Raw genomic sequence first — 57,671 nt, 5'->3', positions numbered from 1 at the left:
GCTACTCGACGGGGACTTCGACGCCTTCGGCTCCGATCCAGTAGATAGCGGCGAATTCCCTAGCCCCGGGCTCCGCCCGGGGGTGGCAGTACGCGCGATGTTGCTCGCCCAAAGAGATTGATGCCCGATCGAGATTGTAGCCGACCCCCGGTCGGAGCCCGGGGCTAGAACTCCCTCGGAATCGTGCCGTCAGCGCGGTTGCCGAGTTGCTGTAGCGCGGCGAGGTCGATCGACGGCGCGATCGCTCGCACTGATCCATCGGCCATGCCGGCGTTGATGATGTCGCCGCTGTGGAAGCTGCCGAAGCCGCCGACGAATAACTCGTTGACGGCGCCCTCTCCCGTTTGTGCGTCCTCGCCATCAACCGGCATCTCGCCGTCGGCCGGGAAGCTCTGGTTCGCAATGTTCGACACTGGTAACGGTCGTTCGAATACGCTTGTGTTTCGCAGCGTGGCGCGCGTGCCGGAGACCCAACCGAGTTCGGATTCTTCATCGGGAATCGATTCGCTCAGCAGCAGCGTGTTCGAACTCCCGTCGTAGATATCTCCGAAGCGGATCGCGCTGTTGAGGAACAGGATGCCGGTGTTCTTCACGTCGATCGGTTGCTCGGCGTCGTTGTAGCAGCCGGAGTAGGTCGAGTAGGCGACTGTGCTCCCGGGGTTGGTGCGGTTGCCGGGATAGGAGGGGCAGATGAGGATTTCTAAGGGGCGTGAGCTGACCGGTTGGTTTACCGCCGCGAAGGCGCCGGCCGTTTGGTCGAAGCTCCGCCACATGGCGTTTTGTTCGAGGTACGGGAGCGCCTGCACGATCCAGCCGACGTCTTGCCCCTCGGGGATGTTGCGGATCGGACCGGTCGGGTTGATCGAACCCGCAGGAAACGATTCGTGAGCGAACTCGTAATTCTGCAGCGCGAGGTTGAGCTGCATCACGTTGTTGATGCAACTGCAGCGGCGGGCGGCCTCGCGCGATGCTTGCACCGCAGGGAGCAGCAGGCTCACGAGCACGCCAATGATGGCGATGACGACCAGGAGTTCGACGAGCGTGAAGCCGCGAGAGGCGGTTCGCTTGTTCAACGATGAAACAGTCATGGGCGTGGCCCTCAAGAAAACTAGTTGCTGGTGGATTGGATGGTAAATGTGTGGGTCCGTTGCACGGTGCGGGGAACGTTGAGCGGGTAGCGAGCGGCGATGGTGACGGCGACCGCTTCGCCGTTTTCGCTGGAATCTTCTGCGTCATCAGGGGAAGCAACGGCGATCGTCACTTCGGCGGCGCCGTTCTGTAGGAGTTGATCGGCGGGGATGCGCCAGGTTTCGCCGTCGTACGACTCGTCTGCGGAAAGTTTCGCGGCGGCGCGGCGGAGGCCGGCGTCGACCAAGAGTTCGACCTGACGCAGGTCGCGTTCGGCGTGCAACTGCCGGCGGGTGCGGAGCGAACTACTGAACAATACGCCAATAATCGCGAGGACGACGGCCATGCAGGCGAGCGCAGCAATTAGCAGGGCGCCTTGCCGCGACTGATTTGATGTTGAGCGGCGGCGAATCATGGCGACTCCTCCGTGGCGGCGGTGGCGTAACGATCATCGCGGCCGGGGATCGCTTCGATGGCGAGGCGGAGAGGAGTTTCGCGGACGTTGACAGGCGTGGATCGAGCGTCGGTTGCCGTCGGCAACGGATTTGCCGTGGCGTGGAGCGCCCAACGCGACGGGTCGTCGAGTTGCTTGAACTCAACGTGCAGCGCGTCGCCGAGAATAAACTCTTCGCGGGCGGTGCGATCGTCGGGGAGCGACGCGAGTCGGAGGATACGATCCTTGGCCTGGCGGTAAGCGACGGTTTGGCCGTCCGGGAACTGCAGCCGCAGCGTCTCGCCGCCCTCTTCTGCGGCGAGTTCAATTGTTGTCGCGTCTGCCTGGTGGACGTCGGCGCGGAATTGGCGGGCAAGACGCAATGCGTTCCGTTCGCCGGTGAAGAAACGTTGGGTATCGTTGACTGAGCGCATCGTCGTTAGCAGCAGCGATGCGGCGACGCCGAGGACCACGCTGCAAGCCGAAATGACGGCGAGGAGTTCGATGAGCGTCATTGCCTGGCGGCGTCTCATGGTTGCTCCTCCTGCGACTGTTGTTCCTGTGGTAGGGCTGGCGGATCGAGCCAGGCGACGAGCGTGAGCGGTTTGTCACGGCGGCCCGGTTCGTTCCACGCGAGCGCGAGGGTAAGTCGTGGTTGATCGCCGTCGGTATCGAGCGCGGCGGTCAGTTCGGCGCCGGGGAGGCGTTCGACGGCGAAGGGGGAGGGGGCGAGCGTTTCGAGAGCGGCGGGGAGCTCTTCGGCTTCTAGCGCAGTGAGCGTCTCCAATTGATTGGAGAGTTCGTCGAGCGCGAGGCGATAGGTTCTGGCCGAGGCGAGGAGTTGTTGGTGGCGGACGATCAGCGGCAGCGCGGCGCCTAGCAGCGCCGTTAGCAGCGTGAAGGCGACCAGCAGCTCAATGAGCGTTGTGCCAAGGCGGCGTTTGACGAGACGCGTCTTCGTCATCATTGTCGTCATCAGATGGCCCTCATGATGATGTAGATCACTGGCGTCAGGATGGCGAGCGCCTGCAGCAAGACGAAGAGGCCGAAGAGGCCGACCATCACGGGGAGCAGTAAATCGCCGGCGCGATTCAGGCGGCGCCAAGTACGGCGTTTCTTTGCCGCGGCGAGTTGTTCGAGCGCCCAAGGGCGATTGCCGACGAGATCGGCCGAAGCGAGCAACGCTTCGTCCGCGGGGGTTAGAATGCCGACCGCGGCCATGCTGTGCCAGGGAGTCGCGCCTTGCTCCATTTCGTTGCGCACGAACAGCAGCTTGCGACGAACGGCGGGATCGAAGTGATATCGGGCGAGCGTCGAGATCGATCCGGCGACGGGCCGACCAGCCTCGGCGGCGACGCTCAGTTTCTGCAAGACGTCGGCGGTACGCAGCGTCCACAGCGGCCGGAAGAGGCGCCCCAGAAATGATTGGCGGAACATCCGACCCGGCCGAGCGGAGAAGGTGGCGTAGAGTGCGGCCGAAATCAGCAGGACGAAGAGCCACCAGAATTGGTTGGTGAAGTTGCCGAAGGAGATGGCCCACTGAAGTGAGTGAGTTACTGGAAGCCCGTAGTCTTCGAGAATATCGAGCATGGTCGGAACGATCTTGGCGTAGATAAATAGGCTCAGCAGAAAGAAGAGCAGCGAGACGAGCACGAGGTAGCCGACAGTTCCTTTGCCCCACGGGTTGACGGGGCGATAGTCTTGGATCGCTTCGTCGAGCGACGCGCGTAGGGTTCCCGATTGGGCGCCGAAACGAATCGCGAGGACGTCGGCGTCGCGGAGGGCGCTGCTAACTTCTTCCACGGCAGCTGGCAGCGGGACGCCTGAGTCGAGGAGCTGGGCGAGGCGGCGGACGCGGCGGCGTTGGACGCCGCGCTCATCTTGCGACCAAGCCATTAACAACGGGGCGAGCGGAAGCTGTTGCTCTGTGCCGAACGCGATCATTTTCAGCAACGTGAGTTGTTGCGTTGCCGTTGTACGCCAGGGCCACAAACGGCGCAGCCAGGCGCGCGGGCCAGGGATGCTCCAAGAAGCGGCGGTTGAAATGAAATTCGACATAAACGAAATTTCAACCCGACAGGTTGTTCACCAAATCGACCAGTGGGATGAACAACGAGAGGGTGGTGAAGGCGACGACAAAACCGACGACGAAGACAGTCACTGGGCCAAGCAGGCCCTGCGTCCAAGAGAGACGGCTGCGGGCGCGATCGCCGTGACAGTCGGCGATGGTTTCAAGCAGCCGAATACGCGTCGGCTTAGAAACGGGAGTCGTGACGGCGAACAGCATTGTTGCGGTAAGCCGGCTGGCGAGCGGCTGCAGGTCGCCGAGTTGATTGGCGTCGAGTCGGCGAGCGAGTGATCGGCTGGCGCGCGCGAGCCATTCGTGCGAGGTACGGCCCGCGATGCGAAGGGCGTCGGGGAGCGCGAGGCCCGCGCGATGGAGTTCAGCGGTGAATCCCGCGAAGCGAGAGATCGATGAGGAGCGCCCGAAGAACAACGTCCACCAGCCGGCGATGCGCTTGCGCAGGCCCCACAGGACTGCGCCGACGACGGCAATGGTTCCAACGATCTCCACGCCGCCCCGCAGGCTGGTGAGCCACGCCGAGACGTCGAGCAATTTCACCGTGAGTACTGGAAGCTCAAGATCGAAATCGAAGAAAATCGAACGAAACGTCGGCACGACGAGTGCCGCCAAAGCGAGGAACACGATGAACGCGAAGCCGAACAGGAAAAGTGGATAGGCGAGCAGTAGCCACCAGCGGCGGCGCGACGCATCGGCCCGGTGCGATTCATGGAGAAAGTTGTGAATGACGTCGGTCAATTCGCCAGGGCGAGCGGCGTTGCCGATGAGCGGAACCCAGAATTCGGGAGCCTGGGCGAGCGAGATAAGCGCTGCGTCAGCGTCGCCGCGCTCGATGATTTGGCAAATGCTCGACAAGGTGCGTCGTCGCTGCGGCGACGGCAGCTCTTCCGCGTACGCGCGGAGCATCGGCGTTAGAGGACGCGAGCGAGCGAGCGTCTGTTCGAGTTGAGCGAGCAAGATGGCGTCGTCATCTGGTTCGATTGCCGGCGCTTCGATGCGCGGCGGCGTAGAACGCGACGCTGACGGCAGTTTGCGGTTCGCCAAGCGAGCCGCGGTATCGGGCGTGGCGAAGCCGATGGCTTCCACTGTGACCCCGAGCCCTTCGAGCTGCGCGATCGCGGCGACGACCGTTTCGGCTTCGATCTCGCCATCAACGAGTTGCTCGTCGACGTTTCGGGCTTGGTAGTAGAAGCGGGGCATGGAGTGGTGCGCGGCTGACTGGCGAAGCGATTTACTGAGCGAGTGATTGCAGAAGATCGGTCATGGGAACGAACAACAGGAGGCCGTAGGCGAGCGTCACGCCGCCGCCGAGGAAGATGCAGACGAGCATCGGCAGAGTGAGGCGAGTTCGTTCGGCGTAGCGCTCGGCCGTGCCGCGGTAGACTTGCGCAGCGATGCGGAGCGCTGCGGGACGACTGATCGATTCGTCGGGTTGCCAGAGCGCCCAGCGCAAGAATGGCGGGAAACGCAACGTGGCGCGCTGCAACTCGGCGGCGTTCTGCTGGGCGGAAGCGACGGCGTACGACTCTGCGGCGGCGACCAGCGAAGATTCGCCGCTTGCTTCGGCGGCGAGCGGTAAGCTTTCGATGAGCGGCACGTCTCCCTCGACGAGCGTGGCAAGGTGATCGCAACAGTTCGCGATGCGGCGATTCAAATGGGCGCGCTGACCGCCCGAGAGACGCTCGTTCCAACGGTTGCCGTCGTCCTGCGGAGAATCCGCACGGCGGCGTTTGAACCAAATTGAGAACGCGATGATCACGACGGCGACCGCGAGCATCGCCAGCCACGGAAACGACGTGCGCAGCGATTCGATTAGCCGCAGCGTCGGCCCCTCGGGAATGCGGAACTCCCGGTACACGCCCACGAGCGTCGGTAGCACGAATCGTACGAAACCAGCGATTCCAGCAAGAGCGAGTAGTGCGACCAGCGCAGGATAGAAGAAGGCGGCACGAGTTTGGTAGCGGGTTTCCTCGGCGGCTTCGGCGAGGCGGCTGGAACTGGCGAGGGCGGCTTGAGCGTTGCCGCTGCGCCAGCCAGCCTGCATCACGCGGCGATAAAGGGCGGGGGCCGTCGGTTCGTCGCCGATCGCGTCGGCGAGCGATTCGCCGCGACTGACGCGGCGGGCGACGCCGGCGTTGACCTTCTCGAGCGTCGCGGCCGCGGCGTCGCCGTTCGTGCCGAGGCCGAGCCCAAGCGGCACGTCGGCGCGGACCAGCGCGGTGAGCTGGTCGTTGAGGGCCATGAAGTCGTCGAGCGAAGGGGAGGGCATGCGAGTATCGGCTGGGACACGCGGCGGACTGACTAAAAGGTCAATGCGCCGGGTGGGGGAATTTGTTTAAGAAATCGCCAGAGTGTGAAGGAGGCGACGGCGAAAGCGTCGTCACGCGGAGCAAGCTAAGCCCGGCCGGAAGAGCTAATTCAAAGTGCGGCCTCAGCCACGCTTTGAATTAGATGGTGTGGCTCCCTCCCCCTTGAGGGGAGGGCTGGGGAGGGGGTAATGAGCCCTGGTACCCGCTTCAATCACCCCTCCCTAACCCTCCCCCTCAAGGGGAGGGGACCTCATGTTTCTGTGCGGGCACGGGCTGCGGAGAGAATCGCCGTCAGTCAGAGTTGAGCTGCTCGGCTTGCTGCGCGCGGAGGTCGATGAGGGCTTGGACCAGGCCCCAGCCGAGGCTACCGGCGCCGGAGGATTTCAGCGCGGCTTGGCGATGGAGATCGTCGGAATCGACCCCTTTGAGCCCCTGGTTGCCGGGGCCGATGTAAAGCGTGACGGCGGCGCCGAGGATGGTGGCCGCGAAGGCGAAGCGGCGGACCCAGCGTTTGCCTCGCTGTTCGCCGCGAATGGTGCGGGCGGCTTCGATTACTTGAGGACGCAAGTCGTCGGAGGGCTGAACGTAGTCGCCGGCGCCTTTCAGCATTGCCTCGACGTCGTCATACCGTTGTTGCCAATCGCTGAGACTATGCATGGCGGCCCTCCTGACCGACTTTCGTCAATTTGGAGGCGAGCTTGCTCATGGCGTACTGGTAGCGGCTGGCGACGGTGTTGGGGGAGGCTTCGAGGATTTCGGAAATCTGCGCGAAGGTGAGCGATTCCCAAATCTTCAGGACGACGACTTCGGCTTGTTCCTGTGGGAGCGCACGAAGCGCCCGCCACACGGCGCGGTGGGTTTCTTCTTGTTCGAGTTCGTCGACGCGGCAGCGGGTGATCAGGTCGGTGAGCGTGGCGATGGCGCCCGAGCGGCGTTTGCGACGCAGGATCACCAGCGATTCGTTGCGGACCATCTGCAGTAGATAGGCCCAGGGGCTATCGGCGCCAGCGAGCAGGGCGGGGCGGTTAGCGACGCGGACGAGGGTCGCCTGGACGGCATCCTCGGCGTCATGCTGGTTGCGGGTGATGGTGACGCTGAACCGGACCAGACGCTGGGCGGTCAGATCGTACAACGCTCCAAGCGCATCGACGCCGGCGGCCGCTAAGCGGTCGGTGCAGTCGCGCACACGCTGAGAGAAGTCGTCCGAGGAGGCCATATGTCCCTTAAGATGCACGGTTGGAGGGCGATTGTCTAAGGAATTTCGAAAACTGGGAGAAATTTGGCGCGGCCTGGGCTGCTGGAGTTCTTAAGAATTGAACCGCCAAGGACGCTAAGGAATGCGGGGAGATTTACCGCGAAACACACGAAGCACACAAAAGGAGCCAGCATTGCTCTCCCCATTTTTAGTGTGCTTCGTGTGTTTCGTGGCAAAAAATGCATTTCCCTTGGCGCTCTTGGCGTCCTTGCCGGTTAATTCTTTGCGGCGCCGGCATGAGAAAATTGGAAGTTTCGCAGAACACGTTGCCGGCCGGGGCCGTACGGGTGGGGACTTGTCACGCGATGCTGGGCGGAGGGAGCCTTGTCGCATGTAGAGTCGGCGTCGGAGACGCCTCCCACATTTGAGCGATCTCATATCACGAGCGCTTACGCGACGGAAGCGTTTCTCTAGCTAAGAGTTGCGTAAAACTCTTTTCTTGTTTCTCCAATTTGACGGACCAGATTTGATTCCCGCGAGCGAATCAAAAGGATAAAGTGGTCGGCAGGCAATTGGCGTGCCCTCGTGGTATGCTGACGCCGCGTACTGTTCGAACACCGATGCGGATGGAGATGAAGGCGATGGGGCGATTCTCGCGTCTTGCTGCGCTAACGGTTTTGGCGGGGGCGTCTTCGGCGCCTTTCTTTTCAGTGCCACTGCGGGCGGCGGAGGTTGAGGAGAGCGCTGCCGCGACCGCTGAAGCGGCCGCCGCCGAAAGTGACGGCGGCGTGAAGGTGAGCGCGAAGGCGGTGAAGTATCACGACGTGTTGCGCAAGCGGCCTGAGCCGGGGTACTTGTTCGATCGCTTCTACAACACGTGGCTCGACGATTCGACCGCGGCCGACTTGCAGCAGTTCTTGACGGCGAAGGCGGCGGAATCGAAGGCGACCCCCGATCAGTTGCTGCTGGCGTTCTTCTTTGCCAAGCAGGGGGATGATGCACAGGCGCTCGAGGAATTCAACGCGGCGCTCGCCGCGAATCCGGGTAGCCCCGAGGCGCATTACCAGAAGGCCGTGATCGAGGCGCGGACGCTCGATTTCGATGCGGCCATCGCCGACTTGCAGAAAGCGCGGGAACTTAAGCCCGAAGCGAAGCTGCAGGTGCAGGTCGACAAGCTGCTGGGGCGACTGCTGGTGCGCAATCGCAAAGTTGACGACGCGCTTAAGGTGTGGAACGAACTTCTCGCGGCGAATCCGAAGGACGAAGAGCTTGCCGAGGATTTGATCGAACTCCACATCGACGAAGGGCTGTTCGAGCAAGCGGCGAAGCTCAACGAGACGCTGCTGGCGAAGACAAAGGATCCTTATCTCGCGGTGACGCGGCGGCTGCGGTTGGGCGATATCCACCAGCGCGGCGGTAAGCGGCCCGAAGCGCTCAAGGCGTATTCGACGGCGCTGGCCGACGTGGGGCATGAGAGCTGGCTGGAGCAGGAGATTCTCGCGCAGACCGAGCAGTTGTTCCGCCGCGAAGATAGCCTCGCACAGCTCAAGACCCACTACGACGAGTTGCTGAAAGAGCATCCGAAGCGGATTGCGCTCCATCGGCGGTACGCGCAGCTGCTCGTGCAACTGGGCGAGAACGAGCCGGCGATCGCGGCGTACAAGCAGATTTTGGATCTGACGCCGGGCAACCGCCCCAACCGCGAAGAGTACATCGAGGTGCTCGCGAAGATTGGCGACAAGAAAAAGGCGATCGAAGAACTAAAATCGCTGTGCGATCAGCACAAAGCCGACGGCGAGTTGAAGTTCCGCCTGGCGACGCTGCTGCAAGAAGATAAGCAGACCGACGCCGCGACGGCGCAAATTGCGGAGTACCTGAAGGCGTCTGACAAGAGCGAGTACGCCTACCTGCGGGCGGCGCGGCAATTGGAGCGCTTCGAGCGCAAAGATGCGGCGGCCGGCGTCTACAAGGAAATGGCTGAGACGTTCGCCGATTCGGCGTCGGCTCAGGAAGCGTATGCAGCGTTCTTGTACGCGACGGAAAAGAAAGACGAAGCCCTGGCGATTTGGAAGAAGTTGGCCGCGGGGGCGGAATTGAGCGAGTTGCTGCACGTGTCGCGGGCGCTGGCGACGCGCAACGAGAACGAGGCGGCGCTCAAGTTGCTGCAAGCTCGTGAGCAGGAGTTCGCCAAAGAGCCGCTCTACTTCAGCCAGTTGGCGACGACGGCGCTCGCGCTGAAGAAGCCGGAGCTCGCGTTGCCGTGGACGGAACGCCGCGTTGAGCTCGCGACGACGACCCCTGATTTGGAGTCGGCGCTCGACCAAGCGGTGGCAGCGGCCGATCGTTCGGACAAGATCGAGGACTCTGCCAAGCGATTGGCGGAGATGAAGCAACGGACGATTCAGCAGACGTGCTTGCTGGCTGAACTGCTGGAAGCGGCGGGCGACAGCGACGGCGCCGACGCGGCCTTGAAGGAAGCTGCGGAGAAGGGCGACCTGCTCGCAGTCAGCGAGCAGATTCGGCTGTTCAGCCAACGTCGCGACTGGACGGCGGCTGCCGATGCGACGCGGAAGTTGCTCGATCTGCCAGGCGGTCGCAAAAGCATTTATGTGCGGCGATTGGTGGAGCTGTGCCAGCGCGACTTCCAACTCGACGAAGCGCTCAAATGGATCGACGAGTGGAAGCGGCTGTCGCCCGGCAGCACGACGCCGTGGACGATGGAAGCGACCCTGCTGATGACGCAGGGGAAAGAAAACGATGCGATCGCGGTGCTGAAGTCGGCGGTGCAGAAGTTCGATGGCGCCGAGGATCTGCGGCTGCGTCTCGCGCAGGTTTACACGCAGACCGACCATTTGGCCGACGCTGAGCGGATTTACTGGCAGCTGTACGAGGAAACGGAAGACGTTCCCGGCAAGTTGCGCTGGACGCAGGAGCTGACGAAGTTGGCCGATCAGCAGGGGAAGCTAAGCCAACTTGTCGAGCAGTTTGAGGAGCGTCGGCAAAGTAATAGACAGTCGATTGTGCCGCTGCTCGCACTGTCGGAAGTTCATCGCACGGCCGACAACTACGAGGGACGCCGGCAGGCGCTCACCGCGGCGGCGAAGATCAAGCCGGATGATTTGGAACTACTCCACCACATTGCGCGGGTGGAAGAGCAAGAGGGCGATTGGAAGGCGGCAATCGCGACGCTCGAACGGGCGGCGCCGCTCGACAAGACGAATCGCACGAAGGAGCGGATCGCGAAGCTGCATCTCACCTTCGGCGATGCGGATGACGGGTTCGAGATTCTGTTCGAACTGGCCGACGCTGAGAAGGGCGATCCGCGGACGCTCGAAGCGATTGCCGACGCGATGTGCGGCATTCAGGAATGGGAGCGGGCAGCCGATTTCTTGTCGACGCGGATTAACGATCATCAGGGGGACTACCGGCTGCGATATCTGCTAGGCGTCGCGTGCGAGGAGGCGGGGCGTGAGAAAGATGCGGCGACGCACTTCCTCGCGCTGCTGGGCGATTACGAAGAGTTGCCCGACGTGGCGAAGAAGAACGCCCAACAGATTGCGTTGAATTCGCACTTCGATGAACTCGCGAAAATGGCTCCGCGCGACGCCGTGGAATTGCTGCAGGCTTCGCAGTACCGCTATCAGGCGTACATGCATCAACAGAATCGCGGGATGAACATGGCCTACTCGCTCTCGAGCGGCGGCCCGCAAGCGAAGATCCAGCTGCCGATGCGCGTCGAGCAATTGCGAACTTACGCGATTCCCCATTTGGTGACGATCGCCAAAGTTCAAGATGAAGATGGCGCTGCGGAGATTGCCCGCGGCATGAAGCAGCATGGCGTCAAGGGAGTCGAGCTGCTGTTGCGGCTCGATTTGAACCAGGGCGACATCATGTCGGAACTTCCAGCAGTGCTGGAGGATAACCCGGACGATGAAGCGGCGCTCGCGCTGGCGGTGCTCAATCAATTCGGGCGTCGCAACCCGCAGCTCGATCCGTTCGCTCCGAAGGTTGCCGAACGATTTGAGAAGAGCTATCCGCAGCTGGCGCTTCTGGGGGCGTTTCAGGCGGGACTCGCGAAAGAAGATGAGTTGGGGGCGGAGGGCGACGATGAGAAGGTCAAAGAGGCTGCGAATCTGCACTTCGATCTAGCGCTGAAGCTTGCCGAGTCGATTGATCAGCCGAATGCGATGACGGTGATGAGCATCGCGCTGGCGTTGTCAGGCCAGAATGGCAATCAGCAATCGGCTGTGATGCGCGAGAAGTATCATCAGCAGTTCTCGAAGCTGCTCATCGACTGGTATCCGGCGGTACAGAAGTCGAACCAGTATGGGTCGTGGGCTTTCATCTACGTCGTGGGGGCGCTGGCGCGCGGGGATGATCCGACCGCGTACATCGCTTTCATGGAAGATGAGCTGGACCGGTCGCGGAAAAAGGGAACGGTCAATCGAGGCCCTTCGCAGTTTTCGTATAGCCCGAATCAAGCGACGCTGCTGGCGCCGCTTGCTTTCCCGCCGCAGCAGTTGGCTGATTTCCCCTCTGAGCTGCTCGTCGTGCTGCAGACGCCCGATGCGAACAACCCCTACTCGTCGCTAACGTCGCGAGCCAACGTCGATCAATTCGATGCCGAGAAGGCCAAACCGTTAATCAAGAAGGTGCGCGACCCGATTTTGCGGCTGTTGCTGGCGAACCGGTTCGAGCAAAAGGAACTGACGGATTCGATCCTCAAGGAGTTACTCGAATCGAAGCAGCCGAGGCTCGATGCGTATCTGCTTGCCGCGGGGAAGGCGAGTTCTGAGGAAGATCATTTGCGAGCCGCCGAGCTGCTGAACAAAGCACGCTACTTGCCGATGCAGCGCGATCTGCGGGCGCAGGTCGATGCGGCGATCGTCGCGGCGGTTATCGCAGCGAAGGATGAGGGGAAGCTCAAGAAGGAAACGGCAGCCGCTCCGGCGGATGCCGAGGAAGAAAAGGCGAGGGCGGCTGACGCGACGAACGAGTCGCTGGTCGAGGCTGGGCGCGCGGCGTGCTTGCGGCTCCGCCAGTCGCGGCTCGATCCAAATCGTCGGGCCGAACTGATCGCCGCGATGGAGAATCTGGGACTGGAACGCGAGGCGGAAAAACTCGACAAGCTCGCGTCGACGCAGCCGTCGGCAAGCATGTCGCAATCTGCGGCCGTGATCTATTCGTCCGGCAGGGCGGCGTCGACGCCGCAAGATCGGATCAAGAAACTGCTCGACGAGGGGAAACGCGACGCGGCGCTGAAGCTGCTCGGCAACGACGTGTTGCAGCAGGCGCGGCAAGCGATTGCGAATCCGCAGAACGCCAGCTACATGCGCTACCAGTTCCAGCAGCTGAAAACCCGCGTTTCGTCGCTCGGACTGAACAAAGAGTTGCTCGAGTCCTTGGAGCCGGGCGAGAACGCGAGTCTGCAGAAGGTGATTGAATACGGCGTCGTGTGCGAAATGTTCGGCGAGTTGCAGAAGGCGCGGGCGACGTACGCAGCGGCAATTGAGAAGCGACCGAAGGACGATGCGCTCAGAATGCGCTTGGCGATGCTGCTCGTGAAGGAAGACGTCAAACTGGCGGAGGAGCAGCTCAAACAGCTGAAGCCGACGGCGAGCATGGTGATTGGGCAGAGCTTGGTGCAGGAGATGCAAGATTACGAGTCTCCGCTGGAGGATCGCATCGCGGCCGCGGAGTTGGCGGTGATTTATTTGAAGCAATTGTCGGGGCAGAAAAACGTCCAGACGAGCTGGAGCGACAGCTTCGTGCAAATGCTCTCGCAGCAGCTGCACACCAGGAACGGTTCTAATCTGCCGTCGGTGCTGCAGAAGACGAAAGAGAAGCCATCGGCGAGCGATGCGGCTAACGGCAAGCGTTCGAAATTGATCGAGCGGCGGAATGCCGCGCACGAAGCGTTCTGCCAGGAGATGTTGAAGACCGAGGGCAGCGCCCGCAACGGCTTTACCTATTTGCTCGGCGCCGCCGAAGCGCAAGGCAAAGTCGACGACGAAGCGTTTACGAAACGCGCCGTCGAGGTGTTGCGGAGCGAAGCAGAGCGGCGTTCCGGCAACCAAAATTGGAATGTCGTCGTCTACCGCAACAATGCGGCCGAGGACGTACGGTTGCGCTCGCCCGAGGAGTATTTGGTGCGGCGTGCAACGAAAACCGATTGGAAGCTGATCGACGACGATCTGCTGCCGGCGCTTGCCAAGGGGAACAACAAGCGAGCCGCCGAGGAGTTGGAGCGATACTCGAAGCTCTATCGCTGCCCGTCGGAGGAATTTGCAGCGAACGCCGCCGAGACGATGAAGCGAGCCAAGCCGAATATGCACATGCAAGACGATGGCGAAGATATCGCGATCGTTGTGGCGGCGTGGGAAGACCGGAAGCTCGTCGACGTGGACCTGCAGCCGGCTGTGATCGAGCGGTTGAAGCGAGTCGTACGCTCGCAAAACCATCATGAACCGCCGGCGGGGTTAATCGACTTCCTCGCGGCGACGCATCGCTTGCGTGGTTCAGCGGCGATGCGCAATGCCCTGGAGGAAGTGACGACGGTCTATCTGGGGCCGAAGGACAAACGCGAAGCATTCGTGGCGGCGAACAATCCGCAGAACGGCATTAGCTACGGATCTGCCTCGGGGCATGTTTACGTGTACGGGGAGTTGTTGTCGCGCCTGATGCAGCAGCAAGAAATTCTTCCCAGCGTCGTGCTCTACACGCAGTCGCTGCCGAGTTTCCGCAACTACAACAACATCGAGCACTACGCCTCGAGCGGGATGTCGAGTCTGGCCGGATTGCCGGCGGATAAACTGCTCGACGCACTGAAAGATTCCCCCTGGACAAGCGAACTTGAAGATTTTGAACCGCTGGTGGCCGGGGCGGGGCAACGAGGTGCGCCTTCGTGGCTTGAGTATTTCTTGAAGGAGGTTGGCGCCAACAAGGCACGCAAGGAAGCGATCGCGCCGAAGATCGCCGAACTTTACGCAAAGCAGCCGACGTTTGGCCTGGGGTTGATGGACGCGTATTTCAAGGGCAAGAAAGAGCTCATCGACTACTGCGGTGCGCATGTCGACGGTTTGGAAAAACTGGGCGAAGAGCAGCAAACTCGCATCGCCGCGACCATGATGGCGCTCATTGGTTACGACTTCGTCAAGCAGAAGGATTTGACGCCGGAGCAGACTGTCCTGCGCGATTGGCTGCAAGGGAGCAAGAAGCGGCAGTCGCAGTTGGTGCTCGCCAAATTGAAGAAGGCGAAGACGATCGAGGAGATCAGCCCGGAGAGCTACCAAGTGGGGCAAGTCGTTGGTCCGCAGATTGCGGAACTCGCAGAGGTTGATCGGGCCTCGGCGGTCGAGGCGTTCTTCCGAGTGGTGGAACTCGTGGAGGATGCGAAGAAGCGGAACCAATGGCACATCGGGCTGAGCGAGGGGCAGTCGCCGGCCAACTACGTCCTCTCGGGCGTGACCAATGAAACGGAAATTGGGCCGTTCAATCGGTATCCATTGGTGACGGCGATTTACCTGGGCGACAAGAAAGGGGTGATTGAATTTCAATCCAGTGAGAGATTCGGCGGAGTGCACACGCTCCATCAGGAGTTCAACAAGCTCGTTGAGGAGAAGAACAAAAAGAAGAAGCTAGCTCCGGTGGAAGCCGCGAAGCGGGTGCACGACGAATTGGGACGCGCCCTGAAAGACCAGCCGGCGTCGTTGTTCGCGGATGCGTATTGCGAGTTCTTGGATAAAAAAATTGAAGAGCCGAAGGATCTGCAGGCGATTCGCGAGTGGGCGCAGAAGAATATTGAAGAGGGGCCGTTCAAGGAGATGTCGCGCGAGTTCTGTGCAGCGGCATGCCTTGTCGAAGCCTCGCGGTTGGCGAAGAAGGCGAAGAAGGAGAAGGAGGCGCCGAAGGCCGACGCCGCTCCGACGGCCGAAGTGATGTTCTACCGAACGCACTACGACCGCCTCATCAACGACGTCAATTTGCCGCTGGCGTGGCGGCTGCACTTGGCAAAAATGCTGGCCAATTATGAGGGAGACCGTTTGCCGCCGGAGTTGGCGAAGTCGGTGCTCGCCGTGTACGGCGAGACGCTGAAAGCAGGCGTGCCGATCACCTACGATCAAAATCGGGATCTGTTGAAATGCCTAGCTAGTGCGTTTGGACGCGGGGAACTCGCTGATCAAGCGGAGGCTTGGCGGAACACTTGGGAGCAACGCTACCTGCGGCCGCGCGCTGCCGGCGCCAGTCCGTACGATAATCCGAATGAATTGAGCGACGCTGATTCCCTCTGCAGCCTGCTGACGATTTGTTTGGCCGCGAAGGATGAGGAACGCGTGAACCAATTGCTGCGACGCTACGATGGCGCCCTGCAGTCGACGCCGCGCGTCGTCGTCATTCTGCTGCGGGCGGAGAAGCCGGAATTGGCGGCGAGATTCTTGCGATCGCACTGGGCGACGTTCTCTCTCGATTGGCCTGAGCAGTCGGGAGTGGAGTACGACGACGCGATTGCAGGCCAGGTCGATCCATTGCTCGAAAAGTTGCAACGCGACGAGGAGAAGCTGTTTGCTCGGGCGCTTGTGGCGTCGCTGCCGGATCCAAAGCCAGCCGGTTCGGAGCAACAAGAAGAGCAGGGCGGCAAAGAGAAAGCCGCGGCCGAGGACAAAGCACCCGCAACGAACGAGCCGACGCCGCGCGATCAACGACTGATAAAGTTGGCGGAAGAGTTCAACGCAACAGCCAAGGGAGACGAAGGACTGCGGAGTCGCACGCTGGCGATTCTCGGTTCAAGTCAGCCGGCCAACGCCGTACTCCAGAAAGCGATCGCCGATCAGTACGCGAAGCTCACGCTGCCGACGTCCTTCCAGCAGGACGATCAGACCCGCTGGAAGCTCGACGTTGAATTGGCAAGACGCCACTTCGAAAACAGGTTCGCCGCAGGAGACGTGGCGGATTTTATTAGTGCGTTCGACCAGTTGACGGCGGCGATCGATGGTCAGCAGTCTTACGAAGCGGGCATGAAAGTCCAGCCGTTGATTGATTTCAGCTACGACGCCATTCTCGCCCATGGCGACAAACTTACCGCCGAGCAGAACGCAAAGCTGGGGCGATCCGTGCGGGCGTTCTTGAGCGATCAGGAGTACATCTACCTCAACAACTACCCGAAGTTCAACGCCGTGGTGCTGCTGACGCATGCCCGCGGCGGCAACGCTGAAGAATTGAAGGGGTGGTACAAGGGGCTTTCAAACAATTGCAAGAGCTGGGTGAAGAGTCATGGGGTGAACAACGAACTTTGGGAAGGGCTGCGGAAATCCTCGGGCGAACCGACGGCGGAGAACCTGCTGGAGCGGTTGGAAATGGTCGAAGCGATCGTGGCGATCGCGAACGACTTGGAATGGCTTAACTATCACCAGCAAGGGCCGCATCATCTTTCGGGCTTCGAGCAGAAATCGATCTACCGACAGATTGTCGATGCGAAGTTCATCAGCCGGGATGATCTCATTGCGTACGGAACCAAAGTTGATCCGATTCCCGATCGGCACTTCATGGTGAACGTAACGCTCGCCGAATGGCTGATCTCTCACAAGAAGTACAAAGAAGCGGCGGCGCTGTACGAAGCGGGATTCGCGAAAGCGCCCGAGTCGTGGAAGGTTCGACGGGCAGCTTGGAAGTTGCGGTCGGGCGCTGCATGGGCCAATGCGGGTGACATCGAGAAAGCGCAGACGCTAGCCAAAGAGGCGGAGGCGTTGAAATTGGAGCCGGCGGAGAAACAACGGCTGAAGAAGTTGACGGATCTGATCAAGAAAATGGAGGGCCAACCGGCTGAACCGAAGGGCGAAGCCGCCAAAGAGGCCGCCGACCCGGCGGAGGAGAAAAAGGCGGAGGCGGCGCCGGCAGCGGAGTCGACGCAACCGACGGCCGGTTTGCGGGTTGGGCCGACTGGGATGGTTGCTGTCACGCCACGGCGGCGGGGCGAAATTCCTGAAGATGGTCTGAAATTCGATTCGTCCCCGTTTCTCGTTCCAGTATAATGCCCACGCCGCGGGTGGAGGTCCGCTGCTGCGCTCGTGCAGCAACGGCGGCCTGCGGCGACGATCGGATTACTACTCGGCGTCCGGCCGGAAGACTTTTTCTACGGAGTAGAAGCGAATGTCTCCCCATGCCCCTGGTCCCATCGAACAGTTCGTCGCTTTCGTGCGGCGTCGCGTGAATCTCCACCTGCTGTGGACGACGCTCATTTGGACGGCGGCGGCCGGCGCCGGGTTGGTAACGGCGGTGAGCCTGGTCTATGTGCTGCAAGGTTACGCCGTGCCGGGCGGTTGGGTGGCTGCAACGCTGCTGGCCGCGGCGTGCGGCGGAGCGGCGGCGTGGTTCTGGCATCGGTTGAGCGATGAGCAAGCGGCGCAGTATGTCGACCGCTTCTATGGGCTGAAAGATTCGGTCGCTTCGTATCTGCACTTCACGCGGGAAGGGCGTCGCGACGGTTTTTATGAACTGCAGGCCAACTACACGCAGCGGCAAGTCGGCGAGTTGTCGCCCGAGGCGATCGCCTACCGCGCGCCGCGGCGCGGGTTGATGCTCGCCGCCGGGCTGACGGCCGTCGCACTGCCGCTGAGTCTGCGCGGGCCGAGCGATGAAGTGGTGCAGCGCCAGCAGCAAGAACAAGCGGTGCAGCTGGCGACGGAAACGTCGAACAAAGAACTGCTGGAGATGGTCGAGGAACTTCGCGAAGAAGTGAAGGACCCGTTCGAGAAGGAACTGGTCGATCCCGACAAGCTTCGCAAGATGGTCGAATCGCTTGAAGCGACCAAAGACCAGAAGGAAGCGTTGCGGCAATACGCCCAGCTGGAGCGCGAGCTGAACAAGGCGCGGATGGCGATCCAACGCAAGAAAGACGAGCAGCTGCTCGAAAAGGCGGCGGAGAAGCTGCAGGAAGACCGCGAGTCGAAGCAACTCGGCGAGCAACTCCAGCAGAAGAAGTACGACAAGGCGGCCGACGAACTCGCGTCGATGAAGACGGAGGCGAGCAAGCCGCTGTCGGAGCAACGTAAGCAACTTGCGAAGCTGAAGGCGGCGTCGCAGCGGATGGCCGCGGCGGCGAAGGCCAACAAGTCGGCGTCGCAGGGGAAGGAATCGAAGTCGGGCGAGCAATCGAATTCGAAGTCGGCCGCTGCAAAGGACGCCAAAGGCGGCAGCGGCGCCGCGGGCGAGAGCGGCGCGTCGTCGGGATCGTCGGGCGGGGAGCTGGGCGAGAATCTCGAAGAGCTGGCTGCATCGGTGCAGAAGCTCGACGAATCGCTCGCCGAAGCTGAACGCCAAGAACGCGAGACTGGCAAGTGCGACAGCAAGTCCCAATCGCAGTGCCAAGCGTGCCAGGCCTCGGTCGACAAGCAGCTGAGCAAGCTTTGCCAAGGCTTGTGCAAACTCGGCATTCGTCGCGAAGCCGACAAGAAGCTGTGCAAGCTCTGCGAAAAGTGCAGCAACTGCCAAAGCATGTGCAACGGGCTATGCCAATCGAATAGCCCGAACGCCGGCGGCAAGAAGGCAGGCAAGGGGACGAATACCGCTCGTCGTAACGCGACGGACGAACTCGTCGACAACAGCCAAACGACGCAACTGCAAGGGCAGAAGGGCGCCGGGCCGTCGCTCACGACGGTCGAGTCGGCCGACGAGGGCAGCGGCGTGTCGAATCGTCGCACGGCGGCCAAGCAGCGTGAGTTCAAGCGGCAGTTTGAATCGTTCGTCGAACGCGAAGACGTGCCTGCACAAGTTCGCGACGGCGTGAAGAATTACTTCCAGTTGATCCACCAGATGGAATCGACCCCCGCAGTCGAAGCCGAGGGAGACGCAGCAGAATGACGACAGCAGCAGTGGAAGCAGAGCAAGCGGCCGAGCAGTTCGTCACGACGTTCCGGCGGATCCGCGACGAGATGGGCAAGTTCATCGTCGGTCAGCAAGACATCGTCGAGCATGTGCTGCTCGCGGTGGTGAGCGGCGGACATGTGCTGCTTGAAGGCGTCCCGGGGCTCGGGAAGACGGCGCTCGTCAACACGCTAGCGCAGGCGCTTCATTTGAAGTTCCAGCGGATTCAGTTCACGCCGGACTTGTTGCCGGCCGACGTGGTGGGGACGCAGGTGCTCGTCGATCGCGGCGGGCACAAGTCGCTGGAGTTCCAACCGGGGCCGGTTTTCTGCAACGTGCTGTTGGCGGATGAAATCAATCGTGCGACGCCGAAGACGCAATCGGCGTTGCTGGAAACGATGCAAGAAAAATCGGTGACGGTCGCTGGCAAGACGCATCGGCTCGATTTACCGTTTTTCGTGCTCGCCACGCAGAACCCGATCGAGCAAGAAGGGACCTACCCGCTGCCGGAAGCGCAGCTCGATCGTTTTTTCTTCAAGCTGTTCGTTGAATTGCCGGGGCATGACGAGTTCGCCGAAATCTTGCGTCGGACTGGCGGAACCAAGTCGCCGACGATTGATCCCGTCGCCACAGGCGAAGAGATCTTGGCGATGGGCCGCACGTTGCGCGAAACGCCGATCGACGATGCGGTGCAGGATCATTTGATTCGCGTGGTGCGCGGTACGCACCCAAAGAGCGAAGACGCTCCGGCCGAGGTGCGGAAGTTCGTGCGGCATGGCGCTTCGCCGCGCGGCGCCCAGGCGATTCTCGCCGCGAGCCGAGGAAGAGCGCTGTTGGCAGGACGCTACCATGTGTCGCGCGAAGACGTCGATGCCGTGGCGATTCCCGCGTTGCGCCATCGGCTGATTCTGAGCTTCGAAGGCGAGGCGGAAGGGGTGAAGGCGGACGACCTGATCGAGAAGGTGATCGAGAAGGTCGATTGACTCGCCTTGGTGTGATCCTGCCGGTTCGCGTTGGACTCCCCCGCCTCTACCTGCCCCACTCCCTGCGCACATCAGGCGATGCTTACTGATCCCGCCTTCATCCGCCGTCTCGATTCGCTCTACCTGCTCGCGCGGAAGGTGCTGGGCGGCTCATTGCAAGCCGATCGCAAGACGCGGCAGCGCGGCACCGGGATCACGTTCGCCGACTACTCGGAGTACTACCACGGCGCCGATTATCGCGCGATCGATTGGCGGGTTTTCGCCCGATTTGAATCGCTCGTGATTAAGCTCTTCGAACTCGAAGAAGACGCGACGGTTTATCTGCTGGTCGATTCGAGTCGGTCGATGAACTCGAAGTACCTTTACGCACGCAAGTTGGCGGCGGCGCTGGGGTATATCGCGCTGCGAAGTCTCGATCGTCTGGCTGTTTATGGGCTCGCCGATCGGTTGAATCCGCTGCTCGATGTTTGCCGCGGCGGGGCGAAGACGATTGAGTTCTTGCGGGCGCTCGATCGGGCTGAGACGTTCGGCGGCGACACCGATTTTACCTCGTGTGCGCGTGTGTTTCAGGCGCGCCATCGGCGGCGGGGATTGGTGATCGTTGTCTCTGACTTCCTCTTCCCCAGCGGATTTGAGGAAGGGCTGCGATATTTGCAGTACCACAATCACGAAGTCTTCTGCCTGCAGGTGCAGGACGAACACGACGTCCGCTGTGATTGGAAGGGCGACCTCGAACTAGAGTGCGTCGAGACGGGCCAACGAAAGCGCGTGACCGTCACGCCCCGCGAGGCGCGGCGCTACGAACAAGCGGTCGCCGAGTGGAACGACGGGCTGCGGGCCTGCTGTGCGCGGACCGGCATCGGGCTGGCGTCGACGCTGACCGATCCGCCGTTTGAGTCGGTGATTCAAGACATCCTCCGTCGCGGAGGGCTCGTCGCATGAGTTTTCTGCAGCCGATGATGTTGTGGTCGCTGCTGGCGATCATCCCGCTGGCGGCGATCTATTTTCTGAAGGTCCGCCCGCAACGTCGGCCGACGACGGCCTACTTCCTGTGGGAGCGGATCTTTCAGGAGAAACGGGCGAGCAGTCTGTTACAGCGACTGCGCGACGTGCTGTCGCTGATCTTGATGGCGCTCGCCGCAGCGGCGGTTTGTTTTGCGCTCGCTCAGCCGGAGTGGAATGACGATCGTCAGGATCTTCTCATTGTCGTCGACAACAGTGCCTCGATGGGCGCGGACGGCGGCGGGGCGACGCGGCTCGACGAAGCGAAGCGACTCGCGGCGGGGCTGATCGAGGGGCTCAACGGTTCGCAACGCGCGGCGGTGGCGACGATTGGCCGGAATCTTACTTACCGCTCACATCTCACGGGCAATCCTCGCGAGTTGCTGAACGCCGTTGAGCAGATTGAAACGGCGCCGGAGACGCTGGCCGACAGTGCGCTCGCCGAGTTGGCCGAAGCAGGAGCGGCGAGCGACCGTCGCCGGATCTTGCTCGTGAGTGACGGCGCTTACGCCCCTGAACGGCTGGCGAAAGGGATCGAGTTGTTCAAGGTTGGCGATCCGACGGAGAACATCGGCCTCGTGGCGGCCGACTTGGCGTATCTGCCAGGCGGCGACAATCGGCTGGGCGTCTACTTCCAAACGGCGTCGACGTTCAGCGAGCCGCAAGAGTGCGACCTCACGTTGTCGCACGTTGGCGACGACGGGCAGGAGCAACTGCTGAAAGTGATTCCGCTGGAAGTGGCGCCGGGCGTCAATCCGCCGGAGCGCTTTACGTTGGAAGACGCCCCGGCGGGGCGTTGGATTGCGCGGATTGATCGCGACGACGCGCTCGCCGCTGATAACGTCGCGTATCTTGCCGTTCGCAAGCCGAAGCCGATCGACGTCGCCGTGGAATCGAGTGATCGATTCTTTCTGGAGAACAGCGTGGTCGCCTTCTCGGGGGACGATGCGCTGTTGAAACTCGTCGAAGATGGCGGCGCGGTGACGGTGGGGAAGTCGATTTCTCCCGACGCTTCGCTGGCGGTGATCTTTCAGCCTGATGGCGAATCGCCCTGGTGGAGCGAACTCGGCGACGAAGTAGAAGTCGGCGCTCCGCGCGTGTTGCATCCGGAGCATGCCGCCTTGGCTCACGTCGATGCGGCGACGATTCCGTTCGTCGGCGCTCGGCAACTGACGCCGGCGCCGGGAGCGCACGTGCTCGTGGCCGATGATTCCGGCCTGCCGCTCATTTATGTTGCGCGCCGCGATGGGCGCTCGGCGATCGTCGTGAATCTCGATCCGGTCAACGCCGAGTTCTACTTCAGCGCTTGGTTTCCCGTGCTAGTTCACTCGGCGGTGACGCACTTAGTGGGTCGCGAAACGCCGCTCGCTGCGAGTTATCGGCCGGGCGAAAAGATCCCGACGCTTGCGGCGTCGGAAGATGCGGAGACGACGCTCGTCGACGCCGCGGGCAAGTCGACGGCGGCAGCGGGCAAGTGGCGTGATTTACCTTCGAGCGCCGGCTTCTACCGATTGAAAAACGCCTCGGGCGATTGGGACGTCGGCGCCAGTTTGCTGTCGGAGCAGGAGTCGCTCATCGACGGAGCCAAAGTAGTCGACTCACGGAAGCCGATTAGCCAAGGCAGTTCGCCGGTTCATTGGCTCACGCTGCTGGCGATCTTCGTGCTGACGGGCGAATCGATTCTCTACCATCGGCGAAAGGTGGGCTAAGCCGATGATTGAGTTCGTCTCTTGGCAGCCGTTGGTGTGGCTCGTCGCGATCGCGGCGCTCGCGATCACGCTGCGTTACACGCTCGTCGATCGTCCGCGGCTGCTGCTATGGGCGTCGACCGGATTGCGGGCTGCGGCGATTTTGTTTTTGATTCTCGCTCTGTGCCGGCCGTTCATCGGCGACGAGGGGGATGACGCCCATGTGCTATTTTTGGTCGACGTGTCGCAGTCGGTTGATCTCAAGCAAATCCCGGCGGCGTGCGATCAGATCGATCAGTGGATCGAAGGCTTGCGGAGCGGTGACAGTTGGTCGCTGTTCGCGCTCGGCAACGGCGTGCGCGAGTTCAAGACGACCGCAGAGTTGCGGGAAACGACTGGCAAGTGGCAGTCGGGCGTCGCAGACGATGAGTTTCGCAGCGCCACGCAATTGGCCGAATCGATTTTGGCGACACGAGCCGCTTTCGCCGCCGGTAAAACGAGCCGGATGGTGCTGCTGACCGACGGCCAGGAAACCGACGGCGATCTGGCCGACGCGCTCGCGCAAGCGGAAGAGGAGGGAATCGACGTTCGTCGCCATCCGCTGGCCGGCATTAGCGACGCGGAGGCTTCGGTTGTTTCGATTGAGCCTTCGTCGCGACAAGCGTTTTACGGTGAAGTGTCGCGGATCGGCGTCACGCTGGCAGCGAATGCGCCAATCAAGGGCAACCTGCGGCTTGTTCACAAAGGCGTCGCCGTCCAACAGCGCGACGTTCAACTGACGGCCGACAAGCAGCAGACGGTGTTCTTCGACGTCGACATGACGACGCCGGGCGCCAGCGTGTGGACGGCGGAACTGTTGCCTGAGGAAGACCGCTTCGTCGTCAACAATCAGGCGGCTTGCACGATCACGGTGCATGGCCGGCCGCGGGTGCTGGCGATCCATCGCGAGCCGCGCGAAATGCGGCCGATTGCTCGTGCGCTCACCGAGCAGGAGATCGAACTGGAAGTGCGCGGGGAGCATGGGCTACCGACGTCGCTGGAAGAGATGGCGGCGTTCGATTGCATCATGCTGGCCGATATGCCGGCGACCGCGATGTCGCCAAGGCAAATGCAAATGCTCAAGCAGTACGTCGTCGATCTCGGCGGCGGGCTGATGATGCTCGGGTCGGAGAACAGCTTTGGTTTGGGCGGTTACTACAAGACGCCGGTCGAGGAAGTGCTGCCGCTGATCTCGCGATACGAGAAGGAGAAGGAAAAACCATCGCTGGCGATGGTATTGGTGATCGATAAATCGGGGTCGATGGAAGGCCAGCCGATTCAACTGGCGCGGCAGGCGGCGAAAGCGGCGGTCGAGTTGCTCAGCCCGCGTGATTCGATTGCGGTCGTCGGGTTTGATCATGAGTCGCAATTGATCTGCGAAATGACGAGTGCGGGGGACGTCGAATCGGTCCAGGCGGCCATCGACTCGCTGCAAGCGGGCGGCGGTACCTACATGTATCCAGCGATGGTCGAAGCGAAGGAAATGCTGGAGGCGACGCCTGCGAAGATCCGCCACATGATTTGTCTTGGCGACGGCCAGACGCAACCTGCCGACCACGAGGCGCTCGCCGAGGAAATGGCCGACGAGGGGATTACGGTGTCGACAGTCGCCCTTGGGGCCGCCGACACGCAGCTACTCGCATCGATCGCCGAGATTGGCCGCGGCCGCTTCTACCAAACCGACGATCCGAACAACGTGCCGCAGATCTTCACAAAGGAGACGATGCAGGCGACGAAGTCGGCGATCAAGGAAGATCTCTACGGCAGCGTGAAGACGAGCGATCATCCGTCGCTGAGCGGTTATGAAGATTCGGAGTTGCCGTTCACGCTCGGCTATGTGATGACGGAAGCGAAGCCGACCGCGCAGATGTTGCTCGCCGCTGAGACGGGCGATCCGCTGTTGGCGATCGGCCGCTACGGCCTCGGTACGGGTTTCGCCTATACCAGCGACCTTACGGAGAAGTGGGGGGGCGAGTGGCTGGCGTGGGATGGCTGCGGCAAGTTTTGGGCGCAAATGATTCGCAGTGTTTTGCGTCACAACGAAAGCGAAGGGGTCGAGATCACCGAACGCCGCGAAGGGGACCGCTGGACGGTCGACGTCCGCCGCACCGATCCGAGCGGGGCGCCGATGAACGGCGTGAAGTGGGATGCGGCGCTGATCGACGCCGAAGGGCTAGGCAGTGAGATCAAGATGCGCGAAGTTGGCCTGGGTCGCTATCAAGCAAGCGTGCCGTTGGAGAATCGCCAGAATATCTCGCTACGGGTGCGAGACGCCGACCACGACAAGATGTCGCTCCTCCATTGGCATCGGCCCTATCCGAACGAATATCGGCTGATGCAAGAAACGCCGCCGTCTCTCGCCGCACTGCCGCTGGCGGCGACGCACACGGTCATCGATGAACTGCAGCCGGTGGTACGGCAGCGGTCGATCGTGCATTACGCCTACTTCGCAGCGCTGGCGTGCATGTTGGGCGGCATCTTGTTGCGGCGGGTGTAGCCGTAGTTGCCTTCCGCTATCCATCGCGCGAAGGGACTGCCTTGAACGGTGCGCGGCGTGGTCAGAGCGTCGCGTCTACTTCGCGTCGGCTTCGATTCGCTCACGCGATTCGCGTTGCAGCTCAAAATAGTGGTCAGCTCGAACGAACTCGATCTGCGGGTTTTGGCGCTCGAACTCGTTCATCAGCTCGACCAACCGCTCCGGCTGCAGCGGGCTCCAGATATCTGCTTGATAGGCGGCAAAGCGAGGCGAAGTGCCGTCAAGTTTCGCATGTTCAGCTTCGATCGAACGCTGCAGATCGTCGTAGGAGCCAGCGTAAGGGATGATCAGCTTTTCAAAGCGAAGGCCGTTCTTTGCCACGCTTGATGCGACGGTAGGATCGTCCTTAAAGTTTTGCACCGTGACGCCGAGGAGTTCAGGGCAATTGGCGGCGAAGGATTGCCGCTGCATCGCGGTGAGATCGTCCCAGACCGTGACGACGCGCAGCCCGGTTCGCTGCAGATAGCGCGACGTTAGCTTCGTGTACGCGTCCATTCTTGCTTCGTCGTTCAGCGTGCTGCCGAGCGGCGCTCCAGGTTCGAGGAGCGTGTTGACCGGCATCGTGTAGCCCATGCCGGATGGGCCGCAGACGAAACAGTCGTTCGGCGTCGCCGTCGAATAATAGTAGTTCAAAATTCCCGGTGCGACGTCGACGAGGCCGGGAGCAATCGTCCAATTCAGCGGCTGCTGTCCGCGCACAGCGGCCGAGCGGTCCCACTTGCGGCGCATCGCATGTTGGACGTACTGGATGTTGTCGCCATCGCTCAGGAAGAGGGCGACGTAGAGTTTGTTTTCCAGCTCAGGAGTTTTGGGCGTCGGCGGAATTTGAATCTCGTGCGATCCGCCGGCGAACACCGTGGCGTTCATGAAGTGGTCGGACGGCATCGTGCCAATGCCATACCGCGTGGCGGTCGTGACGCCGGAGCGTTCGGTAGCGTGCCAGCCAAGGATCACGGCGTTGCCGACTGGCATGTCGGCCAAAAATTTCCCGAACAGTTCGCGCTCGCCGGGAATGCGGGCATCGAGCCAGAGGGCTGCGGCTCCGCACGCTGCAGCGAGATCGCGCGTGTGATGATAGTCGCCGCCGCGGCCTTCGGGACGTGCGCTTACAATGAAACGCTTCTCGCACAACGGCCAGTACGCGTCGTAGAGGTGCTTGTAAGTTTCGACCGGACCAGCGAACGTCAGCGACGTTAGATCTTCTAGCAACGGCAAAGAAATGCCGCGTTCTTGCAGCTTGCCGTAAACTTCTCGCGTGACAGGCAACGCCTTTCGCAACGCGGCGACCGTTGCGGCAAGATTTCTCATGTGGGGGTTGAGTTCGGCATCGTACAAGACGACGCCCGCGACTTCCCCCGCGAAGTCAGCGATCAACGAGTACTTGTCGCTCTCGCTGATTGGCTGGGCGAGCTCTACCCCGACAGTTGGCGTATAGAACCAAGTTTCGGGGCCTTCTTCGCTTCGACGATTCAGCAGCGCGATGCGAGGTTGACGGCGATTGGCGTGGCCGACGAGCGCGGAGAATGTGAGTTGCTCGTCATGGGTAAGAATTCCGACGTCGATCGTTTCGAGAATATTTGCAGGGGCTGGGAGACGAGGGAGCGCCTGACCTTGCGGCCAGTAAATCACCCCGGGCTGTTCCGCCGCTGCGTGCGTCGCAATCGCTAGGCAAGTCGCGGTCAGGAGGATCCGTGCGATCAATTTCGGTCGCTGCAATGTCGGCATTTTAGAAGAGATACGGAGCTCTCTCCTGCGTTCGTTGTAGAGCATTTTTGCAGGATTCTCTCAGCAGGATTTGTTTTTGCGCCCCGACGGCCGTCCGCTTCGGACGAACAGCCTGATGGAGAAAAGGGCGTGCGCCTCACGCCAGTGGGGATGTTGGCCGATCGCGTTCTTTTTCCGTGGAACCGCCCGAACACGCCGCCGCACTAATTGGCGAGTCGCACGACGAGCTGGCTGGGAGACGTCTCAAGAGTTCGAGCGCATCCCGGAAATCTAAAAATACGCGATTACCGCGTGGCGTGGCAACCATCGCGCCGGACTGGTGCGAGCGATGAGACTGCCGATGCCGCCGCGAACCGCTCGTCTATTGACGGGTCGCCGGTGCGGAAGCTCGCAGAACGGAGGAGAAATTACCGGCAAAACTGTTGATCTGCGTACGCAAATCAGCATGCGAACGAGGCCGCCAATGGCGGCGGCGGTAGGCTCTTACGCAGTCGGCGGCGGCTTACCGAAATTTGTCGCCAGCCGTCGCGATTAATTGGCTGCGTTCACGTCATCGCCCGCGCTCGTGCTGAGCGATCTCCAGACGAAGCGGTCGGTGTCGTCGCTGTAAAAGCCAGTCGAGCCATCAGCACGCGTCGCGGTTACGCCGCCGGCGTGAAAGCTTCTGGCCGAGCGGTTGATGTCGTCGGGGATCCGAGTGTTGACGACGGCGTGATCGGGGTAGCGGGTGTCGTCGCAGACGATGCCAACATTGGTGGGGCACTTCCATTCGATGACGTCCGGCGTCGAACTATTCGGCGGCCAGAGCGCACTGAAGCCATGGCTGCCACGGCCGATCGAAATGTCGCCCATCGAACCGAACCAATCATTGCCTGAGCCGGAGATTTCTCCCTTGCTTTTGATCAACTCCGAGAACATCAGCGTATTGCTGGTGCCGTCGGTGACTTCCTTCAAGCCGATCGAACGGCCGTAGCCGAATGGGGCGCCGCCGAATTCGACGCGTTCGCGCACGGGCACGATGACCACCGCCGCTTGGCCGGTTCCCGTGTTGCCGAGATTAGCGACATAATTGTAGTAGTAGCGATTCAATGCGTCGTTGTTGTTGGCCGGATTGCCGTCGCCCGGTTGATTGTAAATATGATCTTGCTGGTCCGAGGGGCAGTCGAACATGGGGACGTAGAATGCGCGAGCTTGTTCGTGGTGTGCACCGAGGTACGGCTTCTTCATGTCGAAGCCTTTGAACGCGGCGTCTCCTTCCATGTAGGGGAGGATGAACACGAACCAGGTGTAATCGTCGTACCAAGTGTTGCCGCCGCGAGACTGCCCAACGGCGTTGTTTGTGCCTTTCGGTAGCTCGCGAAAAGCGGACTCGTAATTCAACGTCCCAAGTGAAATCTGCCTGCCGTTGTTCATGCACGATGAACGGCGGGCTGCTTCTCGAGCCGCCTGCACTGCCGGCAAGAGGAGAGCGACCAAGACGCCGATGATGGCGATCACGACCAGCAGTTCGACGAGCGTGAAGGCGTTTCGGCGGCGCATGGGCTTACCCGCGCGGCCCGAGTGATTTGCTGAGCCCCGCTTGCCGAAGCCGCGTTCGAGGGAAAGTGAATCAGTGCGAAGAGCAGCATGGAACGTCATGCGAAGGTCTCCAACGAAGCGACGACTGCCTGGGGTAATGAGCGAACATACGAGGGCTGCGGAATCGCGAGGGACGCGGAGATCTCGCGTTCGACGCCCTCTTTCAGGATTTGCTGCGGGATCGTATTCTTGCGCTCTGGTTCTGGATCGCCGCCGGGGCCGGGAATCGATTTACCAGTGAGCACAGAACCGGAAAATGTGAAGACGTTTGCACCAATCGGCACGTCGGCCAGTTGGTAATTTCCCTCGATGATCACTGCGGAGCCTCCGTTGCCGGCCGCGGAGGCCAGGGGGCGGTAAGTGATCTTGCCCGTTTGGAGCAGCTCACCATTCACCTTCACCGTTCCCGAGACGCCGACGCCTGCGCTACCCCCGCATCCCACGCAGGTGACTACGGCGGCCACGACGAGGAGCAACGGCGCGGCTGCCCGCGATATCGAATAGCAATGTCTGCCCATGGAAATGTAAAGCGAACTGGGTGCCGAATACGGCTTCCAATGAATGTGAGAGCCGTGACAAGTCTGATGAGAATGCCGATTAGCGTGATTAGTCAGCTTACCCGAAACTTCAACCTGTGCAATAGATTGTTTCCAGGTTTGTCTGGCGGTTGGTCGTTTGAGGGGAATGTACCAGCAGTTCCCATCGCGTTTTCAGCCGAATTTGCTGGTTCTGGGCAATCTCGCGTCGTGAGTTAGATAAGAGTCGAGAATTTGCTATTCGCGTGTGCCCACAGCTCTTCTTTAAAAAGTTTCCAAGTCACTTGCAGGTTTTTGGTGTTTGTTTATCATCTTACTTGCGGGAGTAATCGGTAAAGTCGCTCTAACTTGTACCGATGCTCGCCGCAGAGACTTGTCAGGTTTTCTGAGTAATGACTTCGCACGGAAGTCCTCGGAAGTGACGCCCGTTCTGGGCGGACGGCCGAGGCGGCGGCGTGAGTGGCGTTCGCTAAAGAGCTGGCGCTATTCGACGGAACGATCGCAACAACTCCGCTTCCTCAAATTGAGCAGCGTCAATCTTGGCTGCGATAACGCGATGGAGCCTTCACAAAGCTTCACGCGTTCAGCGGTCTGGTTGCGATTGTTGCGGAAAAGGCGACGTGCGACTGAGACGAACGTTAGATGCGCGCAGCGCGCTATCGCTGAGCGTGATTCAAACACAGGTGGCTTCCTCTTCTACGATTCGACACAGAATGGAAGGTTTTGTGCTATGAGGCTGCAAGCGAGTCGGCTGGCAGCGCTTTTGATCGCCGGATTGACGGCGGTTAGCGCTCGAGGCCAAACAAACGTCAATTGGCAGGGCGGACCGTCCAACAACAATTGGACGACCGTTTCAAATTGGAGCACGGGCGCGTTGCCGACAGGCTCTTTCGATGAGGTGGCCAACATCTCCAATGGCGGCACGGTGATCGTTAATTCGAATCTCGCCGCGATTACGCCGCCCGATGGTCCGGCTGGCGCCGTGAATGTGACGAACAATTCGCGACTCAGCGTCACCGGATCGGGCGCATTCGTGCTGGACGATAGCGGTCCCAACGTGAATGGAACCGCGACGTTCTCGGGCGGCGGCACGCTCGCGCTGACCGGCGCCGCTGCTTCCTTCTCCGCTCAAACCGCCTCGTTCGCTGGCGGCGGCGTCTACGCTCCGGCGATCAACGGGGCGAGCCACGGCCTCGTTTCGGTGAATGGCACGCTTAACTTGAATGGCGGAACATTGCGTCCGTCGTTTGGGTTTACGCCGAGCGTACCGCAAGGTTGGGTGTTGGCTGATGCAGTGAGTATCGACGGTGCACTCGCGCTTGATACTTCGGCGGCAGGGCTGGCATTTGGCCGGCGACTGGAAACTTCCGTGGTGAATGGCGGGGCGCATGGGCGTCAGTTGCGGCTCGATTTGAAGGCTGTATTGGGACTGACCGTCAACGCCGACACTGGCGCCGCAACGTTGTCGAGTCCTACAGGTGCAGCAATTACCTTTACCGGCTACGGGATTAGCGGTCCGGCCGGTTCGCTGAAGCCGGCCACGTGGTCGTCGCTCACGACCCAACTCGGGGGCGGTTGGAACGTTGCCGGCACGCCGTCGACTTCAAGCCTCAACGAGTTGGGCGGGCCCGTTCCTCCGGGCAATACGACTCAAGCGAACCTCACGCTTTCCTCTGGGACGCGGTCGCTTGGTACGCCGTTCGATCCCGCGTCGCTGCCATTCGGGGTCGCACCGTCGCTGCAGTTTCAGTACGTCAACGCGGCGGGGCAGGTCGTCGTTGGTGATGTGCAGTACACCGGGCTCAAGGCTGTCAACTCGCTGCTGCTCACGGTCGATCCGACTTCGGGCCAAGCGAAGCTGACGAACAGCTCGCAAACCACGATCAGCCTGCAAGGCTATTCGATCTTGTCGGCGAGCGGCTCGCTCAAGCCGGCGAACGGCAGTTGGAATAGCTTGCAGGATCAGGGGCGTCCCGGCGTCGATGAAGCCAACGCCACGTCGACCCATCTCTCCGAGTTGATTCCGCTGAAGGCGAACAGCATCACGCTGACGCCGGGGCAATCGTTTGCGATGGGCGGGTTGTTCAACGCCGCCGGAACCCGCGACTTGAAGTTGCAGTTCCAGTATGCCGCTCCGCTGGCCGGCGATTTCAACAACGATGGATCGGTCAATCAGGCGGACCTGACGGTTTGGAAGAGCCAGTTCGGCACGACGCTCACGGGCGCTGACTTCCTGACTTGGCAGCGTAATTTCGGCGCCACGTCTTCTGCGGCTGGGACGGCGATCGCGAACGGAGTGGTGAAGTACGAGACGATTGCCTCGCTGGCAGCTGCCTCGGCAGTTCCGGAGCCGAGCGGTCTCGCGTTGCTCGCCCTGGGCGCGGTCGCGATGGTCGCCAACCGGCGGCGAGCGTCCGCTCTTACCGTGACTTCTGTTCGCTAATCGCCGTGACGACGGCGTTCACCAACAGCATTAATTAATACATAACTGCCAAATAAGGAAATCTTGCAATGAATCGTTCTTACTGCATTGCTGCCGCAACGCTTGCCGTGGCCCTCGTCGCTTCGACGAGCCGTGCCACCACGGTGATCAACATCGATTTCGGTTTGCAGGGAGATCATCCCGGCGGAGTCGTGAGTGCGCCATACACTGGCGCCGGCGCTGCCTTCGATCCGACCGGCGGGACGACGTGGAACCCGGTGATTGTCGTCGATAACAACGCATTCCAAGGGCCTCCCGGCGAATTCGGTTGGTGGACGGCCGACGTCACGAAGCCAAACCTGTTGAACTCGCAGGGGGCGGCGACCTCGATTGGCGTCACGCTCACTGCGGATGCCGCGAACGGCACCGGTGCGTTCGGCATTCTGCAGGGATCGCCGAACCTGGGCGCGGTCGCAACGAATGCCGTCGATCTGATGCGCGACTATGTGATTGGCTTCAATGTGCCGCAGAAGGTTGAGCTCACTGGTTTCGCTCCCAACACGCAAGTCGACCTCTACTTATACGGTGCGGGCGACACGAGCAACCGCGACACGCAGTTCACCGTGGTCGACGTCAATGGTTCGCACTCGGCAACGACGACGGGAACCATCACGGGCGATGGGAACAATCCTGTCACTCATACGCTGACGCTCGGCGGCGATTATGTCGTGCTGCCCGCGGTCATCGCGGATGGCACGGGCAAGATCACGATCAACTACTTCCATGGCGCTGGATCGAACGAGGCTCCGTTCAACGGCCTCCAGGCGGTCTTCGGCGTGTTGCCGGGCGACGTGAACGGCGACAATCTCGTCAACATGACGGACTACCAGCTCATTCGCAGCAACTTCCAGGCGACGGGAGCGACCCGCGCTCTCGGCGACTTGACTGGCCCGCAAGGCGGCAACGTCGGCGACGGCGTCGTCGATTTCTACGATTTCGCCCAGTGGCAGCAGCATTTTCCGTCGGCGACCACCGCACTCGACGTCGTGCCGGAGCCCGCTGGAATCGCGCTGGCTGTGATCGCTGTGGGCGGAGTGGTTCAACTTCGCCGTCGGCAGCGTGCGGCGGCGCGTGCCTAACGCGCGAGGCGAGGTGCGGCGACTTCGTAGTGGAAGTCGCCGCCGTGAGCAGGCGAATTTAGCGTTCTATCTCTTTCTCGGTTTCTCATCAGAGGGGTCTCATGAAACGACATCTTTTGGCATGTGGAGCGTCGCTGGCACTACTCGCGACTGCAGCAAACGTCCAAGCGGCGGTGGTGAACATCGACTTCGGTCTCCATCCCGATCACCCTACCGGGCCAACGAGCGTGTTGTACACCGGTACGGCGGCCGCGCCCGACGCGGGAACCGTTTGGAATGGCGTCCAAGTGACCGACAACAACGCATTTCACGGGCCTCCCGGTGAATTCGGTTGGTGGTCGGCCAGCGTGAGCCAGTCAAACTTATTGAGCTCAACCGGCGCACCGACGCCGATCGGAGTAAATGTCGTCGGCGTCGGCGAGCCGAACACGGGGGCTTTTGCCATCTTGGAGGGTTCGCCCAACTTGGGCGCCGTCGCCACCGATGCCGTTGGCCTGATGCGCGACTATCTCATCGGCTTCAACGAACCGCGGTTCGTGAACTTGAGCGGCTTCGCCCCCGGCACGTCGGTGGATCTGTACTTGTACGGTGCTGGCGACACGAGCAATCGCGACACGATGTTTTCGGTGACCGACGTCAACGGAACGCATACGGCGACGACGACGGGGACGATCACCGGCGACGGCAACAATCCGGTGACTCATACGCTGACGTTGGGCGGCGACTATGTCATTCTCAATGGCATTCTGGCCGATGCGAATGGTGGGATCTCGATTTCATACTTGCACGGCGCTGGGTCGGGCGAAGGTCCATTTAACGGGCTGCAGGCCGTGTACAACAACGTCCCGGAACCAACATCGCTTGGATTGGCGGGGGCGGGACTCTGCGCGCTTCTGCTGCGGAGACGCAGGTAACCCGCGGTGCGCGGCCCAGCCTTGAGAAGTGGGCTGGGCCGCGCCTAATTTTTCACAGCAACGATAGTACCGCCAGGGACAGGCGAGCGAACGGAACAGAAGCGGCCGCCCGGAAGAACGGGCCACGCGCCGCGGCAGGGCAGAAGAGGTAAGAATGCGTTCGTGGTTTCGTAGAGGCGTCCTGGCGTGCGCGGCAGTCAGCGGAATGGTACACGGCAACGCTGTGACGGCTGCCGAACTGTACAACGAGCAGTATCGACCCCAGTTCCACTTCAGCGCGAAACAAGGCTGGTTGAACGATCCCAATGGTCTCGTGTACTTCGAAGGGAAGTATCACCTTTTCTACCAGCACAACCCGTTTGGAACGGGTTGGGGCAATATGTCGTGGGGACACGCCACGAGTCCCGACCTGATCCATTGGACGGAGAAGTCGCCTGCGATTGTCGGCGATCCAACGGGAGTGAAATTCAGCGGCACGGCGAATATCGATTACGCCAATACCGCCGGGCTGCAAGTCGGCAATACGCCGACGATGCTGCTACACTACACCTCGGTCGGCTCGTTCGATCAGCGAATGGCGTACAGCAACGACGGCGGGAATAGCTTCCGTTACTACAGCGGTAATCCAATTCTGCCCGCGACGCCCAACAAGGACGACCGCGATCCGCAGGTTTTCTGGCACGAAGCGTCCAACAAATGGGTGCAGGCGCTGTGGGTGGCCGAGACGAACACTCGGCCGTCGGGCATCGCTTTCTACGGCTCGCCCGACATGAAGAACTGGTCGTACCTCAGCGAAACTCCAGGCTACTTCGAGTGTCCTGACATTTTTGAGTTGGCCGTCGACGGCAACTCGAACAATAAGCGATGGGTCCTCTACGGCGCCGACGGCAAGTATCAGGTGGGTCAATTCAATGGGACGGCGTTTGTTCCTGACGCGCCGTCGCAAGGTAAGCTGACGCAAGACTACGGCGCCAACTTTTACGCCGCGCAGTCCTGGCACAACGTGCCGGCGAGCGATGGTCGCCGCATTCAGGTCGCGTGGATGAATGGCGCCAGCTATCCCGGCATGCCGTTCAACCAGCAAATGAGTTTCCCGGTGGAACTCACCCTGCACAGCACCGCGAACGGCATCCAGATGTATCGCGAGCCGATTGCGGAGATCGCTTCGCTGCACGGGGCCGAGCATGCGGTCAACAACACGACGCTCAGGCCGGGAACGAACCCGTTGGCTGGTCTCGCTGGAGAACAGTTTCACATTTCGACGGAAATCGAACTCGGCACATCGTCGTCATTTGGCTTCAACATCCGGGGCACGCAAGTTAATTACAGCGTGGCGACGCAGACGCTATCGGTGTTGGGGCGGACGGCGCCGCTCGCGCCGATCAATGGCCGCATCAGCCTGGAGCTGCTGCTTGATCGGTCATCGTTGGAAGTGTTCGGCAACAGCGGCGCGGTTTCGTTGACGAGCGGTTTCCTGCCTGCGGCAAGCAATCAGCAGATCGGCATGTTCGCCACGGGGGGGAACGCACGGATCGTGTCGCTGTCGGCGTTCGAACTCAATTCGGCGTGGCCGGCGCAGCAGCCCGCCGCTCCGCAAGGGCTGATCGGCAAATGGAATTTCAACGAGCCGTCGCTGGCCGCGGGTTTCGTTGACAAAGCGGGCAACGACCTGGTGTTGTCGAACTCCGGGATCGCATCCGGTGGAAGCGGCGTCGCAGGCAATGGCGCGAACCTCGACAACAGCGGCGACTATGCTTTCGTCCCCGACAACTCGCTGTTGAATGCCGACAGTATGAGCGTCTCGCTCTGGTTTCGTCCCGACGCAGCCGGGCAGAGCGCCAACATCGTCAATAAGTCGCGAGCGAGTGCGGGGAATTCTTGGGGACTTGAACAACTGGCCGACGGTCGCCTCAAGTTCCTGGTGTCGACTGAAAATGGCGGGTCGACGGCGATTGTCACGCAACAAGCCGTAGCGATCAACGACTGGCATCATGCAGTCGCATCGTACGATGCTGAACTTGGTCGACTGGAGCTATTCGTCGATGGCAAGCTCGCGGCGGCTGGCGAAGGCGCGGTGAACGGGCCGATTGCGTACGACAATAGCCCAATGTTCCTCGGCAAGCAGATGGTGGGAACCGGAAACGCCGCGAACGCGTTCGACGGCGCCGTGGACGAGATGCAGATTTACGGCAGCGCCCTCACGCCGGGCGAGATTCGGTTCGTGAAGCTCCATCCCGACTTGGCGGCGACTCCCGACGTGTATGCACCGGGGCCGCTGACACTACAAATCAATTCCGATACGGGGGCGACTTCGATCGTCAATCCGACTGGGGCAGCGTTGTCGATCAAAGGGTACTCCATCCATTCGAACGCTAACGGCCTGAACGTCGCTGGCTGGCAAAGTCTCGACGATCGCACGGGCGGCGAGTACGTCAATTGGCAGGAGGCGAATCCGACGGCGGGCGGCATTAGCGAGATCAACGCGGTGGGTAGTTTGGCGATCGGCGCTGCGGGGCGATTGGCTCTCGGGGCGCCGACGGCAGCGCTCGGCACGCCGAAGTTCGGTACGGCGGTTCGCAACACCGAGTATGCGTTCGAGTACCTGACCGCGACGGGGCAGGTGCAGCATGGGCTCGTCGAGTTGATGGGCAGCAACGCGACGAACAACCTGGTGATCACCGTCGACCCAGTGAGCGGACAGGCGACGCTTAAGAACGACTCGACGTATGCGGTCGGCCTGCTGGGGTACTCGATCACTTCGCAGAGCGGCGCGCTGCGGCCTGCCAATGGCGCTTGGACGAGTCTCGCTGATCAAGGCTTCACGCAGTTGCAAGAAGCAAACCCCAGCGCCACGAGCCTTTCAGAGTTGGTTCCGTTCGCGGGCAATGCACTGGTGATCGCGCCGGGGCAAGTGTTCACGCTGGGAAGTCTTTTCAACGTGGCCGGCGACGATGACTTGCAGTTCCAGTTCTACTTGTCGTCCAATCCGCTGGAGGGAGATTTCAATGCCGACGGGGCAGTGAACGCGCTTGATCTGCAGGCGTGGAAGGCTGGATTCGGCGCTGCCTACTCCGGCGACCAATTCATTAAGTGGCAACGGAATTATGGTAAAACATCGCCACAGGCGGCGCCTGTGATTCTCCGCGGCGTCGTGCGTTATGGAACTGTCGGCGCCGTCGTGGCGAGCGTTCCGGAACCAGCGACGCGCTTGGCGGCGGCATTGGCGTTTCCCCTCGCCGCGGCGGTTGGCCGCAGGCGCCGTGCTGCACTGATTCGCTTCAACGTCAACTAGCAACCATCACCACCTTGTTTTCTGAATCGATGTTCAACGTTCGTACTCAACGCTCGTCGCACGGGCTTCTGCTGTTCTCGGCGCTATTGGCAATGGCCACATCCGCCGGCGTGCGAGCCGATGAACTGCTGTTTCCTAACTCCGACTTTGAGGTCGGCACGCTTGAAGGTTGGACGGTCGAGGGGGATGCATTTCAGCACCAGCCGACGAAGGGCGACAATCCGCAAGTTCGCGGTCGGGAGTCGAGCGCTCTTGAGGGCGAATTTTGGATTGGCGGATTTGAGAAAGCGACGGACCGCGAAGGCCGCCTGGGCGATGCCTTTACCGACGACGCCGTCGGCACGCTCATTTCGCCTGAATTCATCATCAAGAAGCCGTTTATCAGTTTCCTGATCGGCGGCGGAAATCATGCCGGGCAGGCGGGCGTGAAACTTCGTTGCGACGGCGAGGAAATCGATCTCGCCACGGGCTCCGATTCTGAAACGATGTCGCTCACCAGTCACGACGTGAAGCGGTTTCTCGGCAAGCGTGCACAACTCGTCGTGTACGACAATGTGCGGGGAGGCTGGGGACACATTAACGTCGATTCGTTCACGGGGACGGACAAGCCTGCCGCTGGTTCGATGGGCGAGTTCGCGCTGCAGGAGGGTATTCCCGCCTCGCCGGGCGACGATGATTCCTACAGCGAGCCTTTGCGCCCGCAGTTCCACTTCGCCGCGCGCAAAGGTTGGCTAAACGACCCCAACGGCATGGTATTCGACGGCGAGAAGTACCACTTGTTCTTTCAACATAATCCGTTGGCGCCCGTGTGGGGCAACATGACGTGGGGCCATGCGACGAGCCCCGACATGGTGCATTGGACGCAGCAAGATCACGCGCTGTTGCCGTATCGTATCGATCGCCAGCCCGGGACGATCTTCTCCGGTACGGCAGTCGTTGATCACAACAACAGCCTTGGCAAGCAGCGGGGCGATCAGAAGACGCTAGTCGCGTTCTTTACCTTTGCGGGCAAGCCGAAGTTTTACCAGGCGATGGCCTACAGCACGGATGCCGGTAAGACCTGGACGTATTGGAACGACGGCCGTGCGGTGATCGAGAATCAGGGATTCGACGACGGCGAGCGCGACCCGAAAGTCTTCTGGCACGAGCCGAGCGGCAAGTGGGTGATGGTTCTGTGGGTGAAGCAGAACCCAGGAAAAGTCCGCTTCTTCACTTCCGATAATCTCGTGCACTGGGAGCATGCTTCGGACCTTGATCGCGATTGGGCGTTTGAGTGCATGGACATGGTATTCTTGCCAGTCGATGGCGACAAGAACGAGATGAAGGCGGTCGTTTACGACGCCAGCTTCGACTACGAGGTGGGGACGTTCGACGGTCGCGAGTTCCACACTGAGTCGGGTCCGCACGTTGCCGGCGGCGGAAACTTCTACGCGGCTCAATCGTTTAACAACATGAACGACGGCCGCGCCGTGCAGATCGGCTGGATGCGCGGAGGCCCGAACTCGGCCGAGAAGTACGGTCTACCGTTCAACCAGCAGATGTCGTTTCCGTACGAACTGACGCTGCATCGCGTTGGCGGGAATCTGCGTCTGTTCGCTCAGCCGATTAAGGAAATTGGCAATCTCGTCGACCAATCGCTGGTGATCGAAAACGTCGCGCTGGGCGACGGCGAGAATCTGCTAGCCACTCAGCAGCCGTTCGATCTGGTCGACCTCGAAATCGAATTCGCCCCCGGAAATGCCAAGCAGTTGGAGTTCCGGCTGGCGGGGGCGTCGCTCAAGTACGACGCGGCGTCGAAGCGGTTATTGCAGCAGGGAGTGGATGACCAAGGGAACGCGCACGAGATCGTCGTCTTCGAGAATCTGGAGCCAAGAGAAGGCGTCGTGAAGCTGCGGTTGCTGATCGATCGCCTGTCCGTCGAGTCTTTTGCGTTCGACGGAGAGCGTTTCTTTGCCTCGTACTACTCGCCTCAGAATCGGGACGCCGTTCCGGAGATCCGAGCGGTTGGCGGCGAGGTCGAGGTGAAAAAGCTCGATGTTCGTCGGCTCAAGTTAGCTTGGAGCAAAGATTAGCAGTCGTTTCGTCGAACTATGCAATGTTGTGGGTCGGTCATTCCGCCGGTTAGACGTTAGGTAAGCGTGGCTCTATAATCCCCTTCGCCGTGGATCACCATGTTGCACTCCCGCCCCGTTGAACGCCAATCTGCTGCCCGAGCTGCCGCCGTCATTAGCGCCAGTTTGGGCACGGCCAATGTATCGACCGCTATGGGAACGAGCACAAGCAAACATCGCCGAATCGTCGACGCGGTGCGAGATCGCATCCGCAGCGGGGCGCTGCAACCAGGCGACCGAATTCCGTCGGACACCGAATTCGTGCGCGAGTTCGGCGTCTCTCGGCCGACCGTCGCGAAAGCGTTGCAGGAGCTGCAGGCGCACGGCTTGGTGCAACGGAAAGTTGGCTCGGGAACATTCGTGCTGCGCAGCGAAGTGCAGATGCCGCGGAGCTTTGGCCTGCTAATTTCGGGCCTAGGTAAAACGGAGATCTTCGAGCCCATCTGCGCTCAGATGGCGGCTGCGGCCCAAGATTACGGCCACTCAATTCTCTGGGGCGCCGACGTCCGCCGCAGCGACCCCAGCGGCGAGGCCGATTTTGCGTTGGGGCTTTGCAAACACTTCGCGCTGAGCAACGTCGCCGGCGTTTTTTTCGCACCAGTCGAACTCGTCGAGGGACAGGAAGAGGTCAACGACAAGATCATCGACACGCTTACCAAGGCGCAGATCCCGGTGGTGTTGCTCGATCGCGACTACCTTCCCTATCCGGAGCGTAGCCGGTTCGACTTGGTCGGCGTCGACAATCGCCGCGTGGGCTACACGATCACGCATCATTTCTTTCGACAAGGTTGCGAGCGGGTGATGTTCGTCGCGCGCGAGCATTCGGCGTCGACCATTGATGCGCGCATTGCCGGCTTCATGGAGGCCGTCGTCAACCACACTGGTGCGTTCGATTCGAAGCTCGTTCACCGTTGCGATCCGCGTGATCTTACGAACCTGAAGAAGGTGATCGATCGCCTTAAACCGGATGGCATCGTTTGCGGCAACGACGTTACCGCCGGGCAGCTGATGCATAGCCTCGATCAGCTGGGAATCCGCGTTCCCGGGGACGTTCGCGTCGCCGGCGTCGACGACGTGAAATATGCCGAATTGCTGCGGGTGCCGTTGACCACGATTCGCCAGCCCTGCGTTGCGATCGGCGAAGCGGCGTTCAGTGCGATGCTCGATCGCGTCGACAATCCCGATGCGCCAGCCAGAGATATCTTACTGGGCTGTGAATTAGTCGTCCGGCAGTCTACAGCGTGATGTTCGTTGCCGCGCTACGGGGGCGGAAGATAGTTACTCGGCGTCCTGCGTGAATTCGGGAATCGCGGGCGCCGTAGGCGTCACCGTCATGGGTTGGCGGCGTTGAATGGCCTCGATTCGCTGCCGGACCTTTTCCACTGATTGTGAATCGGGATGAACGTGGAATGAGAGCGCGAACTCACGCGTCTCCCCCGGTTGCAAGGTTGGAACGCGGCCGAAGTGGCGCTCGACGCGCCGATTGAACGGAAAGCCCGTTCCGGGTTCGAGGCCCGTGACGTAGCCGTCTTCCTTCGCGTCCAGGTTTTTCCAGATCGTGACGTAGGGAAGTTGGGCGATATTCCAGCTAATGCTCGCCCCTTTCGTGCCTGTTGAGTTCTCCAAAAGGATGCTCGTTCGCCCCTCGGCGTCGCCAACCGGCGTCGCCAGGTAGACCTGCTCGACGAAGCCTGGCGTCGACGCTTGGCACATATTCCATTCCGCGATCGACTTTGCCGCGTGCTCGTTCATCGGCTGAAGAGCCTTGAACGCGCCGAAGATCTTCGCGCCTTGTTCGAGGATCGGATCGCCGTAGTTCGTGTGGTAGATCAGTTGGAACTCCTGCTCGCTGCCGCCGAGGTTAGCGACGCGATCGTTGATCTCGACCGACTCGCTGCCAGGCACGGTCGAGATCTCCGTCTCCAGCCGCAGCTTCGGCCCGTGGAACGAGCGTTCAAAAACGGTTCCCTTGATGCGAATGCGGTGGGGCGGCGCCTCGTCGATTGAGAACGTCACCCGCGAGGCGGGCGTGTTGCCGATCTTGCCGTGCAGCGTGAGGGGCATTTCTCCTGGCTCGCCGGTGTTGGTCGTGAACGCGTCTTTGCCGGGATGCCCAGCGAACTCCAAGCCGCAGCGACACATCCACTCGTTGAACCCGTCGAGCCAGCCCAATCCGTTGCGACTTTCCAAGTCGACAAACTGCGGATGCACAACTTCGGTAATTGGCGATTTCCATCCGACGGGAAATTTGTCATCGGAGATTTGTTCTAGAAAGACAACGCTCATGCCGCGCGTCGGCGAGACGCCGAAGCGCAGCTTCCCGTTACTCACGACAATAAGTTCGGTCCCCTCCTGCTTACCGCCGTGCAGGAGCCGCTTCTCAACTTGCCAGGGGCCCGCCCGCAGTTGCGGAAAATCCTTTTCTGATTTTTCGAATTCAGGAACGTCAATGCTCGCTGCAGCATCAATCAACACGAACTCGGAAGCGTGCAGAACGTGCGTCGACAAGGCGACGATCGTAGAAAACACGCACAGCAATCTCTTCACGGCTTCTGTTCCCTTGGCAAGCGAGCAGCGCGGCGTCGAGTGCGACTCGTTGCGTTATACGTCGAATGGAGCGATGACAAGCGATTGGGCAGGCGAGGAGGAGGGCGGCGTCTCCATCGTAGGTTAATACAGACGGCGCCGATTGCAATCGGCGAACGATGGCGGACGGGCCGGATGAGCCGTTTCGGAGCTTGCAGGCATGTAAAAATCGGCGGAAAACTGCACAAAACGACGGTAGTGGTTCCCGGGGCCCCCACTCACCTCGGTTGATCAGTCCGAGGTTTTCGAGACGACGGCGAGGATTGCTTGCTCGCGTTCCTGAAGAAGCCGTCCCTCGAGATTCAACATCCGATTGTAAAACCAGAGCGCGATCGGGAGTTCGAGCGCCGTCAACAGTAGGTAGATCGGAACGTCGTGAATCGACGTGATCGCGCCTGCGAACTGTTCCGCGGCTAATGCCAGCGCCGCGGGAATAAAGGCCGCCGGGACCAGGAGTATCGCCGCGAGTTGCCAGGCGATTACGCTCGCGCTCATCGAAACTGGTTTCATGGTTCCGGCCGCCATGCCCATGGGAGCGACGATGGAAGTGAAGTTGCTGATCGTGAAGTAGACGAGGTACGCGACGATGATTTGCAGTAGCGTGGCGGCGATATGCGCGAACTCCATCTTTCCGACGATGCCGCAGAATAGAACCAGCAGCGCGCTGAGCACGCTGGCGAGGGGAAGAAGTCCCATGTTCTTGCCGAGCAAGATATCTCGCCGCGGCGCCGGCGCGAGGACGTACGCACGGAAGCCGTGCCGATCGAGACCGAACATATTGAGCATCATTTGCGCCATGCCGAACAACGACATTCCCAGAGCGCCGATGCCGATCCAGGGGCGAACGACCGCGGGAAGTTTGCCGATGGCGCCGGTCGCCAACATCGACCCAAAAACGCAAGCGAAGATGAGCGGCGTCAGCAACGCCATCTTGGCTTCCGGCGCACGAAGAAGCGAGCGAAACGTTGCCAGCGCGGCGGCGGATTGCGTCTCAGTCAAAAACGGGATTCGTTTTTCCAGGAGGGAACCCGCGACGAATGCCTGTGTTCGACGCTGTTTTACCGGCTGGTAGACGCTGTTGTGAGCGCCAGTGTAAGCGCGAAGCGTGCTGCGATAGGCGAGTGCCAGGCTAGCTGCTCCGATAGTCGACCTGCCCAAGACGCACAGCCACGGCGATACGAAAGAGCCAGACGCGGCCGCACTCGCACCGTAGGGGAGCCAACCGATCGGCAATACCGCATTCGCGAGGGCCGCGGTGCGGTTGGTCGCCGCCGTTTTGGCGGCGCGAAACGCCGCTCGTTGCTTCTCTGATTCTTGCTGGCTGGACTCGACGGCAGCAGCGTACTCTTCGGGCCCGATCTCTTTCCGTTCAAGTCGCTGCTGAAGTTCGGTCAGGCGCGTTGCTTCTGCTTCGTTTTGTTGTTGGTAGGCGGCCAAGCGTGTCTGCGAAATTCTGACATTGATGAGGTTGGGAAGCTGAAAAATCAGCACGAAAAAGGCCGTTGTGACGGCGATGACCGTTCCCCGCTTGCGTTTGTTCTCCATCAGTCGCGCGAGCCAGCCGCGCAGTTGGTACGACACGGCCGTCACCATTAGCAGGAATGACGCCAGCAGCGCGAATACGACCAGTGAGTTGATTCCAAAATGCAGCACCGAGGCCAAGCAAAACCCGAGCATCGGCGGCAGAAACAACAGCACCGTCAGGCTAACGAGCGAACTCGCGTAGTTCAGGAAGAAGGCGCCGGAGAGAGAGACTGGCAGGTGGAGCAGGTTTCGGAGCGAGAGCAATTCCGAGCGCTGCAACTCGACCATCAAGGCGACTGCCCAAGCAAACAAGAATGCGGCGGCGAGCACGTCCCAGGCGTAAATCACATAGAACGGTTCAACCTTCTCAAGAAAAAACTTGCCGCCGATCACGGCGAGCACAAACAGGCCAAGCGAGCCAATCGCAGCGAGAATCATCACGGTGAATAAGATGATTCTGTTGGCGAGGCCGGCCTTGCGAAAGCGGTTGGCCGTGATCTGCCAACGCACGCGAACGATGGCGTTCAGGTGGCTAAGATTCATGATGCGCGATCCTCGCTAGGCGGTTCGACCGTCGCCACTGCCGATGACGTATCGATGTGTACTGGGCTGTCTTTCAGCCAGGCAAGGTCGATCTCTTCGGCGTCGGACCGTCCCACCTTCTCCAAGAAGCGTTGTTCGAGCGAACTGCCCCGGCGGAGTTCCTCCAGAGAGGTTTGCTCGACCAACTGACCATTCGCGATAATTCCGACGTGCGTGCAAATGCGTTCGATGATTTCTAACACATGCGACGTGATGAACACCGTCGAGCCGCGGCCGACGTAAATTGACAGGATGTCGCGGATGACGCGTGACGTCACCGCGTCGACGCCTTCGAATGGTTCGTCGAGAAACAGTAGATCGGGGTTCGGCAAGATCGCTGCAGCAAGCGCGAGCTTCTTTTTCATACCGTGCGAGTATTCGACGGTGAGTTTCTTTTCAACTCCTTCGAGTTTGAGCAGCGACAGGAGTTCTTCCGAGCGCGCCCGAATCGTGCCGAGATCCATCGAGTACATGCGCCCCGTGAAGGTGAGGTACTCGCGAGCCGTCAGGTTGTCGAACAGCGCGAGGTCTTCGGGGACGACTCCCGTACGCTGTTTGATCGCGATCGATTCATCTCTGTTCCAGGGATTCTTGCCAAGCAAGGAGATTTCGCCGGACGAGGGGACGAGAATGCCCGTCAGCATTTTGATCGTCGTCGATTTGCCGGCGCCGTTGGGCCCCAGAAACCCATACAAGCTGCCCCGCTGCACGGCGAGATTGACCGACTTGACGGCTTGCACGTCGTCGAAGTACCGCGTGAGCTTTTTCGTTTCAATGGCTAGCGTCATGGGCGGGAGCAATCTGGTGAAATGCTCGGAGTGCTTGGTTGCAACGATGCCACGCTGTGGCAGCCGTTCGCGTCTCGGGCCGGCGTGGCGGCGGAGCCCCAAGCGTAGCAAGGAACAATTTGGCTCGCGAGAAAAAACCTGCGGATATGCGGAACCACAGCGAGATGGGGCTTGTGGCGCCTCGCGTTGCGGAAATGTTGGGTTGGTTTTCGTTCCTGAAACGCTCTTCCACCTCTTCGTAGCGGCGCGCGAAATCTTGGACTTCGGCCGAGAGGGTAGGCAACTATTCTGGCAGCCGTCGATTTGCGCGGCGCGACCCCCGGGCGGAGCCCGAGGCTAGGGATGATGGAAATCTAACGGCGCTAATGCCGTTTAGGCACGCCGCAGCGGGGATCTACCGACGCTCGCGAGGCGGTGCGGCTGTCGCGTGATGCAGAGGCGATCGAAGACCTCATCGACAGCTGGCAGCGAGGAAGATGCGTCGCTCGGCTGCTGCAGACTGGCAGTCAGCGTTCGCGATGCAGCCCAAGAGTGCTGAACTGCGAGGCCTGAATGGGGAGTTGGATAAATTGCCGCGGCCGCTTCGGACGCTGTTTTTTCTGAAGCGAAAGCAGCGCTGCCTCCGGTCGTAGGCCATGGCGAGCGGCTATCGAGAGTGAGGCCGGCCAAGTTGAGGTCTTGGCCGAAAGCAACGTCGCGATCGCTCGCGCGAGGATCTTCCAACTCCTCGACGACGACAGGTAAGGCAATTGTGGCTGGCGCAACGACGGCGAGCGGCGTGGCGACGACCGCTGCGACGGTGGCGGCGCCGTAGTTGTTCTTCCAGACGTCGAGGTCGCCGGCGTCGACAAGCAAATTGCCGCTGCCGTCAGCTCCCAGCAGTGCGGGAGTCTTCGCGCCAAAGCTCCGCTGCCACGTTAAGAAGTCTTTGCCGTCGACGACGCCATTCGAGTCGTAGTCGCCGGGAATGCCGGGGATGCCATTCCAGCCGGGCGAACCGCCGTTCATCGCGCTGGCGCGCCAGTTGTTCGGATCGCTCGCTCCGCCTGCCGGATTGATGATTTCCAACGACGGCCCGGCTCCGTCCGGAGCAGTCGGCCACAGGCCGCCGTCGTCGTACTCGATGGTTTGAATTGGCGTGCCGTCCGCCGCTGCCAGGACGATGATCTCGCCGCCGTTGCTAAGGTTGGCTGTCCCGTAACCGCTTGGAGCGAGATTGACGCCGAGGCCGTACACCGCTTGGAACTGCGCCGGGTTCTTGGCGACGACGATGCGCTGTCCGGCTGCCAAACTCAGGCCGTTGGCGAAGACGTAGGGCGTTGCAGCGAACGTGGTGAGCTGAACGCCGGAGAGATCGACGGGCGCCGAGCCAGTGTTGAGGACTTCGATAAACTCTAACTCTTGCGGGTCGACGCCGACGGGTGCAATCGTCGGGTTGTAGTGCAACTCGGTAATCGCCAGCGTCGGGAGATTCGTCGGCGCGGCGGCCAAGAATTGTACCGGCGACGACCAGTGACTCCAGTGACCGTCGCTATCCTGCATGCGAACGCGCGCGCGGTAAGTGTTGCCGGCGGCGATCGCGCCGCTAGGGACGCTGACTTGGTTGGAGAAGTTGGCGAGCTCGCCCGATTCCCAAGTGCCTTGGATTTCATAAACGTACTCGTTGCCGGCGACGAAGTTGGCGCTCGACGCGCTCTTCACTTCGGCGACGCGCCATTCCATGCGGGCGAACGTGCCGGCGCCTTGAGGATCGGCGAACGCCGAGGTCTGGAAGGCGAGGCCGTCAGCCGCGTATCCCGCGGCGCCGATGTAGGAGATCGTCGGCGTCGAAGGAATGCCGACGTCGCTCCCTTGCGAGACCATTTGGTTGTAGCCGTAGCCGCCGGGACTGAGATAGCTCTGCATGTAGGCGACCAAGCCGTCGAACGTTTGGCTTGGCAGCAGGCTCGCGTTAAAGTTTTTGTACCAGATGCCTTGCTTGTTCTTTTGCGGGTTGTAGTCCCACTGGGACTGGTTCGCGTTGACGATTGATAGGTCGCCCGTGCCAAGCGTGAGCGTGCGGGCGAGTTCTTCGATTACCTTCGCCGCATCGCCGTTGCCGAGCAGCAGGTCGGTGATCTCGCGCAGACGATTCTGGTAAGCGAGCTTGGCCGCAGGATGGTCTTGCAACAGCGTGCGAATGTTTTCACGCGTCGTGACCGGTTGGCCGAAGTGAGGAGCGTCTTCAAACGTCAGATCGAGATCCCACGGAATGACGTACCACTGCCCGGTGGCCTGATTGTGGTAGTAGTTGACGTTCTCGTTCGGACGAATGTCGGAATTGTTCACGGCGTGGTTGATGAGGTTCCACGCAAAGTAAACGTCCCAGTTGAGATTCGCCTCCCACCAGGCAAGTGACTCATAGCCGCCGTCGGCGCCGTTGAGGAAGGCGATCAGGTCGGAGCGATCGGTCGGCAGCTCCGAGCCTTGGTGGCGATTGGTCGTGGCGCCGAAGGCCTCGCCGTGCATGTTGTAGATCGTGCCATCGTCGAGCCCGCGTTCATCGAGGAAGCTGCCGTCGGGTTGCTCGATGCCGATGTAGAGCCCCCAGTAGTCGCCGCCGTATTGGTTAGCGCCTGTTTCCGAGGCGTCGTCGATGACCCGAAATTGAAAGTAATGCGTCTTTGGCGACGGGGCGCCGGCGAGTTCGTACAGTTTGAATGCCGCGGGTTCAAATAGCACCGTGCCATCGGTCGACGCGTCGTTGCGCCACCAGGGGTTCGTACCGGGCAGCACGTTGATCTCATCCCACAACTCGGCGTAGGGCTTGCCGTAGTTGTCGCGGGCTTGCAGGAAGTGGCCCGTTTGGAATTCGATCTTCCACTTGTTCTTGCCGACGGCATACGTCGATGCTTGGCCGCGATTGCGAAACAGCACATGATCGTAGACGACGCCGTCGTAGACGAGCGTGCCGCGAAACTCGACTTCGTTATACGAGGGGTTGTACTGGCTGTTTTGGATGTCGGCGGCGTTCGCAATGAGATGGTAGGTGGCGATGTCATCGAGCTTGGCGCCGCTGTAGACGACGTTAGGCGAGACGCCGGGGCGGAGCGAGGCGGTGTAATTGGGGACGCCGTCGTAGACGAAGTAGGCAAAGTTCGGCTGCGGGTCGTCGGCGTACGGGCCGCGCACGGAGGCGCCGAGCGTATCGGTCGCCGTGATGCGATAACGCACCAGTCGGCGGTTGACCTGCAATGAGCCTAGCAGCGTCACGGAATAGACGCCGTCTCCGGCGACAGCGTCGCCGTTGAGGCCGTCGTCGGTCATCGTCACGATGGTCCAACCGTCGCTATAAGCGGAGTCGCTCAGCCGAACGTAGGCGCCGGCGTCGACGGTTTGATAGTCGAGCTTCACCGACTGAACGCCGTTGGGGTCGGTCACCTTCATGGTGATCGTCACCGCTTGGCCGCTCGCCGGCTGCAGCACCGATTGCGTGAGCTGCCGCATCTGCGGCGCGGAGTTGGCGGCGTAGACGGAATTCTGGGAGCCCGGCGTCGGTAGGCCGAGCGTATCGGTGGGGATGCCCAGTTCCAGATTGAACGACGCATCGCTGCTGCCGAGCGACTCGTTCAACACGTGAACGGCAATCGTGTTCGTTCCCAGCGTCAGGTACTGGCTCATCCCCGTGAGGACAATCTCTTCCCACTCCGCCTCGTGATTGGCGCCGGAGGGGCTGTTAAAGTTTTTATCGCCGGGAGAGACGTGGAACCGCGAGACCTCGACGCCGTTGAGGTACACGATGGCGCCGTCGTCGACGTAGATCCGCAGTTTGAGTCGATCGGGAACGGAGCTACTGAGCGTGAAACTCTTGCGCGCGTAGTACGTCGAATAGCTGTTCTGCATATCCGACAGAATGGTGGCGTCGTCGCCGTCGCCGAATCCGATGGAGGCGAGGCCCGACTGCCAAGCGACTGAATCGTTGCTGGTGACGAAGCCGTTGAGCCGCCAATTGTTGGCGGGATCGTTGGCAACCGTCGGCGGGTTGGCGGTAATCCCTTTGCGATATTGCCACGTCGTGCCGGGGGCGATCAGCCGCGAGCCGGCGCCGGGAGTCGACGAAATGCCGGACGAACGCCAATTGCCGGCGAGATCGTTGTCGAGCGCCGGATTGATCAGTTCGATCGAGCTGCCGAAGTCGCCGGTCGTCGGCCAAGGAAAGCCGAGCTTGTAAGTGACCGTGTCGATCAGCGCGTTGGCGGCGTCGTGAAGTTCAATCGTTTCGCCGTCGTTCGAGAGCTTATCGCCCGTTTCCCATTGCCCGAGCGGGGCGAAGCCGAACTTCGCCTGGAAGTCGGCGGCGTTTTGCGTGACGACGACGTAGCCGCCGGCGGCGATGGACGCGCCGTTACCGAACGTGTAGTCAACCGCCTGGTCGATGCGCCAACCTGAAAGATCGACGGCCGCGGCGCCGGTGTTATGAAGTTCGATGAATTCGACTTGCTCTGTCGCGTTCTCCGGGGCGTAGTGGAACTCGTTGATGACGACGGCCATCAGGTGGCGCGATTCAAGATGCTCGAAGCCGCTGCGACGGACGCTCGCATGGTTCGAGAACGTAGGCTTTTTCAATCGGTGTTTCTTTCGCCCAAGAGCCATCGCGGAGAATCCCGGTGTCAATAATTGCGTTGCAGTGATGAGAGTGCGTCGTGGAGGAGTTCAGCCGCTCATGATGCCGTACGATTCAGTGTGTCATTCGCGAGCGAACTGCCGCAACTTGCCGGACCAATGTCGGAGCGTGGTGAAATCGATTGCGGAGATCGCATCGTCGTGTGCTTTATGGTCGCTCACGTTCAACGTCGCGTGACTTGCGTCTCTCTTGGCCCAATCGCGACGGTTGAGGCTCGGCGCTGCAGGCTCTTCGTAGACGATGGAGGTCGTTGGTGGATCGCAATTCCGCACGGGGAGCGATGCGATTCGACGAGTCGACAGTTCCGCCGGCAAGCCGAGCGTCGTTAGCGCGAAAGGCGGCCTTTCAGCGAGCGTTTCAGCAAACGCTGCGTCTGCCGAGTGTGCCGTGGAGGGATCGGTGCTCGCGATGCTTGTCGGTGCAGCGAGTGAATCTAAAATCGCAACCGCAGCTGCGGAGGAGGCCGCAGCCGCCGGCGGATTGCTCGCCCCGAAACTTGCTTTCCAGACCGCCAGATCGGCCTGATCGACGTCGCCGTCCTCGTCGGCGTCGCCCTGAGCGTGGCTGCTGCCGGTGGCGCCGTAACTACGCTGCCAGCGGAGAAAATCGACGCCGTCGACGCGTCCGTCAGCGTTGAAATCGCCAAGCCGCAGCGGGAACAAGGTCGGCGCGGCCGTGGGGATGACTTCGATGTAGTTCGGCCGAGTTCCCCGCTCCGCCGCGTTGCCCGCATCGAGCGTCAAACGGCCGTCGGCGACCGTGACCATCATCGTCCGCTGCTTGAATTGATTGGCGGCCAGCGAGACGTTGCTCCAAAAGGCAACTCCCTCCACGTTAAGCGTATGCGAAGAGGTGAATGAGGGATCGCCGATCGAGACGGTCACCGCGTAGACGCCGTTCGGTAGGGCAAGTTCCCAGTTTTGTCCGGCATGAAATTGGTTGAGCGTGTCGAGCCGTTGGTCGGCGTTGACGTCGCGATCGCGGGCCACGTCGGTGTGATCGCTCGACCATCCGTACGATTGGCCGTTGCCGCGGTTACCGAAGACCAGGCCTGCATCGGCGAGATACCCTGCCGGGGTCGCTGCAGACGCTGTTTGAAAGTTGACGTAAACTTGCGAACCGGTTTGATCGCCGATGAGCCGGGCGTTCGCCCAATCGGCGTGGTCCAAGCCATCGCCATTGCCGGCATTCCCCACGACCAGCCGCAAGACCTGCACGCCGACGACGCTAACGTCGACCTTCTGACTCGCATTGGCCCCGGTCATCGTTCCGGAATTGAAGAGCAGGGCCCCATCGGCGTAGACCTGGAAGGTGACTGATCCGTTGTCGCCCGTTTCGTCGTCGACGCCGACGTCGGCGATGAACCGCTCGAATTTGCCGCTAAGTTGATACTGGACGTCCGAAGCTGCGTGGACGCCGAGGCCCTTCGCGTACCCGACGCCTTGGATCGCCATCGGCACACCGTCGCCGGCCGCCGCTTCGCCGTTGCTGGTGTCGCGTTCGATGGGTCCCCAGCCATTCGGCGCGGGGGCGTTCGCAATTGGCAGATCGCTGAGGAAAGCGAGCGACCCCGAAGCATCGGCGTAGAGGGCGATGTATGCCTGGCCGCTCGCCGGCGTCGCGATCGTGCGGGTGTTGCTCGTTTCTCCATCTTGCCAGCGGATGAACGTCGCCAGCGCGCCTGTGGAAGTTAACTGCGTCAGCGGGGCGGTGAGCGTCCGTTCGATGTTGACGACGCCGGTCGTCGTTAGCGGCGCTGCTTGGGGTTGGCCGTCGACGAGAATTTGCCCGCCGCCGAAGTTCGTCATCACGGTGAAGTTACTGGTCGCCGGATGGACGTCGCGAAAGATACTCGTTTTGAGGCCTGCTGAATCGACGACCGTCAGCGTGATGCGATACCAGACGTTGGGCGAGGTTTCCCCGATTGTGGGGATCACGAAGCTACCCGAGCTAATTCCCGTCGTCGGCGGCATGAAGGGGTGCGAGTGCGTATCGTGATGAAGATCGACTTGCCATGTCATCGCACTGCCGCCGAGAGCCCCATCCTCCAGATCCTGAGCGGTGGCTGAAAAAGAGATCGTCTCGCCGCCGACGTAGGTCTTGCTGAGCGTGGGCGTGACGATCGTTGGCGTCGGGGGCGTGTCGGTCGTCACCGCGAGTGTGGCGACATTGCTCACGGCGTTGCCGACGATGTTCGTGACGACGACGCGCACCTGGGCGCCGTTATCGGCCAAGGAGACGGTGTTCAGCGTGAGCGTGGCGCCGGTGGCACCGGGAATATTGACGAACGCCGAACCGTTGTAACGCTGCCATTGGTAGTTTAATGGCGTCGATCCGGCGGCGCTCGCGGTGAACGTGGCATTCTGCCCAATCGAAACCAGCGCGTTGCTCGGGTGCTGGTTGATCTGCGGGGCAACGTTGGCGGCGAATTGAATCTTGCGAATCGACCCCGTGCCAATCCCCGGCGCTCCTCCCGCGCCGGCTCCGCGAGCGATGTAGTAAAGCGAGCCGTCGCTCGTCACTTCGATGTTCATCGGGTACTCGGCGCCAGTCGCGAACGTGACGGTGGACGCTGGATTCGCCGGATCGACATACTTAATGCGACCAGCCGTGAACTGCGAGTAAAAGTAACCTCCCTGATACTGCGCCGGAAACTGCGGCAAGACGCCGCTGTAAAACGCGCCGCCGGTGATGGCGCTATCCTCGCTGTGGTTGTACGCCAACCAGGGGTTCGTAAACGTTGGGAACGTCGCAGGATTAAACGTTCCCTCGGTGAGCGGCCAGCCGAAGTTGCGACCGGCGACCGTGGCTTCGTCGATTTCTTCCCATGTTCCTTCGCCCACGTCGTTGATGAAGTAGCGGCCGGTGACAGGGTCGACGTCGCTGCTAAACGGGTTGCGCAACCCCGAGGCCCACACGTAGTCGATCCAGTCGACGTCTCCGGGAGCGTTGCCGCTCCAGTCGTTTCCGCCAGCGGGATTCGTGTCGGCAGGATTGTAGAACGGATTGTCGGTCCGCGGCGAACCATTGCGATTGACGCGCAGCACTTTGCCGAGCGGGGCATTGTTATTCTGCACGATGCTGTTGTTCTGGTGATCGCCGATCTGAATCGTGAGCGTGCCGTCGGAGAGGAATTGAATCGCTCCGCCCATGTGCCAAATGGGCGCCTTGTTCGTCGGCAACTGGGAGAAGAGCGGCAGATCGAGCAGTACCACTTCGCTGCCGGGCAGGATCGTTTTGTCCGTCGTCGGATCGACCGTCAGCCGGCTGAGGCGATTGTGGCTCTCGGGGGACGTCGCCGTGTAATAGACGTAGATGAAACCGTTCGTCTCGAAATCGGGGTCGAGCGCGATGCCTTGAAAACCTCGTTCGCCGGTTCCATCGCACGGCAACGTATACGCCAACTGCGACTGCATTGCGTCGTGCTCAATGACGCCGAGGCGACCGTCCTGAAACGCCACCCAGAGGCGATGCCCCGACGGTTCGGCGGTCATCGCGATCGGGCTCGTCAGATTTGACGCGACGACCGACTCCGTAAACCCCGCCGGAACAGTCGCTAGCATGCGGCGGTCTTCGAGCGCTTCAAAACCGAGCGGCAGGCGCGCCGCGAAGGCCGACCGTCCCCTGAAAGTCGATGGCGCAGCGTTGTGTCGCATGCGCCGCCGCCACCCCAGCTGTTTGCTCATCACGGCGCCCCTCCGCCTGTTCACTCAATCAAACGCCTTCGGAGCCGCGATTGGTCGCGACTCCGAAGGCAGGTGCGTACGTCATCTCCCCTCTGCTACGGATCTCTGTGGTCCGCAGCTGAGGGAGCGTTAGGCTAACTATTTTGAACGACGGCGGCAGGCCAGCAGTCCGGCCAACCCCCCTAATGCGAGTAACCCTGTCGCCGGTTCAGGAACGGCGGATAGCGCGACGTGAAACGTGCGGTCGTAGCCATGGTTGGCGAGGTTGCCGAGCGTTGCGTCGGCGAACGACCGAGCGCCGCCGGCGCTGTTGAAGGCCGTGCCGTTGGCGTAGCCAGCGTCGCCTTGCGTCGCGTCAAAACCTTGCCAACCATTGGCGGAGAAGATCTCGAACGCATAATCTGCGTTCGGGTTGAGCGTGGGCGAGTCGGCGCCGGTGAGGCTGAAGCTCAGCCATCCCTCGACTTTGTCGTTGGCGTTCGAACCGAGATTCGCGATTCCGGTGAGCGTGGCGATTGGCGTTAGCGTTGTGCCGGCCACCGAGCTGACGCGCAGGCTCCAGGTTCCGGAATCAAAGACCCCGCCGCCGCCGTCGCCGACGGCGAGGAGCGAGATCGCTTTCAGTTTGTAGGGCGTTGCGCCGACGGGAGTTTTGAAGGTCTGGCCAGGAGGGCCGCCATTGTCGCTGTAGTTTTGCGAATTGTAGGTTCCGCCGCCGGGCGCCGATCCGCCGGGGACCGTGGCGTCGCTCAGGAAATTGTATTGATCGAGCGGGCCGGCCGTCGGCGGCACGTTGCCAGCGCTGAAGGACATCGTCACCGCCGCATGCGTCACGCTCGGCACGAACATTGCGAGGAGCGCCATCAGACAGAAGCGTCGTTTCATCAGCGAGAGCCTTTCTAACAGAGGGTGTAAGATCAAAGCACTTAAGTGCCGCTGTTGTCTCTTCCTGTCCTGCTATCTGCTGCCCGTTCTTTTTGGCGTCCTTGAATGAGCAAAGCGTCTCGCCGTTTGTCCCCCAACAACGACGGCGAGACGCTTGCTCGTCAAACGTCGACTTGGGTCTTGAGTCGAGTGGTGTCCGCGGTTCAAGCAAATTGGTTGATAGGCAAACTTACGGAGAACCTGTCGTCGTGGCATTGCCGTCGGCGCGGTCGCCCAGATCGCGGTGAACTTGCCAGTCGACGTCGTAGTTGACGGTGTGAATGCTGCCGTCGCAGTAAGCCATGTTGAGGCCGCCCGCGTGAGCGGAACCGAAGGCGTCTTGGCCGTTGACGCCAGCGGGATATTCAGGTGCATCGAGCAGCGGCGTGAGCGCGGCGAGCGAGCCATAGGCGCCTGAGGCCGTCTTGCGGAAGTTATCGTTGTTGAAGCCAGTGCACCAAGTTTCGTTGTCGCCGGCGTCTCCGCCTGTTTCGTAGTTGACGGTCGTAAGCGCCTTCTCGCCGACCATGTAAGTGTTCGACGTGCCGTCTGTGACATGTTTGAAAGTGACTTGGCTGCGCTGGTAGGAAATGCCATTCAAGACAAGAGTGGGATCTTGCGGGGGCGACATGGTTGGAAGACGGTTTTCAAACCACGAAAATCCGCTTACTGCTGCATACGTCGGCGGGAAACTATCCGCTTCGACGTACACCGTTCCCGAGTTGGCTGCGTAGTCACTGCGACCCACCAGTTCTGGTTTCAGCGCATTGTAGATTCCTGTGGCATTGGTATAAGGAAATGTTTGGCCTCCTGGTCGGCGCGACGGGCAGGTAATGGCGTCGAGTGGCGACGAGAGCGTCGTTCGTGCTGCCGTTCGCTGGCTTTGGGTCAGCACATCTGGCTGCCCGTCTTTGCCTTGGTCATGGAGGGCGGCCTGCTCCAGAAACGGGAGCGTGTTGTATATCCATCCGCCTGGCTGATCTTTGCCAAAGCCGCGATCAGGATCGCCGGCCCAGAACCAGCCCCAGCCGCCAGTCGGGAAAAACTTCTGAACGTCGGCGTGATTCATGCACCCGAGGGCCATTTGCTTGAGGTTGTTCTTGCACTGCGTGCGTCGCGCCGCTTCACGGGCCGCTTGCACGGCAGGCAGTAACAACGCCACCAGGACGCCGATGATCGCGATCACCACCAACAGTTCGACCAACGTAAATCCTGCAATTCGACGCCGCATGGCTCGACTCCTCCGTCTCGATAAACGCGTTCCGTTAGCACAACGACTTTCCACAGCGGCAACCACGCCGCACGACGCCCACAAGTCCTACAAGGGCGCCGACGGCGAGGGCGGCGCTCGCTGGTTCCGGCACACCAATCTGCGCCAGCACAGCGGCCGGCGCGTTGTTCTTCCAGATCGCGTAGTCGGCCAGGTCGATCTTGCCGTCGAGCGTGAGGTCGCCCATCACGCGGGTGGCGCCCGTCGCCAGGAAGAAGTTGTTTTTGATAAGCGTGTAGTCGGCGAGGTTCGTGAACCCGTCCTCGTTGACATCGCCAGGTCCAGGCGCGAGCGAAACGCCGCCGATGATCTGGATGGCGTTGATCGGCGCGCGAAACCCATTGGGCGTCGTGAGCGTCGTGTTTGTCGTCAGCGTGAACGACGACCCCGTCAAGCCGCGAAAGCGAAGATAGTTGCCGTCGACCGACAGGTCGGCATCGATGCCTGGGTCTTCGACGAATGCCGTCGGGCTCCCCATCGAGCTGCCGTACTTTACGATGTTGTTGATGCCGTCGTTAATCGTGTAACCGCCGCCGCGATTCGCGTTCGAGTCGCTGATAAAGTAGACGTACACGTCGTACGCCGGCGTGCGGAGCGTCGTGTCGAGGTTGTTGACGGTGATCGAGATGCCGTTAGCGGCCGTGTCGCCCGTGTCGAGGTAGCCCGAGGTAAGGATCTTGTTCGGGCTGGCGGGGAAGGCGTTGTTGCCGCCGGAGCGCCAGGTATTCGGGCTGGTCCAGGTGACGGTCGCCCCGCTGGCGACCGGCGTGCCGGCGTTGTTGTAGAAGAGTCCGCCCACGCCCGTTCCATTGGCCCCGAGCAAATTGTTCCAGTTGGCCGCGGGGATGACGCCCGCGACGTCGGTCGGATTGAGCGAGCTCGTCGCGGCGTCGGGGTCGCCGGCGGCGAAATTGAGTCCCAAGCTTTGGGCGTTAGCAGTCGCGGGTAGGAGCCACGCCAGAGCTCCGACGATCGCCAGCAGGTGCTTTGTATTCATGATAGATGTTCTTTCCTGAAACTCGTCCGGACCGTCAGGATTGGAAGTTGGTATGAGTTGAAGAGAGGAACGTGCCGATGAGTCGCACGCATTCAAAGGGCCGCGTCCCGAGACTTAGCGGCGGAGTCGTCGCCCGCGAGCGACCACGAGCAGGGCGCCGCACAGAGCCAACGCGGCCGTTGCCGGTTCGGGAACTCCGACGAGCGCGGCAACTTCAGGGGGAGCGGCCGCGCGCCAGCGGCGGAAGTCATTGAGATCGACGTAGCTGTCGCCGTTGAGATCGCCGTTGGTGAAGATCGCCGCCGGCTTTTCGAGATTGTTTCGAATGATGGTGTAGTCGGCGAGATTGACGACGCCGTTGTTGTCAACGTCGCCGGGGCCGCCGGGGGGGGCCGCGAGTTGGGCGACGAACGTTCGGTCGTACCCATGGGCGGCCACATTGCCGAGCGTGTTGTCGTTGAACGACCGGACTGCACCGGCGCTGTTAAACGCTGAGCCTCCCGCGTAGGCGGCGTCGCCTTGCGTCGCGTCGACGCCAAACCAGCCGCCGGTGGTGTAAATCTCGAAGGCGTATTGCGCGGAGCCGTCGAGCGTCGTTGCATCAGTGCCGGTGAATGAGAGCGTCACCCATTCCGTGCCGATAGCGCCGGTGAGCGTCGGGATGCCGGTGATGGTTTTCAGCGGCGTTAGCGTTGTTCCGCTGACTTTGCTGACGCGGACGGCCCAGGTAACGCCAGCCGCGTCGATCACGCCACCCGTGTCGCCAACGCCCTTCAACGTGAGGGCGGTCAAGGCGTAGAGATGCTTCGTGCTGGGGGCGGTGAACGTTTGCCCCAGCGGCCCGCCGTTGTCGGTATACGATTGGGAGTTGTACGTTCCGCCGCCCGGGGTGTTGCCCCCCGGGATGGTGGCGTCATCCAACAACTGAGACTGATCGTAAGTTCCGAGCACCGGCGGGCTGGCGTTGAACGAGAGCGTGGCGGCGCCATGCACCGAAGACGCGATCGTCGCGGCGACGAGGGTGGCGGTGAAAATAGCTTGGATGCGAATCATCTCTCTCTTACCTCCGAGAGTCGTGTTCGAAAAATCTTGTTGACGGGGCAGGGCGGCGACAAAAAGATTCGACGCCGATCGCGTTGAATCATGCATTCACCATCATTGACGGTGGCGGCGGCCGGCGACGACGGCGAGCGACGCCGCACACGCCAAGACGCAAGCGGCAGGTTCCGGCACGGCGGCAGCGGCGCCGACGGCGGAAGTAGCTCCGAAGTTGCTTTTCCACGTCGCCAGATCGCCGGCGCTGAGTGGGTTCGGCGAGCCGCCGCGTTGCCACAGTAAGAAGTCGGCGCCATCGACGCGGCCGTTGTTGTCGTAGTCTCCCGCCAGCGCTGCGCCGGAGGTGAACGAGACCGTGGCCATGCGGAACGTCGATTCGTTGCCAAGGATGAACTTCATGCTCAAGCCATCTTTGGCCAACTGCGTGGCGAAGTTACCGATGTTGCCGAGCGAGATCGATTGCCCGGCAGGAATGGCGAGCGGCGCGACCGGATTCGTCTCCGACAAGGCGTTGGTCGTCGTCGGCGATTCTTGCCAATTTGGATATGTTCCCGCGCGATCGGCCAGACTCGTCCACGTGGCTCCGTTGAGCGCGCCGGTCGATGAGAGGATCGAGTAACCGT

At 61.2% G+C, this 57,671-nt stretch carries 35 protein-coding genes (2 of these 35 cut by a window edge); 13 read left to right on the top strand and 22 right to left on the bottom strand.

The genetic code is table 11. The features are described 5' to 3' along the window. Window positions 1-44 carry the final stretch of a YgaP family membrane protein gene (locus tag ACQY7R_RS14325; RefSeq protein WP_428306273.1) on the top strand. The gene continues 388 nt to the left of window position 1, outside the view, so only the last 44 of its 432 coding nucleotides appear in the window; its start codon lies off the left edge, out of view; its stop codon occupies window positions 42-44. A gap of 120 nt (window positions 45-164) precedes the next feature. Here ACQY7R_RS14325 and ACQY7R_RS14320 read toward each other — a convergent pair whose 3' ends face one another. The 9 genes from ACQY7R_RS14320 to ACQY7R_RS14280 form a co-directional block, all read right to left on the bottom strand. Then, window positions 165-1,088, bottom strand: a complete 924-nt coding sequence (locus tag ACQY7R_RS14320) for a DUF1559 domain-containing protein (RefSeq protein WP_428306272.1) — start codon at window positions 1,086-1,088, stop codon at window positions 165-167. Between the two features lie 20 nt (window positions 1,089-1,108). Then, entirely contained in the window at window positions 1,109-1,543 is a 435-nt protein-coding gene (locus tag ACQY7R_RS14315; RefSeq protein WP_428306271.1) for a hypothetical protein, read from the bottom strand. Then, window positions 1,540-2,094, bottom strand: a complete 555-nt coding sequence (locus tag ACQY7R_RS14310) for a type II secretion system protein (protein WP_428306270.1) — start codon at window positions 2,092-2,094, stop codon at window positions 1,540-1,542. The genes ACQY7R_RS14315 and ACQY7R_RS14310 overlap by 4 nt, the downstream gene beginning before the upstream one ends. Then, window positions 2,091-2,537: a hypothetical protein gene (locus tag ACQY7R_RS14305; protein WP_428306269.1), complete on the bottom strand. Its 447-nt coding sequence runs from the start codon at window positions 2,535-2,537 to the stop codon at window positions 2,091-2,093. The genes ACQY7R_RS14310 and ACQY7R_RS14305 overlap by 4 nt, the downstream gene beginning before the upstream one ends. Then, entirely contained in the window at window positions 2,537-3,619 is a 1,083-nt protein-coding gene (locus tag ACQY7R_RS14300) for a type II secretion system F family protein (protein WP_428306268.1), read from the bottom strand. Before ACQY7R_RS14300 ends, ACQY7R_RS14305 begins: the two co-directional genes overlap by 1 nt. A gap of 10 nt (window positions 3,620-3,629) precedes the next feature. Beyond that, a complete protein-coding gene (locus tag ACQY7R_RS14295) occupies window positions 3,630-4,844 on the bottom strand; it encodes a type II secretion system F family protein (RefSeq protein ID WP_428306267.1) in 1,215 nt (404 codons plus the stop codon). Window positions 4,845-4,875: 31 nt separating this feature from the next. Next, window positions 4,876-5,913: a type II secretion system F family protein gene (locus tag ACQY7R_RS14290; RefSeq protein ID WP_428306266.1), complete on the bottom strand. Its 1,038-nt coding sequence runs from the start codon at window positions 5,911-5,913 to the stop codon at window positions 4,876-4,878. A 331-nt stretch (window positions 5,914-6,244) separates the two neighbouring features. Next, window positions 6,245-6,610 (bottom strand): hypothetical protein, encoded by a 366-nt coding sequence (locus ACQY7R_RS14285; protein WP_428306265.1) that lies wholly within the window; start codon window positions 6,608-6,610, stop codon window positions 6,245-6,247. After that, on the bottom strand, window positions 6,603-7,169 hold the full coding sequence (locus tag ACQY7R_RS14280; protein WP_428306264.1) for an RNA polymerase sigma factor: 567 nt from the start codon (window positions 7,167-7,169) through the stop codon (window positions 6,603-6,605). The genes ACQY7R_RS14285 and ACQY7R_RS14280 overlap by 8 nt, the downstream gene beginning before the upstream one ends. Window positions 7,170-7,768: 599 nt before the next feature. Here ACQY7R_RS14280 and ACQY7R_RS14275 point away from each other — a divergent pair. The 6 genes from ACQY7R_RS14275 to ACQY7R_RS14250 all read left to right on the top strand — a co-directional run bounded on the left by ACQY7R_RS14275 (window position 7,769) and on the right by ACQY7R_RS14250 (window position 25,216). Beyond that, complete coding sequence (locus ACQY7R_RS14275) at window positions 7,769-17,176, top strand: tetratricopeptide repeat protein (RefSeq protein ID WP_428306263.1); 9,408 nt, start codon at window positions 7,769-7,771, stop codon at window positions 17,174-17,176. A gap of 118 nt (window positions 17,177-17,294) precedes the next feature. Further along, window positions 17,295-19,004 carry a hypothetical protein gene (locus ACQY7R_RS14270; protein WP_428306262.1) on the top strand — a complete coding sequence of 570 codons (1,710 nt, stop codon included), beginning with the start codon at window positions 17,295-17,297 and terminating at the stop codon, window positions 19,002-19,004. Next, window positions 19,001-19,990 (top strand): AAA family ATPase, encoded by a 990-nt coding sequence (locus ACQY7R_RS14265; protein ID WP_428306261.1) that lies wholly within the window; start codon window positions 19,001-19,003, stop codon window positions 19,988-19,990. Before ACQY7R_RS14270 ends, ACQY7R_RS14265 begins: the two co-directional genes overlap by 4 nt. Window positions 19,991-20,068: 78 nt before the next feature. After that, on the top strand, window positions 20,069-20,932 hold the full coding sequence (locus ACQY7R_RS14260; protein WP_428306260.1) for a DUF58 domain-containing protein: 864 nt from the start codon (window positions 20,069-20,071) through the stop codon (window positions 20,930-20,932). Next, on the top strand, window positions 20,929-22,701 hold the full coding sequence (locus tag ACQY7R_RS14255; protein WP_428306259.1) for a vWA domain-containing protein: 1,773 nt from the start codon (window positions 20,929-20,931) through the stop codon (window positions 22,699-22,701). Before ACQY7R_RS14260 ends, ACQY7R_RS14255 begins: the two co-directional genes overlap by 4 nt. Window positions 22,702-22,705: 4 nt before the next feature. Beyond that, complete coding sequence (locus ACQY7R_RS14250; RefSeq protein WP_428306258.1) at window positions 22,706-25,216, top strand: VWA domain-containing protein; 2,511 nt, start codon at window positions 22,706-22,708, stop codon at window positions 25,214-25,216. Between the two features lie 75 nt (window positions 25,217-25,291). Here ACQY7R_RS14250 and ACQY7R_RS14245 read toward each other — a convergent pair whose 3' ends face one another. From ACQY7R_RS14245 to ACQY7R_RS14235, 3 genes are all read right to left on the bottom strand, one after another. Then, a complete protein-coding gene (locus ACQY7R_RS14245) occupies window positions 25,292-26,956 on the bottom strand; it encodes a discoidin domain-containing protein (RefSeq protein WP_428306257.1) in 1,665 nt (554 codons plus the stop codon). 555 nt (window positions 26,957-27,511) lie between these two features. Next, a complete protein-coding gene (locus ACQY7R_RS14240; RefSeq protein WP_428306256.1) occupies window positions 27,512-28,519 on the bottom strand; it encodes a DUF1559 domain-containing protein in 1,008 nt (335 codons plus the stop codon). Between the two features lie 95 nt (window positions 28,520-28,614). Continuing rightward, window positions 28,615-29,022: a hypothetical protein gene (locus ACQY7R_RS14235; protein ID WP_428306255.1), complete on the bottom strand. Its 408-nt coding sequence runs from the start codon at window positions 29,020-29,022 to the stop codon at window positions 28,615-28,617. 946 nt (window positions 29,023-29,968) lie between these two features. Between ACQY7R_RS14235 and ACQY7R_RS14230 the strand changes: the two genes are divergently transcribed. The 6 genes from ACQY7R_RS14230 (at window position 29,969) to ACQY7R_RS14205 (ending at window position 40,217) form a co-directional block, all read left to right on the top strand. Continuing rightward, window positions 29,969-31,537, top strand: coding sequence for a PEP-CTERM sorting domain-containing protein (locus ACQY7R_RS14230; RefSeq protein WP_428306254.1), 1,569 nt, complete (start codon window positions 29,969-29,971; stop codon window positions 31,535-31,537). A gap of 68 nt (window positions 31,538-31,605) precedes the next feature. Then, window positions 31,606-32,655: a hypothetical protein gene (locus ACQY7R_RS14225; protein ID WP_428306253.1), complete on the top strand. Its 1,050-nt coding sequence runs from the start codon at window positions 31,606-31,608 to the stop codon at window positions 32,653-32,655. A 101-nt stretch (window positions 32,656-32,756) separates the two neighbouring features. Further along, the gene (locus ACQY7R_RS14220) at window positions 32,757-33,569 is read left to right on the top strand and encodes a PEP-CTERM sorting domain-containing protein (RefSeq protein ID WP_428306252.1); all 813 of its coding nucleotides are present in this window, start codon (window positions 32,757-32,759) and stop codon (window positions 33,567-33,569) included. Between the two features lie 154 nt (window positions 33,570-33,723). Continuing rightward, entirely contained in the window at window positions 33,724-36,861 is a 3,138-nt protein-coding gene (locus ACQY7R_RS14215) for a LamG-like jellyroll fold domain-containing protein (RefSeq protein WP_428306251.1), read from the top strand. Between the two features lie 92 nt (window positions 36,862-36,953). Next, window positions 36,954-38,933, top strand: a complete 1,980-nt coding sequence (locus ACQY7R_RS14210; protein WP_428306250.1) for a GH32 C-terminal domain-containing protein — start codon at window positions 36,954-36,956, stop codon at window positions 38,931-38,933. Window positions 38,934-39,125: 192 nt separating this feature from the next. Beyond that, window positions 39,126-40,217: a substrate-binding domain-containing protein gene (locus ACQY7R_RS14205; RefSeq protein ID WP_428306249.1), complete on the top strand. Its 1,092-nt coding sequence runs from the start codon at window positions 39,126-39,128 to the stop codon at window positions 40,215-40,217. A gap of 33 nt (window positions 40,218-40,250) precedes the next feature. Here ACQY7R_RS14205 and ACQY7R_RS14200 read toward each other — a convergent pair whose 3' ends face one another. The 10 genes from ACQY7R_RS14200 to ACQY7R_RS14155 form a co-directional block, all read right to left on the bottom strand. Continuing rightward, window positions 40,251-41,480 (bottom strand): aldose 1-epimerase family protein, encoded by a 1,230-nt coding sequence (locus ACQY7R_RS14200; protein ID WP_428306248.1) that lies wholly within the window; start codon window positions 41,478-41,480, stop codon window positions 40,251-40,253. Window positions 41,481-41,789: 309 nt separating this feature from the next. Beyond that, on the bottom strand, window positions 41,790-43,625 hold the full coding sequence (locus ACQY7R_RS14195; protein WP_428306247.1) for a hypothetical protein: 1,836 nt from the start codon (window positions 43,623-43,625) through the stop codon (window positions 41,790-41,792). Beyond that, entirely contained in the window at window positions 43,622-44,452 is an 831-nt protein-coding gene (locus ACQY7R_RS14190; RefSeq protein WP_428306246.1) for an ABC transporter ATP-binding protein, read from the bottom strand. Before ACQY7R_RS14190 ends, ACQY7R_RS14195 begins: the two co-directional genes overlap by 4 nt. A 372-nt stretch (window positions 44,453-44,824) precedes the next feature. After that, window positions 44,825-49,057 carry a lamin tail domain-containing protein gene (locus ACQY7R_RS14185; protein ID WP_428306245.1) on the bottom strand — a complete coding sequence of 1,411 codons (4,233 nt, stop codon included), beginning with the start codon at window positions 49,055-49,057 and terminating at the stop codon, window positions 44,825-44,827. Window positions 49,058-49,177: 120 nt separating this feature from the next. After that, complete coding sequence (locus tag ACQY7R_RS14180) at window positions 49,178-52,771, bottom strand: NPCBM/NEW2 domain-containing protein (protein ID WP_428306244.1); 3,594 nt, start codon at window positions 52,769-52,771, stop codon at window positions 49,178-49,180. 168 nt (window positions 52,772-52,939) lie between these two features. Continuing rightward, the gene (locus ACQY7R_RS14175; RefSeq protein WP_428306243.1) at window positions 52,940-53,686 is read right to left on the bottom strand and encodes a PEP-CTERM sorting domain-containing protein; all 747 of its coding nucleotides are present in this window, start codon (window positions 53,684-53,686) and stop codon (window positions 52,940-52,942) included. A gap of 229 nt (window positions 53,687-53,915) precedes the next feature. Beyond that, window positions 53,916-54,956, bottom strand: coding sequence for a DUF1559 domain-containing protein (locus ACQY7R_RS14170; RefSeq protein ID WP_428306242.1), 1,041 nt, complete (start codon window positions 54,954-54,956; stop codon window positions 53,916-53,918). A gap of 34 nt (window positions 54,957-54,990) precedes the next feature. After that, complete coding sequence (locus ACQY7R_RS14165) at window positions 54,991-55,992, bottom strand: dockerin type I domain-containing protein (RefSeq protein WP_428306241.1); 1,002 nt, start codon at window positions 55,990-55,992, stop codon at window positions 54,991-54,993. Window positions 55,993-56,106: 114 nt separating this feature from the next. Then, the gene (locus tag ACQY7R_RS14160) at window positions 56,107-57,045 is read right to left on the bottom strand and encodes a hypothetical protein (RefSeq protein WP_428306240.1); all 939 of its coding nucleotides are present in this window, start codon (window positions 57,043-57,045) and stop codon (window positions 56,107-56,109) included. Between the two features lie 102 nt (window positions 57,046-57,147). Continuing rightward, a protein-coding gene (locus ACQY7R_RS14155; RefSeq protein ID WP_428306239.1) for a hypothetical protein crosses the window boundary here: on the bottom strand, window positions 57,148-57,671 show its end. 1,354 nt of this gene lie beyond the right edge of the window; 524 of the gene's 1,878 nt are visible here — the last part of the coding sequence; its start codon lies off the right edge, out of view — the gene reads right to left on this strand; the stop codon is at window positions 57,148-57,150.

Source organism: Lacipirellula sp. (assembly GCF_965279485.1).
GTDB lineage: Bacteria > Planctomycetota > Planctomycetia > Pirellulales > Lacipirellulaceae > Lacipirellula.
The sequence above is the reverse complement of the archived record's forward strand: the minus strand, read 5'-3'. Positions and strand labels throughout refer to the sequence as shown.

Bases quoted from the DNA above. Each gene is read 5' to 3' on its own strand.
- ACQY7R_RS14320 (WP_428306272.1), bottom strand. From the start codon at position 1,088: ATGACTGTTTCATCGTTGAACAAGCGAACCGCCTCTCGCGGCTTCACG.
- ACQY7R_RS14315 (WP_428306271.1), bottom strand. From the start codon at position 1,543: ATGATTCGCCGCCGCTCAACATCAAATCAGTCGCGGCAAGGCGCCCTG.
- ACQY7R_RS14310 (WP_428306270.1), bottom strand. From the start codon at position 2,094: ATGAGACGCCGCCAGGCAATGACGCTCATCGAACTCCTCGCCGTCATT.
- ACQY7R_RS14305 (WP_428306269.1), bottom strand. From the start codon at position 2,537: ATGACGACAATGATGACGAAGACGCGTCTCGTCAAACGCCGCCTTGGC.
- ACQY7R_RS14300 (WP_428306268.1), bottom strand. From the start codon at position 3,619: ATGTCGAATTTCATTTCAACCGCCGCTTCTTGGAGCATCCCTGGCCCG.
- ACQY7R_RS14295 (WP_428306267.1), bottom strand. From the start codon at position 4,844: ATGCCCCGCTTCTACTACCAAGCCCGAAACGTCGACGAGCAACTCGTT.
- ACQY7R_RS14290 (WP_428306266.1), bottom strand. From the start codon at position 5,913: ATGCCCTCCCCTTCGCTCGACGACTTCATGGCCCTCAACGACCAGCTC.
- ACQY7R_RS14285 (WP_428306265.1), bottom strand. From the start codon at position 6,610: ATGCATAGTCTCAGCGATTGGCAACAACGGTATGACGACGTCGAGGCA.
- ACQY7R_RS14280 (WP_428306264.1), bottom strand. From the start codon at position 7,169: ATGGCCTCCTCGGACGACTTCTCTCAGCGTGTGCGCGACTGCACCGAC.
- ACQY7R_RS14275 (WP_428306263.1), top strand. From the start codon at position 7,769: ATGCGGATGGAGATGAAGGCGATGGGGCGATTCTCGCGTCTTGCTGCG.
- ACQY7R_RS14270 (WP_428306262.1), top strand. From the start codon at position 17,295: ATGTCTCCCCATGCCCCTGGTCCCATCGAACAGTTCGTCGCTTTCGTG.
- ACQY7R_RS14265 (WP_428306261.1), top strand. From the start codon at position 19,001: ATGACGACAGCAGCAGTGGAAGCAGAGCAAGCGGCCGAGCAGTTCGTC.
- ACQY7R_RS14260 (WP_428306260.1), top strand. From the start codon at position 20,069: ATGCTTACTGATCCCGCCTTCATCCGCCGTCTCGATTCGCTCTACCTG.
- ACQY7R_RS14255 (WP_428306259.1), top strand. From the start codon at position 20,929: ATGAGTTTTCTGCAGCCGATGATGTTGTGGTCGCTGCTGGCGATCATC.
- ACQY7R_RS14250 (WP_428306258.1), top strand. From the start codon at position 22,706: ATGATTGAGTTCGTCTCTTGGCAGCCGTTGGTGTGGCTCGTCGCGATC.
- ACQY7R_RS14240 (WP_428306256.1), bottom strand. From the start codon at position 28,519: ATGCGCCGCCGAAACGCCTTCACGCTCGTCGAACTGCTGGTCGTGATC.
- ACQY7R_RS14225 (WP_428306253.1), top strand. From the start codon at position 31,606: ATGAATCGTTCTTACTGCATTGCTGCCGCAACGCTTGCCGTGGCCCTC.
- ACQY7R_RS14220 (WP_428306252.1), top strand. From the start codon at position 32,757: ATGAAACGACATCTTTTGGCATGTGGAGCGTCGCTGGCACTACTCGCG.
- ACQY7R_RS14215 (WP_428306251.1), top strand. From the start codon at position 33,724: ATGCGTTCGTGGTTTCGTAGAGGCGTCCTGGCGTGCGCGGCAGTCAGC.
- ACQY7R_RS14210 (WP_428306250.1), top strand. From the start codon at position 36,954: ATGGCCACATCCGCCGGCGTGCGAGCCGATGAACTGCTGTTTCCTAAC.
- ACQY7R_RS14205 (WP_428306249.1), top strand. From the start codon at position 39,126: ATGGGAACGAGCACAAGCAAACATCGCCGAATCGTCGACGCGGTGCGA.
- ACQY7R_RS14195 (WP_428306247.1), bottom strand. From the start codon at position 43,625: ATGAATCTTAGCCACCTGAACGCCATCGTTCGCGTGCGTTGGCAGATC.
- ACQY7R_RS14190 (WP_428306246.1), bottom strand. From the start codon at position 44,452: ATGACGCTAGCCATTGAAACGAAAAAGCTCACGCGGTACTTCGACGAC.
- ACQY7R_RS14180 (WP_428306244.1), bottom strand. From the start codon at position 52,771: ATGCGACACAACGCTGCGCCATCGACTTTCAGGGGACGGTCGGCCTTC.
- ACQY7R_RS14175 (WP_428306243.1), bottom strand. From the start codon at position 53,686: ATGAAACGACGCTTCTGTCTGATGGCGCTCCTCGCAATGTTCGTGCCG.
- ACQY7R_RS14170 (WP_428306242.1), bottom strand. From the start codon at position 54,956: ATGCGGCGTCGAATTGCAGGATTTACGTTGGTCGAACTGTTGGTGGTG.
- ACQY7R_RS14165 (WP_428306241.1), bottom strand. From the start codon at position 55,992: ATGAATACAAAGCACCTGCTGGCGATCGTCGGAGCTCTGGCGTGGCTC.
- ACQY7R_RS14160 (WP_428306240.1), bottom strand. From the start codon at position 57,045: ATGATTCGCATCCAAGCTATTTTCACCGCCACCCTCGTCGCCGCGACG.